This window comes from Actinopolymorpha sp. B17G11 (assembly GCF_040196095.1).
In the GTDB taxonomy this organism is placed as follows: domain Bacteria; phylum Actinomycetota; class Actinomycetes; order Propionibacteriales; family Actinopolymorphaceae; genus Thermasporomyces.
This window is the reverse complement of record NZ_JBEFTW010000014.1, coordinates 1-56,798: the sequence shown is the minus strand read 5'-3', so window position 1 is coordinate 56,798 and position 56,798 is coordinate 1. Positions and strand designations below refer to the sequence as shown.

Annotated in this window: 53 protein-coding genes and 2 pseudogenes (1 of these 55 running past the window's edge); 21 read left to right on the top strand and 34 right to left on the bottom strand. The window is 68.1% G+C overall.

The features are described from left to right. The 3 genes in view from ABN028_RS16325 to ABN028_RS16315 are tightly spaced (each overlapping or abutting the next) and all read right to left on the bottom strand, a layout consistent with a single transcriptional unit that may run on beyond the window. On the bottom strand, positions 1-544 hold the beginning of the coding sequence (locus ABN028_RS16325) for an ABC transporter ATP-binding protein (RefSeq protein WP_349697164.1). 1,274 nt of this gene lie to the left of the window's left edge; the window shows 544 of its 1,818 coding nt (coding positions 1-544); its start codon is at positions 542-544; its stop codon lies beyond the left edge, outside the window. After that, positions 541-2,085, bottom strand: coding sequence for an ABC transporter ATP-binding protein (locus tag ABN028_RS16320; protein ID WP_349697163.1), 1,545 nt, complete (start codon positions 2,083-2,085; stop codon positions 541-543). Before ABN028_RS16320 ends, ABN028_RS16325 begins: the two co-directional genes overlap by 4 nt. Beyond that, on the bottom strand, positions 2,013-2,351 hold the full coding sequence (locus ABN028_RS16315) for a hypothetical protein (RefSeq protein WP_349697162.1): 339 nt from the start codon (positions 2,349-2,351) through the stop codon (positions 2,013-2,015). Before ABN028_RS16315 ends, ABN028_RS16320 begins: the two co-directional genes overlap by 73 nt. Positions 2,352-2,628: 277 nt before the next feature. Here ABN028_RS16315 and ABN028_RS16310 point away from each other — a divergent pair, with 277 nt between their 5' ends. Then, positions 2,629-3,471: a phosphotransferase family protein gene (locus tag ABN028_RS16310; protein WP_349697161.1), complete on the top strand. Its 843-nt coding sequence runs from the start codon at positions 2,629-2,631 to the stop codon at positions 3,469-3,471. A 147-nt stretch (positions 3,472-3,618) separates the two neighbouring features. Here the strand turns inward: ABN028_RS16310 and ABN028_RS16305 are convergent, their stop codons facing one another. Further along, entirely contained in the window at positions 3,619-4,515 is an 897-nt protein-coding gene (locus tag ABN028_RS16305; protein ID WP_349697160.1) for a LysR family transcriptional regulator, read from the bottom strand. Positions 4,516-4,607: 92 nt separating this feature from the next. Between ABN028_RS16305 and ABN028_RS16300 the strand changes: the two genes are divergently transcribed. Both ABN028_RS16300 and ABN028_RS16295 read left to right on the top strand, forming a co-directional pair. Continuing rightward, the gene (locus tag ABN028_RS16300; RefSeq protein ID WP_349328716.1) at positions 4,608-4,766 is read left to right on the top strand and encodes a hypothetical protein; all 159 of its coding nucleotides are present in this window, start codon (positions 4,608-4,610) and stop codon (positions 4,764-4,766) included. After that, positions 4,766-5,881, top strand: a complete 1,116-nt coding sequence (locus ABN028_RS16295) for an LLM class flavin-dependent oxidoreductase (RefSeq protein ID WP_349697159.1) — start codon at positions 4,766-4,768, stop codon at positions 5,879-5,881. The genes ABN028_RS16300 and ABN028_RS16295 overlap by 1 nt, the downstream gene beginning before the upstream one ends. On the opposite strand, the gene ABN028_RS16290 is transcribed toward ABN028_RS16295, so the two are convergent. Both ABN028_RS16290 and ABN028_RS16285 read right to left on the bottom strand, forming a co-directional pair. Next, positions 5,850-6,680: a phytanoyl-CoA dioxygenase family protein gene (locus ABN028_RS16290; RefSeq protein WP_349697158.1), complete on the bottom strand. Its 831-nt coding sequence runs from the start codon at positions 6,678-6,680 to the stop codon at positions 5,850-5,852. The genes ABN028_RS16295 and ABN028_RS16290 overlap by 32 nt on opposite strands. Positions 6,681-6,858: 178 nt before the next feature. After that, positions 6,859-7,926, bottom strand: a complete 1,068-nt coding sequence (locus tag ABN028_RS16285; protein ID WP_349697157.1) for a glycoside hydrolase family 53 protein — start codon at positions 7,924-7,926, stop codon at positions 6,859-6,861. A 313-nt stretch (positions 7,927-8,239) separates the two neighbouring features. Here ABN028_RS16285 and ABN028_RS16280 point away from each other — a divergent pair, with 313 nt between their 5' ends. Then, a complete protein-coding gene (locus ABN028_RS16280) occupies positions 8,240-9,307 on the top strand; it encodes a LacI family DNA-binding transcriptional regulator (protein WP_349697156.1) in 1,068 nt (355 codons plus the stop codon). A gap of 82 nt (positions 9,308-9,389) precedes the next feature. On the opposite strand, the gene ABN028_RS16275 is transcribed toward ABN028_RS16280, so the two are convergent. The 4 genes from ABN028_RS16275 to ABN028_RS16260 all read right to left on the bottom strand — a co-directional run bounded on the left by ABN028_RS16275 (position 9,390) and on the right by ABN028_RS16260 (position 13,701). Further along, positions 9,390-9,920, bottom strand: coding sequence for a hypothetical protein (locus tag ABN028_RS16275; protein ID WP_349328724.1), 531 nt, complete (start codon positions 9,918-9,920; stop codon positions 9,390-9,392). A gap of 271 nt (positions 9,921-10,191) precedes the next feature. After that, the gene (locus ABN028_RS16270; protein ID WP_349328726.1) at positions 10,192-11,091 is read right to left on the bottom strand and encodes a carbohydrate ABC transporter permease; all 900 of its coding nucleotides are present in this window, start codon (positions 11,089-11,091) and stop codon (positions 10,192-10,194) included. Then, positions 11,088-12,083 (bottom strand): carbohydrate ABC transporter permease, encoded by a 996-nt coding sequence (locus ABN028_RS16265; protein WP_349697155.1) that lies wholly within the window; start codon positions 12,081-12,083, stop codon positions 11,088-11,090. The genes ABN028_RS16270 and ABN028_RS16265 overlap by 4 nt, the downstream gene beginning before the upstream one ends. Positions 12,084-12,123: 40 nt before the next feature. Further along, positions 12,124-13,701 carry an ABC transporter substrate-binding protein gene (locus tag ABN028_RS16260; RefSeq protein WP_349697154.1) on the bottom strand — a complete coding sequence of 526 codons (1,578 nt, stop codon included), beginning with the start codon at positions 13,699-13,701 and terminating at the stop codon, positions 12,124-12,126. Between the two features lie 263 nt (positions 13,702-13,964). Here ABN028_RS16260 and ABN028_RS16255 point away from each other — a divergent pair, with 263 nt between their 5' ends. From ABN028_RS16255 to dgoD, 3 genes are read left to right on the top strand one after another with little or no spacing between them, the layout of a single operon-like run. Next, the gene (locus ABN028_RS16255) at positions 13,965-14,687 is read left to right on the top strand and encodes a FadR/GntR family transcriptional regulator (RefSeq protein WP_349328731.1); all 723 of its coding nucleotides are present in this window, start codon (positions 13,965-13,967) and stop codon (positions 14,685-14,687) included. Continuing rightward, positions 14,674-15,639 (top strand): SDR family NAD(P)-dependent oxidoreductase, encoded by a 966-nt coding sequence (locus ABN028_RS16250; protein ID WP_349328733.1) that lies wholly within the window; start codon positions 14,674-14,676, stop codon positions 15,637-15,639. Before ABN028_RS16255 ends, ABN028_RS16250 begins: the two co-directional genes overlap by 14 nt. After that, on the top strand, positions 15,639-16,802 hold the full coding sequence (dgoD, locus tag ABN028_RS16245) for a galactonate dehydratase (RefSeq protein WP_349697153.1): 1,164 nt from the start codon (positions 15,639-15,641) through the stop codon (positions 16,800-16,802). The genes ABN028_RS16250 and dgoD overlap by 1 nt, the downstream gene beginning before the upstream one ends. 29 nt (positions 16,803-16,831) lie before the next feature. On the opposite strand, the gene ABN028_RS16240 is transcribed toward dgoD, so the two are convergent. Continuing rightward, on the bottom strand, positions 16,832-17,845 hold the full coding sequence (locus tag ABN028_RS16240; RefSeq protein ID WP_349697214.1) for a YeiH family protein: 1,014 nt from the start codon (positions 17,843-17,845) through the stop codon (positions 16,832-16,834). A 158-nt stretch (positions 17,846-18,003) separates the two neighbouring features. Here ABN028_RS16240 and ABN028_RS16235 point away from each other — a divergent pair, with 158 nt between their 5' ends. Continuing rightward, a complete protein-coding gene (locus ABN028_RS16235) occupies positions 18,004-19,458 on the top strand; it encodes an NAD-dependent succinate-semialdehyde dehydrogenase (protein ID WP_349697152.1) in 1,455 nt (484 codons plus the stop codon). An 11-nt stretch (positions 19,459-19,469) separates the two neighbouring features. Then, complete coding sequence (locus ABN028_RS16230; protein ID WP_349697151.1) at positions 19,470-20,450, top strand: NAD(P)-dependent oxidoreductase; 981 nt, start codon at positions 19,470-19,472, stop codon at positions 20,448-20,450. Positions 20,451-20,480: 30 nt separating this feature from the next. Here the strand turns inward: ABN028_RS16230 and ABN028_RS16225 are convergent, their stop codons facing one another. Both ABN028_RS16225 and ABN028_RS16220 read right to left on the bottom strand, forming a co-directional pair. After that, the gene (locus tag ABN028_RS16225) at positions 20,481-21,548 is read right to left on the bottom strand and encodes a Gfo/Idh/MocA family protein (RefSeq protein ID WP_349328738.1); all 1,068 of its coding nucleotides are present in this window, start codon (positions 21,546-21,548) and stop codon (positions 20,481-20,483) included. After that, entirely contained in the window at positions 21,545-22,594 is a 1,050-nt protein-coding gene (locus ABN028_RS16220; protein WP_349697150.1) for a Gfo/Idh/MocA family protein, read from the bottom strand. The genes ABN028_RS16225 and ABN028_RS16220 overlap by 4 nt, the downstream gene beginning before the upstream one ends. Positions 22,595-22,693: 99 nt before the next feature. Here ABN028_RS16220 and ABN028_RS16215 point away from each other — a divergent pair, with 99 nt between their 5' ends. Beyond that, on the top strand, positions 22,694-24,295 hold the full coding sequence (locus tag ABN028_RS16215; protein ID WP_349697149.1) for a glycosyltransferase family 2 protein: 1,602 nt from the start codon (positions 22,694-22,696) through the stop codon (positions 24,293-24,295). Then, positions 24,271-25,182 carry an ABC transporter substrate-binding protein gene (locus ABN028_RS16210; protein ID WP_349697148.1) on the top strand — a complete coding sequence of 304 codons (912 nt, stop codon included), beginning with the start codon at positions 24,271-24,273 and terminating at the stop codon, positions 25,180-25,182. The genes ABN028_RS16215 and ABN028_RS16210 overlap by 25 nt, the downstream gene beginning before the upstream one ends. A 10-nt stretch (positions 25,183-25,192) precedes the next feature. Here ABN028_RS16210 and ABN028_RS16205 read toward each other — a convergent pair whose 3' ends face one another. Further along, positions 25,193-26,167, bottom strand: a complete 975-nt coding sequence (locus ABN028_RS16205) for a Gfo/Idh/MocA family protein (protein ID WP_349697147.1) — start codon at positions 26,165-26,167, stop codon at positions 25,193-25,195. 521 nt (positions 26,168-26,688) lie between these two features. Here ABN028_RS16205 and ABN028_RS16200 point away from each other — a divergent pair. Then, positions 26,689-27,546, top strand: coding sequence for a phosphotransferase enzyme family protein (locus tag ABN028_RS16200; RefSeq protein ID WP_349697146.1), 858 nt, complete (start codon positions 26,689-26,691; stop codon positions 27,544-27,546). Positions 27,547-27,663: 117 nt separating this feature from the next. Then, entirely contained in the window at positions 27,664-28,443 is a 780-nt protein-coding gene (locus ABN028_RS16195; protein ID WP_349697145.1) for a class I SAM-dependent methyltransferase, read from the top strand. A 161-nt stretch (positions 28,444-28,604) separates the two neighbouring features. Here ABN028_RS16195 and ABN028_RS16190 read toward each other — a convergent pair whose 3' ends face one another. Then, positions 28,605-28,979: a hypothetical protein gene (locus ABN028_RS16190; protein ID WP_349328748.1), complete on the bottom strand. Its 375-nt coding sequence runs from the start codon at positions 28,977-28,979 to the stop codon at positions 28,605-28,607. A 278-nt stretch (positions 28,980-29,257) separates the two neighbouring features. Between ABN028_RS16190 and ABN028_RS16185 the strand changes: the two genes are divergently transcribed. From ABN028_RS16185 to ABN028_RS16175, 3 genes are all read left to right on the top strand, one after another. Continuing rightward, positions 29,258-29,563: a hypothetical protein gene (locus tag ABN028_RS16185; RefSeq protein WP_349328749.1), complete on the top strand. Its 306-nt coding sequence runs from the start codon at positions 29,258-29,260 to the stop codon at positions 29,561-29,563. A 96-nt stretch (positions 29,564-29,659) separates the two neighbouring features. Continuing rightward, positions 29,660-30,385, top strand: coding sequence for a P-loop NTPase family protein (locus ABN028_RS16180; RefSeq protein ID WP_349328750.1), 726 nt, complete (start codon positions 29,660-29,662; stop codon positions 30,383-30,385). 102 nt (positions 30,386-30,487) lie between these two features. After that, entirely contained in the window at positions 30,488-30,676 is a 189-nt protein-coding gene (locus ABN028_RS16175; protein ID WP_349697144.1) for a hypothetical protein, read from the top strand. 180 nt (positions 30,677-30,856) lie between these two features. Here the strand turns inward: ABN028_RS16175 and ABN028_RS16170 are convergent, their stop codons facing one another. The 11 genes from ABN028_RS16170 to ABN028_RS16120 all read right to left on the bottom strand — a co-directional run bounded on the left by ABN028_RS16170 (position 30,857) and on the right by ABN028_RS16120 (position 43,096). Then, entirely contained in the window at positions 30,857-34,060 is a 3,204-nt protein-coding gene (locus ABN028_RS16170) for an AfsR/SARP family transcriptional regulator (RefSeq protein ID WP_349697143.1), read from the bottom strand. Positions 34,061-34,272: 212 nt separating this feature from the next. Beyond that, on the bottom strand, positions 34,273-34,485 hold the full coding sequence (locus ABN028_RS16165; RefSeq protein ID WP_349328752.1) for a heavy-metal-associated domain-containing protein: 213 nt from the start codon (positions 34,483-34,485) through the stop codon (positions 34,273-34,275). Positions 34,486-34,587: 102 nt separating this feature from the next. Next, positions 34,588-36,036 (bottom strand): MFS transporter, encoded by a 1,449-nt coding sequence (locus tag ABN028_RS16160; RefSeq protein WP_349328753.1) that lies wholly within the window; start codon positions 36,034-36,036, stop codon positions 34,588-34,590. A 105-nt stretch (positions 36,037-36,141) separates the two neighbouring features. After that, positions 36,142-36,372 (bottom strand): heavy-metal-associated domain-containing protein, encoded by a 231-nt coding sequence (locus tag ABN028_RS16155; RefSeq protein WP_349697142.1) that lies wholly within the window; start codon positions 36,370-36,372, stop codon positions 36,142-36,144. A 321-nt stretch (positions 36,373-36,693) separates the two neighbouring features. Beyond that, on the bottom strand, positions 36,694-37,323 hold the full coding sequence (locus ABN028_RS16150) for a hypothetical protein (protein ID WP_349328755.1): 630 nt from the start codon (positions 37,321-37,323) through the stop codon (positions 36,694-36,696). 19 nt (positions 37,324-37,342) lie between these two features. Then, complete coding sequence (locus tag ABN028_RS16145) at positions 37,343-38,578, bottom strand: NAD(P)/FAD-dependent oxidoreductase (protein WP_349697141.1); 1,236 nt, start codon at positions 38,576-38,578, stop codon at positions 37,343-37,345. Positions 38,579-38,833: 255 nt separating this feature from the next. Then, a complete protein-coding gene (locus ABN028_RS16140) occupies positions 38,834-39,217 on the bottom strand; it encodes a DoxX family protein (protein WP_349328757.1) in 384 nt (127 codons plus the stop codon). Between the two features lie 240 nt (positions 39,218-39,457). After that, positions 39,458-40,594, bottom strand: coding sequence for a glycosyltransferase (locus tag ABN028_RS16135; RefSeq protein WP_349697140.1), 1,137 nt, complete (start codon positions 40,592-40,594; stop codon positions 39,458-39,460). A 313-nt stretch (positions 40,595-40,907) separates the two neighbouring features. Next, entirely contained in the window at positions 40,908-41,825 is a 918-nt protein-coding gene (locus ABN028_RS16130) for an RNA polymerase sigma-70 factor (RefSeq protein WP_349697139.1), read from the bottom strand. A 199-nt stretch (positions 41,826-42,024) separates the two neighbouring features. Beyond that, positions 42,025-42,216: a GNAT family N-acetyltransferase gene (locus tag ABN028_RS16125; RefSeq protein ID WP_349328760.1), complete on the bottom strand. Its 192-nt coding sequence runs from the start codon at positions 42,214-42,216 to the stop codon at positions 42,025-42,027. A 109-nt stretch (positions 42,217-42,325) separates the two neighbouring features. After that, the gene (locus tag ABN028_RS16120) at positions 42,326-43,096 is read right to left on the bottom strand and encodes an SDR family oxidoreductase (RefSeq protein WP_349328761.1); all 771 of its coding nucleotides are present in this window, start codon (positions 43,094-43,096) and stop codon (positions 42,326-42,328) included. 101 nt (positions 43,097-43,197) lie between these two features. Between ABN028_RS16120 and ABN028_RS16115 the strand changes: the two genes are divergently transcribed. Further along, positions 43,198-43,677 (top strand): RrF2 family transcriptional regulator, encoded by a 480-nt coding sequence (locus ABN028_RS16115; protein ID WP_349697213.1) that lies wholly within the window; start codon positions 43,198-43,200, stop codon positions 43,675-43,677. Positions 43,678-43,830: 153 nt separating this feature from the next. On the opposite strand, the pseudogene ABN028_RS16110 reads toward ABN028_RS16115, so the two are convergent. The 4 genes and pseudogenes from ABN028_RS16110 to ABN028_RS16095 all read right to left on the bottom strand — a co-directional run. Beyond that, positions 43,831-44,234 (bottom strand): annotated as a pseudogene (locus ABN028_RS16110) (sigma factor-like helix-turn-helix DNA-binding protein); the annotation flags it as partial. A gap of 22 nt (positions 44,235-44,256) precedes the next feature. Then, the gene (locus tag ABN028_RS16105) at positions 44,257-45,477 is read right to left on the bottom strand and encodes an NAD(P)/FAD-dependent oxidoreductase (RefSeq protein WP_349697138.1); all 1,221 of its coding nucleotides are present in this window, start codon (positions 45,475-45,477) and stop codon (positions 44,257-44,259) included. Positions 45,478-45,861: 384 nt separating this feature from the next. Further along, a complete protein-coding gene (locus ABN028_RS16100) occupies positions 45,862-46,446 on the bottom strand; it encodes a hypothetical protein (protein ID WP_349697137.1) in 585 nt (194 codons plus the stop codon). Between the two features lie 35 nt (positions 46,447-46,481). Continuing rightward, the gene (locus tag ABN028_RS16095; protein WP_349328765.1) at positions 46,482-46,616 is read right to left on the bottom strand and encodes a hypothetical protein; all 135 of its coding nucleotides are present in this window, start codon (positions 46,614-46,616) and stop codon (positions 46,482-46,484) included. 743 nt (positions 46,617-47,359) lie between these two features. On the opposite strand from ABN028_RS16095, the gene ABN028_RS16090 reads away from it, so the two are divergent. Next, positions 47,360-47,977 (top strand): hypothetical protein, encoded by a 618-nt coding sequence (locus ABN028_RS16090; RefSeq protein WP_349328766.1) that lies wholly within the window; start codon positions 47,360-47,362, stop codon positions 47,975-47,977. 134 nt (positions 47,978-48,111) lie between these two features. Here ABN028_RS16090 and ABN028_RS16085 read toward each other — a convergent pair whose 3' ends face one another. From ABN028_RS16085 to ABN028_RS16075, 3 genes are all read right to left on the bottom strand, one after another. After that, positions 48,112-48,447: a phosphotransferase gene (locus ABN028_RS16085; RefSeq protein ID WP_349697136.1), complete on the bottom strand. Its 336-nt coding sequence runs from the start codon at positions 48,445-48,447 to the stop codon at positions 48,112-48,114. Positions 48,448-49,329: 882 nt separating this feature from the next. Further along, positions 49,330-50,313, bottom strand: a complete 984-nt coding sequence (locus tag ABN028_RS16080) for a phosphotransferase family protein (protein ID WP_349697135.1) — start codon at positions 50,311-50,313, stop codon at positions 49,330-49,332. Positions 50,314-50,568: 255 nt separating this feature from the next. After that, a complete protein-coding gene (locus ABN028_RS16075) occupies positions 50,569-51,108 on the bottom strand; it encodes a hypothetical protein (protein ID WP_349697134.1) in 540 nt (179 codons plus the stop codon). A 250-nt stretch (positions 51,109-51,358) separates the two neighbouring features. On the opposite strand from ABN028_RS16075, the pseudogene ABN028_RS16070 reads away from it, so the two are divergent. Both ABN028_RS16070 and ABN028_RS16065 read left to right on the top strand, forming a co-directional pair. Beyond that, a pseudogene (locus ABN028_RS16070) lies at positions 51,359-52,639 on the top strand (IS256 family transposase). 759 nt (positions 52,640-53,398) lie between these two features. Next, on the top strand, positions 53,399-54,817 hold the full coding sequence (locus tag ABN028_RS16065) for an ABC transporter ATP-binding protein (RefSeq protein WP_349697133.1): 1,419 nt from the start codon (positions 53,399-53,401) through the stop codon (positions 54,815-54,817). A gap of 109 nt (positions 54,818-54,926) precedes the next feature. Here the strand turns inward: ABN028_RS16065 and ABN028_RS16060 are convergent, their stop codons facing one another. Further along, positions 54,927-55,397: a GNAT family N-acetyltransferase gene (locus ABN028_RS16060; RefSeq protein ID WP_349697132.1), complete on the bottom strand. Its 471-nt coding sequence runs from the start codon at positions 55,395-55,397 to the stop codon at positions 54,927-54,929. A 95-nt stretch (positions 55,398-55,492) separates the two neighbouring features. On the opposite strand from ABN028_RS16060, the gene ABN028_RS16055 reads away from it, so the two are divergent. Further along, the gene (locus ABN028_RS16055; RefSeq protein WP_349697131.1) at positions 55,493-56,074 is read left to right on the top strand and encodes a GNAT family N-acetyltransferase; all 582 of its coding nucleotides are present in this window, start codon (positions 55,493-55,495) and stop codon (positions 56,072-56,074) included. Positions 56,075-56,798 lie beyond the last annotated feature (724 nt).

The window sequence follows — 56,798 nt, the reverse complement described above, 5'->3', positions numbered from 1 at the left end:
CCAGGACGATGGGTACGGCACACAGACCGAGCAGGCCGAGTACCGGGTCGACCGACATCAACAAGCCGAGCGTGAGGAGGAGGCGTACGAACGCGCCCACCGTCGAGAACAACGACTGGTACAGCCCACTCAGTGCCGCAACGGCGTCACGTAACAGGGCGAGCAGGTCCGCAAAGTCAGGCCTTTCGTGGTGCTCGATGGTCGTCGCGGAACTCATCATGCGGGCGGCGTGGGCCTCCATCGGCACGGAGGCACGGTCTGCCAACCGCTGGTTGACGCGTTCGCTGAGAACGTTCAGGAGCCAGGTTCCGGTCGCCAGGGCACCAACGGCGCAGGCGCTGAGCAGGATCGCCTCCGGTTCCGCCGCCACAACCGCCTCCGCCAGCTTCGCGATGCCGAGGGCGAAGAGCGCGTCAGGGAGCGCCGCGGCGACCGTCGTGACGAACGCGACGACGAGTAGCCGCGGTTCAGCCCGGTGGCCCATCCGGAGTGAGCGGCCGATCGACCGCCAGGACGACGGCAGCGCGCTCGCCTGCGCGGTCATCGGACGCCGCCTCCGTCCGTCGCGAAGCGAGATGCCTGCAGGTCATACAGCTGCCGGTAGCGGCCGCCGCGTCCCACCAGCTCGTCATGTGTACCGACCTCGGCGACTTTTCCCCGCTCCAGAACGCAGATGCGGTCGGCATGACGCACGGTCGAGAACCGGTGGGAGATGAGCAGTGTCGTACATCGCCCCCGCACGGCCGTGAGGATGCGGTCGAAGACCTCGGCCTCTCCGCGCACGTCGAGTTGAGCGGTCGGCTCGTCGAGGATGACCAGCCCAGCACCGTTTTCCACCGCACACAGCGCACGTGCGAGCGCGATCCGCTGCCACTGCCCGCCCGACAGGTCGGTGCCGTTGGCGTACCGGGGCGAGAGGACCGTGTCGAGCCCGGCGATCCCGGCAGCCCCGGCCGCTGCGAGGGCGGCCTCGACCGCGTCCTCCGTCGCTCCGGTGGGCGCCACGTTGTCCCGCACCGGCAGTTCGTACCGGATGAAGTCCTGGAAGACCGCGGTGATGTCCTGTCGCCAGGCGTCGATGTCGAGTTGCCGCAGATCGACGCCGTCGATCGCGATGCGCCCTTCGGTCGGGTCGTAGAGTCGGCACAACAACTTCACCAGCGTGGTCTTGCCGGCGCCGTTGAGACCGACGATCGCCACCGACTCCCCGGCTTGCACCGTGAGGTCGACACCGTCGAGCACAGGCATGCGATGGCCCGGATAACGGAACCGGACGTCGTGGAGCGCCACGCGTACGCCTGTCCTGCTTCCGATCTGCCGGGCACGGCGGGGGCTCGACCGAACGCCGCGAGGATCGGGAGCCGGCGCCGCCAGCAGCTTTCCCGCAGCCGCCATGGGCCCGCCCAACCCCAGCACGGCCGCGACGTCCTGGGCAATGTAGGGGAGAGACCAGTTGAGGCCGCCGAACGCCAGTGCGCTCGCGCCCATGGCCGCCTGCGCGAAGACGACTGCCTCTCCGATGCCGACGGTTGCACTCGCCAAGTCACGCGCAAGTGACCACATGACGATGCCGTTGGTACCGACGAGCAGACCGACCGTCGTCCAGGTGGGCAATGGCCGAAGGCGCATCGCCTGCCAGCGAAGCTCCACCAGGCGACTCCGACTTGCCGCGAACTGCGCCACCACCCACTCGCTCAATCCGAACAGCCGCACCTCCTTGGCCGCCGGGGGCGCCGCGGCGAGCCGGTAGGCGTACTCCGCGCGGCGTTCGGCGGCGAGAGCCTCACCAGTGTTGCGGTCCCAGAGCGTTCCAGGGCGCAACAGCCAGTGCGTCGACGCCCACGCACCGCCGACCAGCACGGCTGCCCACCATGCGTACGCACTGAGCACGCCCACCTGTGCGAGTCCGACCACGAGGTGCACGAGGCCGGCGGCGATCATCCCGAGGGAGTACGACAGCGGTGGTGCGGCGATGCCCAGGTCGAAGTCCCGCGCCATCGTCAGCTCATCGGTCAGCTCGGGTGACTCGAGATGGGCATGCCCTGCGGCCGGGTCGTCGCGACCAGCAGCCGGTCGTGCAGCCATGACGACGCGTGGTCTCCGAGGTTCGCGCTCACCTGGGTGTGCAACGGAGCCAGCAGATGCAGGAGGACGAAGGTCACTCCCATGCCGACGAGCAGACCGTCCAACGGGCGACCGTGGCGCACGGCATCGACCAAGGCGCCGAGTTGAACGGCGAACGCGGCTGGCAGCACGCCCCGCGCGACAACCACCGCCCACCACACGGTCGCAAGGCCCGGCTGGCAACGGGTGAGAACGGCGAAGAACCGTAGGGCATCCGAGGTACGCACGGCGCCGATTAGGTCATGCCGGGACGCCCGACCGCCAGGAAAACGCCGGCAAGCTGGCCGTTGTGGTAGCCTGCCTATACGGGTTTTCCCTACATAGGTTGACGATTCTGCTCTCTCCGCATCTCAGTGGCGGCCAGCGAACCGCGTTCGTCCGGCCTGACTTCGTCATCGCCGTCGACGGTCGCGGCGATCCGCCGTTGGCGGCCCTATAGTGGCCGGGCATGCTGGAGCCATACCTGTCACCGTCGCGCGGCGCGTCCTTGCTGAGGCCTCGGCCATGACCGAGCGGGTCAATCACATCGCAGACTCCCTCGACCTGCAGGTGGTCGAACAGCTGGCCGGTGGATACTTCGGGGCTTTCCACATCCACACCACGGCAGGAGCCTGTGCGGTGTTGAAAGTGCTTCCTGCCTGGCCCGAACTGGCTCTGGACAAGGTGCAGTGCGCGGTGGGTCTCGTTGCCCTGTTGAGAGAGCGTGGCTACCCGGCGCCGCGCTACCTGGATGTGGGAGTCGTCGATGCCGACGTCTACACCGTGCAGGAGTACCTCTCCGGGAGCGTTCCCGATCGACTCACGCCAACGACGGCCAGCGAGTTGGTCCGCCTCTGGCGTACTCACGAGGGCGCAGCACCACCCGTGGCCGACAACCAGTGGGGCAGGGCACTGATCGCCAGAGTCCAGAGGGGCGAGGAGCTACGCTCGGCGACCAACGACCCTCAGGTGCTCGCGGTCCTCGACCGGGCGCTCGAAGTGGCCGCTGCTGCCGATCCCGAGGTATTCCGCGTCGGCGACATCGTGCATGGCGACTTCCATCTCGGCAACCTGCTCGTCCGCGACGGTGGGATAGCTGCCGTGTTCGACTGGGAAGGGGCGCGGGCGGGCGACTCGCGCGCAGACCTGCTCCGGATGTACGCCGTCGCCGCGACCTGGGAGCGGGCCGACTCGGAGGTCGTCGCCCTGCTTCGCAAGGAGCTTGACGACACGACGCCGCCCGACGTCCGGCTTCCGATCGGGGCCGAGATCGCGGTCGAACACCTCCGCTATGGCCTCTTCGCCAGGCCGAGCGAGTTGGGCTGGGTGCTCCGCGAGGCAAGGATCCTGCTGTCCGAGGCGGAGTAACCGCCGAGTGGCCTGACGCCCGATTTGGTGGCGGCCTTGCCGGTGCGCGCTACGCCAGCTCCGCGGCGATCTCCTCGACGATCGCCGGATCGTACGCGCCGTGCGGATGGCGCAGGCAATCCTGGCTCGGTCCGAGGCTGTCGCCGGTCAGGTGCCGGTCGCAACTTCGCTGGTGAGTGCGGTGGCGAACGGTTCGATGATCGAGTCGTTGACGGGACGCCACATGAGGGCGAGTTCGAGGCGGGGTGCCGCCACGAGCGGGACGGCGGTGACGGTACGCGGAAGCGGTGGCAAGGGACCCGGAAGGATCGCGATGCCGGCACCGGCACCAGCGAGCGCGGCGGCCGAGAGCGCGTCCCAGGCGTCGTAGATGCGGACCGGCCAGCGGGCAAGGCTGAGACGCTCTCGTGCGAGCCACCCGTCCAACAGGCTCCGAAGCCCGGGCCCCTCCTGCTCCGGATAGAGCACCAGGTGTTCACCGGCAAGGTCGGAGGGTTCGACGGCATCCGACCTGGCTGCCAAGTGCCGCCTGGGGACCACGGCGTGGAGGGTGTCCCGCGACAGGACGGCGGATCGTAGTCCGACCGGATTGGCCGTAGCGGAGGACGGGCGCACCACACCGGCGTCGAGCCGGTGGTCGTGAAGGGCCTCGAGCTGGCGGATCGTCGGTGCCGCCTGCAGCTCGACGTCGACCTTCCGTCGCCGTGCCACAGCCAGCAGACGGGCCACCCATCCGAAGGTCGCGGACTGGACGTATCCGATCCGGATCGTCCCACCCTGTCCGTCGAGGAGCGCCCGCACCTGTCGCGTAGCGCGATCGGCGGTCCCGACGACGGTCCGCGCATGCTCGGCGATGATCCGGCCGGCGGCAGAAGGAGCGATCGGACGGGCGGAACGGTCGAGGAGCTGACAGTCCAGCTCCGCCTCGAGGCGCTGGATCCGGCGAGTGAGCGTCGACTGCGGAATCCGGAGGCTGGTCGCCGCCATTCCGAGGTGCCCGTGCTCCACGACCGCGACGAAACCGCGCAGGTTCTCGATCTCCATTCGTGTCCCTCCGATGCTGGAAGTGCATCGGATTCCACCACATCATGCACAATGTTCGACAGCCGAGTAGCGGCCTGCGAACGTTCAGCGCCATGACAACCGAGCCCTCGCGCGTCGCGGACGAGCTCCGCGTGCTCTTCTGCATCGGCGTACTCCCGGACTTCTGTGCCCAGCCGGCCGTGGACTTCGACTGGTTGCTCGAACCGTTCGCCACGCGTGTCGGCCCACCGCTGGACTTCGTGAGCGCGTGATGTCGGTGCCGACGTTCGGGATCCTGCACGACTTCCGGCAGCCTCTCCCTCACAGGCAGACCACGGCCGCCTACCTCGCCGAGTGTCTGGAGGAAGTGGCCGAGGCGGATCGACTCGGCTTCGACGCTGTCTGGATGTCAGAACATCACCTCACCCCGGACGGACTCCTCCCGTCACCGCTGGTCATGGCCGGGGCCATCGCGGCACGGACGACGAAGATCCAGATCGGAACCAACATCCTCGTCCTCCCGCTGCATCATCCGCTCCGCGTCGCGGAGGATGCCGCCGTCGTCGATCTGATCTCGGGCGGTCGGTTGGTCCTGGGGGTCGGGCAAGGCTACGCAGAACGCGAGTTCGCCGCGTTCGGCGTCAACCGTCGCTTTCGACCGTCCCTGCTCGAGGAGGGCCTGGAGGTGGTCCGGCAGGCCCTCACCGACGGGCGCGTACGCATGCGGGGCAGGCGTTGGTCGATCGACGACGTTCCGATCACGCCGAGCCCGCGGCGCCCCGTGCCCATCCTCGTCGGCGGAGTGAGCCAGCAAGCGCTCGCACGGGCCGCCCACCTCGGCGACGGCGTTCTCCTCTACTGCGCGACTCCCCGCGATCTGCGGGCCCGATGTCGTGTCCTCGACCGGGTGCTGGGCGAGAGCGATCCGACCAGCTCTCCGGATGGGACTCGACGCGGGGCCCGGCGCCGCCTCGCCCGCGTGTGCACCGGGATACTCCACGTGGCTGAGGATGCCGAGCAGGCCTGGGCAGAAGCCGGAGCGGGAATCGCCTACATGGAGCGCAGCATCGCCTCCTACTCCACGCCGGACGCCGGGACCGACCTCTGGTCGACGACGTCGCTCGACCCATCGGACTATCTGGTCGGCACTCCCGAACAGGTGGCCGACAGGCTGGTCGACCTTCATGCGGAGACGGGCTTCGACCACTTCGCCCACTGGGTACGTCTCCCCGGGATCTCCCATACCCGCGCGATGGAGTCCCTTCACCTCATCAACTCAAGGCTCCTCCCCGCGGTACGCGAACGGATCACGCGACGTCAGGCATCGACGGGTCGGGTCCCGCCGCCGACGACGCCTACTCGGCGTCCTCCGGGCAGTGCTCCTTGAGCCAACCACGCAGGGGCACGTCCTCGTCGGTCGGCGAGTAGTAGCCGTTCGCATTGACACCGGCACCAAGCAACTGCTGGCGGATCGGGCCGCTCGTCGGCCACAGGTCCTGGACGGTCATGTCGTCCTTCGTACGAATCCACCGGAAGCCGTAGCCGTAGAAGAGCACCTTGCGGGTGACGTCGGACCAGTTCGGGCTGGCCGCGTGCCACATCCGCCGGTCGAAGAACACGGCGGTCCCTGGCTTGGCCAGAACGGGAACCGCACCCGCGGGCTGGCCCTGCCCATCGGGGATGTCCATGTCGTCGTGCTTGTGGCTGCCCGGGATCACCCAGAAGTTGCCGCGACCCTCGACGCTGGTGTCGGAGAGGAAGTACGCCACCTTGATCGACAGGCGCGGACGTGGATGGGAGTCGATGTCCCGGTTGACCCGGCCAGAGTCCTGGTGCCATCCGAACGTCTTGTCCGTGCGAGCCTGCCCCGACGGCGGCGTCACGATGAGGTGGGCGTGGTAGAGCGAGATGTTCCAGCCGAGGATCCCCCACACCTTGGGCAGGATCGGCGCATAGTCGACGAGGTCGGTGAACGCCGGGTCCTCCGGAATGAAGTTCGGGTAGAACATCGCCTTGTCCGCGGGCTTGCCGGCCGCGAGATGATCCGCGTGGAGGCGGTCGGCTGCCGCGGTGAGCTGTTCGACCTGCTGCGGGCTCAGTGCGTCCTCGATCTGCAACAGGCCATGTTCGTCGAAGGTCTGCCGTTCCTCATCCGTAAGCCGGTGTTTCAGGCACGACGGATCCATGTCAGTTCTCTCCTTGAGGCGTTGCGGCTTGGGGCATGGACCTCGACCGGCTCCTTCGACAGACGACATCCTCATCCAAGATGCGGAATCATTGTTCGCCTGTACGGAAAGTAGTCGGACACCGAAACAGCGTCAAGGAGACGGCCGGCGCAGGACACCCGTCGCCCGGTGCCGGCACTCAGGCAACGCCGGCGGGCCTGAACGCCCGCAGCGACGGCAGCGCCCGTCCGGAGAAGTCCCACATGGTGAGGTTGTCGTTCGGCGTGCCAGCTCCTGGTTCCCAGCCCACTCCCGGGAGCCATCCCGGTTCCCAGTCGAAGAAGCCAAGGCCGTGGCCACCTGGCACACCCAGCAGGATCTCGCGCAGCGCGTCGAAGAACGCGGCCTGCCCTTGCGGCGTGGCGGGGTAGGTGTCCTCGTCCGGCAGAGGCTCGGCAAGTGGGTAGAAGTTCGGTAGGTCGTCGCCGTTGTCCGCGGTCCACGGGTAGGCGGTCTCGACCACCACGATGTCCTTGTCGTAGCGGGGGGCGAGATCGCCCAGGTTTGCCTCGAGGTCGGCTAGCGATCCGTGCCAGATCGGGTAGTACGACTCGCCGATCAGGTCGAAGGGCACCTCGAACTCGAGCATGTGGTCGAAGAACCACACCGAGCCGCCGTTGTCGCCTCCACGGTCGATGTGCAGCATGATCTTCGGCTGTCGGACACCGTGCGCACCCTGCCGCGCGCCGGTGGCTCCCGCCTTGAGCAGGGTGGTGAACGCCTCCCACTGCTGCGGTCGCCCGTCGGTCGGATACAGCTCCCCGATGGGATGGAGCATGCCGGAGGTGACCTCGTTGCCGATCTGCACCATGTCGACCGGTGAACCCTGCGCCGCGAACGCCGCGACCGCATGGGTGGTGTAGCGCCGGACCGTGTCAGCAAGCGTGGGCAGATCCTGTCCCTGCCAGGCTTCGGGGGTCGGCTGCTTTCCCGGGTCGGCCCAGAAGTCGGAGTAGTGCAGGTTGAGCAGGATCTTCAGGCCCGCCCGATGAGCGCGTCGCCCAAGGTCCAGCGCCGAGTCCAGGGTGCTGTAACCGGCCGGCGGGTTCGTCCACACCCGCAACCGGACGTGCGTCGCGCCCTGGCCCTCGAGGATCTTCTCGATCGGACGCACCTTCCCCCGCGGGTCGCGAAGCTGGTTGCCGATCGCCTCCTCCTGCAGGGTGAACCCGATGTCGGCGCCGCGCACGCTCAGCGCACGTCCCATTCCTCCATGGGCATGGGCCACTGGCACTCCGAGAACACCGACAACAGGGGCCGTGACCGCCGAGGCAAGCAGGAACCGCCGTGGAAACAACGCCCGCATGGTCATACCTCATCCTCATCCGGACCAGGAATCTGTGAGCGGTCACACTAACTGTCCACAGAGTCGCGAGGCAGCTCTTCACGCAACCGGCGGCCAAAGTGGCCACCACTGGCGGAGCTACGCAGGAATTGACAGGAAGGACGCCGGCCGGCGACCCTGTGATCGCTCACAGACCGCGGATGCCGACCGTCCATCATTCCCACTGGAGACCTCCGTGACCGGACCCGACCTTCGGCGCGGCCCGAACGAGGCGTTGGGCGCCGCGGGCCCCACGCCGACGCACCGCAGGATGCCGACGATCGATGACGTGGCGAAGCTTGCCGGGGTCTCCAGGGGCACCGTGTCGCGGGTACTCAACGGCGGGCACTACGTGAGTCCGGGCGCGCTCGCCGCGGTCCAGCGGGCGGTCCGCGACTCCGGCTACATGGTCAACGCCAGCGCCCGGAGCCTCGTGACCAAGCGGTCGAACGCGGTCGCCTTCGTACTCTCCGAACCGCAGGAGCGGCTGTTCACCGACCCGAACTTCAGCGTCCTGCTCCCGGCGTGCACCCAGGCACTCGCCGCGGAGGGCCTCAGCCTCATCCTCATGGTCGCCGCCGACGAGGAGGAGCGGAACCGCGTCCTCCGCTATGTCCACAGCCGCCATGTCGACGGAGTCCTGCTGGTCTCCACCCACGGCGGCGACCCGGTCTTCGGCGCCCTCCAGCGGAGTCAGATCCCGGCCGTGGCCTGTGGCCGTCCGCTCGACCATGAGGTGACGATTCCCTTCGTCTCAGCCGACGATCGGGAAGGCGGCCGGCAGATGACCCGCTACCTCCGTGAACGCGGGCACCAGCACATCGCCATCATCGGCGGCCCACAGGACACCGCTGGCGGTTACGACCGGCTCCAGGGTTACCGCGACATCCTTGGGCGCAGGGCGCTGAAACGGTTGACGGTCTGCACTCCCGACTTCGGCTACGAGGCCGGCAAGCGCGCGATGCGTGAGCTGATCGGTGCCAATCCGGACATCGACGCGGTGTTCGCGGCGTCCGACCTGCTTGCCTCGGGTGCCCTCACGACCCTGCGCCGGTCGGGTCGCCGGGTGCCAGACGACGTAGCGGTCGGCGGGTTCGACGACTCGAGCATCGCGGCCACCTCGGATCCGCCGTTGACGACGATCCGGCAGCCGCTGGAACAGGTGGCGAAGGAGATGGTCGAGGTCCTTCTCGCACTCATCCGCCACGAGCCTGCGTCGTCACGGGTCCTGCCGACGCAACTGGTCGTACGATCCTCGGCGTGAGTGGCCGCCCATGAGCGGCGGTGTCGACGGAGCCGTCGGGGCCTACCGCGACTGTGCTCGCCGGGTGGCAGCTGGCCCGGAGCTACTTCTTCGTCCGGTGTCCGAAGCCGAGCCGTTCACGCAGACCGCCGGCCTCCTCGCCCGCGGTCCGCTGCCTCGGCGGACCCTCGGCGGCGGGCCTGTCTGCGCCCGCTTCCCCGGTGTCGCCTCTCTCCGCCCCTTCACCAGTGCCACGGCCCGTGTCCGCGCCGGCGGCGCCAGCCGTGCCGGATGCGGCCTCGAGCCGCTCACGCTCGGCGCGTTCCTTCTCCAGCTCACCGGAGAGCTTCTCTTCCCGCTCCCGGAACTCCTTCGCCTCGCGACGCCTGCCCCGGAGTTCGCGGCGCCGCGTCCGCTGCCTGGCGAGGCTGCGGACCATGATCCCGAGCCCGATCAGCCCCACCGCACCCACGACGACACCGAACAGGAACAGCCAGCCGGTGTAAGCGCCCACGGAAAAGCCAAAGATGGTGAAATCGCCGGTCATCGCTGCCGCGGAACCGAGATTCGTCACGACACCGACCACCGCGACGATGGCGGCAATGACGAGAAGAACCAATCCGATGACGAACATGGCGTCGCCTCCACACGTACGGGAAACCCCTTTACCCGTAGGACTGCTGCAAGCGAGGCAACGGATGCCAGTGCCACCGTGTCACGTCGCCGCGGACCTACGGCGCGTCTAGAAGTCAACGCCGCAGCGCAGGTGAGCGTCAAGGCGTGTCAGTCCCTAATGAGGTCCCGACATTTCCTGCCAGCCAACAACCGATGATTTTTCGTTATTTCGTGGGCTTTTCGCATCGGCGCCATGTCGCGGCTCGCTCGATCCTCTCGACACTCCTACGTCAACCGCGCACGGCGCCGGCGACTCCTTCGACGAAGTAGCGCTGCAGGAGTAGGAAGATGACGACGATCGGCAGCAGGCTGATCGTCGACGCCGCCGCCATTCCCGACCAGTCGGTCATGTTCTCCCCCTGGAACGAATAGACGCCGACGGCGAGGGTCCGCAGCTCCGGCCTGGCCAGTGTGAGGACAAGCGGGATGAGGAAGCTGTTCCAGACCCGCATCAGCGACAGGATGATGGCGGTGGCGATCGCCGGCTTGGCGAGCGGAAGCATGACCTGCCAGAAGATCCGGAAGAATCCCGCGCCGTCGATCCGTGCGGCCTCCTCCAGCTCCTTCGGTAGCTGGCGGAAGTAGCCGGCGAAAAGGAAGACCATGATGACGTGGGCGCCGCCGGACTCAGCCAGGATGATTCCCCAGATCGAGCCGGACAGTCCGAGCCTGTTGATCAGCTCGAACACCGGGATGATGGTGTAGCCCTCCGGCAGGAACAGCGTCGCGACGAAAGCGATGACGAGGACCTTCTTGCCAGGAAAGCTGTAGCGGCCGAGTACGTAGCCGATCATCGCCGTCGTCACGGTCACGATGGCGATGGAGGCGATCGTGATGATGACCGTGTTCCAGAAGTACGGCCCGATGTTGGCTTCGTACCACGCCCGCGTGTAGTTCTCCCACTGGACTTCTTCGGGAATCAGTCCGACCGTCCCGAAGATCTCGTTGTCGGTCTTCAACGAGGCGCTGACCATCCACAGGAACGGATAGATCCAGACCAGGCACACCGGCAGGAGGGCGAGGGTGACGACGACCTCGCGGACGTAGCCCCGTCGTCTCCGTCGGAGTGACGCCGGCCCCGGCTCGGGCGCGTCGAGCTCACGGGTCGCGACCTGCGGGACAGCGGTCACCGGCGCCCACTCCTCAACTCGCGTTGCGTCGCCGCTGCCCGGCGCAGCCCCCATGCCTGGGCGAGCGTGAGCGCAAGGACCGTGAGGCCGAAGAAGACCGCGACCGCCGACGCGTATCCCAGGCGGGGTTGGTGTTCCGCGGCGAACGCCAGGCGGAAGATGTAGACCTCGACGAGCTCGGTCGAGAACGCCGGCCCACCTCCGGTCATCGCCTGCACCAGCGGGAAGGTCTGTAACGCACCGACGAATCCGATCAGTGTGATGATGATCGCGAACGGCATGATCAGCGGAATGGTGATGTGCCGATGGACCTTCGACCGCGAGGCACCGTCGACCTGGGCGGCTTCGTACAACTCCGGTGGCACGGTCTGCAACGCGACCAGCCAGTAGATCATCGAGATCCCCATCCACTTCCAGACATAGACGCCCGCGACCGCCCACAACGACAGATCCGGGTCACCGAGGAAGTCGACGGGTGCGTCGATGAGCCCGAGCGTCAACAGGGCGGCGTTGAGCGGACCGTCGAACGGATTCAGGACGAGCGACATGACGATGCCGACGATCGCCGTCGTCGTCACGACCGGCAGGAAGAACATCGTCCGGAACACCGCCCGCATCCGCAGCGACTGGTCGTTGAGCAACAGCGCGGCGAAGAGCGCGAGGATGATCGTGCCGGGAACCGTCACCGCCGCGAACGCGAAGGTCCGGCCGAACGCCTGCCAGAAGTAGGGATCCCGAACCGCCTCGGCGTAGTTGGCGAAGCCGACCCATTCCCGGTCCGAGTCCAGACCTGACCAGTCGAGGAAGGAGATGTACCACGACGCGACCAGCGGATAGAACGTGAAGAGCAGGGCAAGCAGCAGGGTCGGCGCCATGAACAGGTAGCACCAGCGCGCCGCCCAGATGCGTTCGCGCAGCGTTCCAGCGTGCGGACCGTCACTTCGATCGGTGCCGAGCCGACCGAGCTGCGGGCTCTGGCCGAGTACCGCCAACGTCAACCTCCGCTTTCGCTGCCGCCTGGCCTCCCCCGCGTCAGCGCGCCTGGTAGTCCTCCGACGTGTAGTCCTTGAACGGATCCCAGTTGGGGAATGCCCAGTCGTCGGTGGAGACCTTCGCGCCCTTCTTCACCGCTGCGGCGATCGCCTGGTCCCGCGTACGCATTGCCCTGTCCTTGAGGTCGCGCAAGGCCTCCTTGACGTCGGGGGTCTTGCCGACCAGCGCCGACTGGATGATCTGACCGAAGTCCGGCGACAGCGGCTTGAGCTCGCGGTTGACGAGCTCGATGTCGGGGTTGCCGACCAGCAGGTTGGGCGCGGCGACCATGCCCGCTGCCAGCTTCTGGCACATCGTGGCCTCTCGGCTGAGACCGGACTCGATGGCCTTGTTCGCCCCTTCGAGAATGGGTGGGTTTCCCACACCGACGATCTTTCCCCACGCCGTCTGACCGGCCATGCTCGTGACGTAGGACAGGACGTCGCCCGCGACCTCCTTGACCTTGCTCTTCGAGAAGACGACCACGCCGTCGGTCCCGGTGAGGGCGTAGCCCTGCGGTTTCGGATTCGAGCCATCCATCGGGACCTCGGCGACACCGAACTCGAAGTCGGGTTCCTGGGTGTTCCACGCCACGGTGACCCACGGCCCCGCGAAGACCGTTCCGGCGTTGCCCCGCACCACCCGCGGCCACGACTCAGGCGCGGTCAGCGAAGCGGATCCGGGGAAGATGCTGCCGTCACTCTGCAGCGCCATCAGGAGCTCGATCGCACCGGCGATCTCGTCGGCGTCGTAGATGTACTCCCCCGTCTTCGGGTCGAAGTCACCGACCGCCGCGAGCCCTGCCGAAACCGCGAGGTAGCGCACGATGCCGGTCAGGCGGGGCGGCTGCCCGATCTCGAGGACGAGTCCGTACGCACGACCCCTGCCGTTCTTGGTGATCTTCTTGGCCGCGTCGCGGTAGTCGTCCCACGTGAGCGGTTTGGCCTGGGGGTCGTACCCAGCGTCGCCCATGAGCTCGGTGCTGTAGTGGAGCGCCGAGATGTAGCGGCGGTCGCTCGCGAGCGGCACGGAGTAGAGCTTGTCGTCGAAGACCTGGACGCCTTCGACGAAGGTGCCTTCGGGAAAAGACGCCTTCCAGGCGTCGAAGTCCGGGATCAGGTCGTCGACCGGCGACACCCAGCCCTCGGCCACCGCCTGGGTCAGCGGAATCGTCGGCGGAAGCTGCAGCACGTCGTGTGCGGTGCCGTTGCGGATTCCGAGAGGGGCGACCTCCTCGATCCGGTTCCAGGGAAGCCCGTCGTAGGTGCACTCGATGTTGGAGTGCTTCTCCTGGTAGGCGGTGAAGAACTCCTCCCAGAAGGGAGCCTTGGTGTCGTTGGAGTCCATCAACCGGAACTGCACGTCGTCCTTCGGCAAGGCGACCTTCGAATCCGGGATCCTCATTCCCGCCTCGGGCACGCCACCATCGCCAGAGCCGGTGCCGCCGTCGCCGCCTCCAGCGTCACCGCACCCCGCCAGAGCGCCGACCGCGGCTCCCGCCACGATGCCGCCAGTCCCCGCCAGCAGTCGGCGCCGGCTCAGTCCTGCAGGGGTGGACGTGAACGAGCTCCTCGCCATCCGGCTTCCCTTCTCACACCAGGAATCAGGTCTCACCAGGGCTCAGTCGGACTTTCAGACCGGCTCGGCTTTCGGCACAGGTGGTCCAGAAGTGGTAAGAGGTTAGACGACTGGACTTCGCACGGTCAACGGAATGGAAGGTCAGTCCACAGTGGTCTGCGCATTTGTAGGATGGGCTGAGCCATAGCATCGCGATCGGGCGGTCGCCGCGGTTGACGCGTCGGCAGTGCCCGGACGGTGCTCGAAGCGAGGAGGGCCAGCGGATGTGGCAACCGGTTGCACAACAAGGCAGCCTTTCTGAACGCATCGTCGCCCAGGTCGAACTGCTACTGCGCGACGAGCGACTCAAGGTCGGCGACCGGTTACCCCCCGAACGCGAGATGGCCCAACTGCTCGGAGTGAGTCGGCCCTCACTGCGCGAGGCGGTCCGGATCCTGCAGGCCCGCGGCCGGCTCGTGGTCAAGCATGGCCAGGGCGTGTTCGTGGCCGAGCCCCAGTCCGGCAAGGATCTGCGGGCCGCGCTCCACCGTGCGGAGGTCAACCTCCACGAACTCTTTGCCATGCGGGAGGTCCTCGAGGTTCCGGCGGCGAGCTGGGCCGCGGAGCGGATCACGCCCGAAGAGCTCAGCGACCTGCGGACCACCCTCGACGAGCTCGACGCGGCTTTCGACGAGGAGACACCGGACTTCGAACGTCTCGCCAACCTCGACGCGGCGTTTCATCTCGGCATCGCGCGCTCGGCGGGCAACCAGTTCCTGCAGCAGACCAGCAACGTCCTCCACGACATCCTGCTGTCGGGCATGGAGACCACGCTGCTCATTCCCGGCCGGCGGGAGAAGTCACGACGCGAGCACCAGAAGATTCTCGAGTCCCTGACGGCCGGCAACGCGCCGGCGGCCGGGCGCGCGGCACGGGCACACGTCCGCAGTGCTCGTGGGGCCGCACTGGCCCGGATGGCCACCGACCAGGCCCGTGCCGAGTCCTGACGACGTGGGCCCATCTGACCAGCCGGACCAGCCGAGCGAGGGAGCCGGCCGTCCGTCCGCGGATCTCGACCTGGCCGGGCGGCGCGCCGTGGTCACCGGCGCGGGCATCGGCATCGGCCGCGCGACCGCGCGACTGTTCGCTCTGCGTGGCGCCCGCGTGTGGGCCGTCGACGTCTCGCCCGAGGTCATGCGCCTCTCCGACGATCTCCCCGAACTGGTCCGCGCGCGGATCGAGCCTCGCATCGTCGACCTCGCTGACAGCACCGAAGCCGACCGGCTCGCCCGTGACATCGCCGACCGAGCGCCGTACGACGCCATCGACACACTCGTCAACTGCGCCGCGGCGTATCCCCCCGGCGGTCTGCTCGACAGCCAGGACGCTGACTGGGTACGCGTCCTGGCTGTCAACGTGGTCGCCGCGTCGGCGCTCTGTCGGGCGATGGCGCGGCGCCTCATCGACCTCGGGCGTACGAACGACCCTCGTCGTACGGCGTCGATCGTCAACGTCGGAAGCGTCCAGGAAGGGTTGCCCCTGCCCGGCCACGCGGCCTATGTCGCGTCCAAGGGCGCGCTCACCGCGCTGACGTACGCACTGGCCGTCGAACTCGGTGACCATCAGATCAGGGTCAACGAGGTCGCGCCCGGCGTGGTGGACAGCCCGTCGGCACGAACGAAGCTGGGTGGCACGGGCTGGGCGGACGGCCCTCCGCCTCCCAGCCTGCTCGGGCGTTCCGGCACCGTCGACGAGGTAGCCGACGCGATCGCCTACCTCGCCTCCGACGCCGCGTCGTTCATCACCGGCGCGGTGCTCGCGGTCGACGGTGGTCGCCGGCTGAGCCGACGGCGGGACATACAGGTCGAGAAGGTGCTTCCCACCGATCCCCGCACGGCCACGGCACCCGTGTCCACCCTGCACGTCGTGTCTCCCGACGCGACCGCGTCGGAGACCTGATGCGCGTCACCGAGGTCCGGCCGTTCTGCGTACCACCGCGGTGGATCTTCGTCCGGCTCACGACCGACGACGGCGGCGTCGGATGGGGCGAGGCGATCGTCCCCAAACGCCGGAACGCCGTGCTCGGCGCGCTGGCCGACCTCGCCGCGAACCTCGACGGCGCCGATGCCAACCGGATCGAGGAACTCTGGCACCGCATGCGCCGCGGCGCGTTCTTCCGCGGCGGGCCGGTGCTCGCGACCGCGACCGCGGCCGTCGAGCAGGCACTGTGGGACGTCAAGGCACGCCGGCTCGGCGTTCCCGTCCACGAGCTCCTCGGCGGCCGCGTCCGCGACCACATCCCGGTGTACGCCTGGATCGGCGGCGACCGGCCGCGCGACGTCGTGGAGGGCGCGAGGTCGCGGCTGGAGCAGGGCTTCCGGGTCGTGAAGCTGAACGCGACCGAGGAGCTGGACCATGTGGCGAGCACGGCGGACGTCGATGCCGTGGTCGCCCGCGTGGCGGCGCTGCGGGACACGTTCGGCGACCAACTCGACATCGCGCTCGACTTCCACGGTCGGGTACACCGGGCGATGGCCCGACCCCTGCTGCTCGAGCTCGAACAGTTCCGGGTGCTCTGGGTCGAGGAACCGCTCGCGCCGGGCCACGAGGACCTGCTGCCCGACCTCGCGCGGGTGGCGGGCCGCACCAGGATCGCCACCGGTGAACGGCTGCTGTCCCGGTGGGACTTCCGCAAGCTCCTCGACACCGGCGGTGTCGACATCCTGCAGGCGGACGTGTCACTCACCGGACTCTTCGAGCTGGAGAAGATCTGCCGGATGGCGGAGGCGTACGACCTGCCGGTGGTACCGCACTGCCCCAACGGGCCTGTCTCGTTGGCGGCCTCCCTCCAGGTGGCGAGCGCCTGTCTCAACGTACCGATGCACGAGCAGAGCCTCGGACTCCACTACCACCGCGACGCAGCCGGGAGGCCGGCCGGTGAGCTCGGTGACTATCTCGTCGACGCAAGCGTGCTGACCCCCGTCAACGGTGCCTTGACAGTGCCGGCGGCACCGGGGCTCGGGATCGAGCTCGACGCCGATCTCGTGCGTACGCGGGAAAGCGACTGGCGGGTCGCCGATCCCGACTGGCGCCATCCCGACGGCCGCATCGCCGAGTGGTGAGCGGCGGAGCTCCGCCGCAGCCGGCCGGCTCAGGTGACCAGCAGGATCCCGACCAGGCCCACCACCGCGGCGAACGTGGTGGACACCGCCCCGAGGGCGAGTGAGATCGGCGCCGCCGCCCGGAGGTTGCCGAACTTGACGCCTGTCCCCAGGCCGAACAGTGCCGCCGTGAGCAGCAGCATCGAGACGAGACGGGCGGCGTTCAACACCTCCGTCGGTACCACTCCCGCGCTCCGGAGCGCCGCCATCGCCAGGAAGCCGATCACGAACAACGGGACAACGTGCTCATGCCGCCGAGCCGTGGCCCCGTGGGTACGCCGCCTCCTGCGGAGCAGGAGCGAGGTTCCGGCGACAAGTGGGGCCAACATCGCGACCCGGGTGAGCTTGACGACGAGCGCGGCGGTGCCCGCCGCAGGCCCCGCCGGAGCCGCGGCCGCCACCACCTGGGCCACCTCGTGGACACTCACGCCCACCCACTGGCCGTACGCCACGGCCGCGAGGCCCAGCGGTTCGCGCAGGAGAGGCAGCGCGACGATGCACACCGTCCCGAAGATCGTGACGAGAGCGACGGCCGCGGCGACATCCTCGTCGTCGTTGTCGGCCACGCGGTCCATGGCGGCCACGGCTGAGGCCCCGCAGACCGCGAATCCGGCCGCCACGAGGAGTGACTGGCCTTCACCGACCCCCATGCGGACGCCCGCCCACCAGGTGAACGCGAACGTCGCACCCACGGTCGCCACCACGACGACCAGCACAGGACCGCCGAGCCGCGCGAGGTCGACGATCGAGAGCTGGAGTCCGAGCAGGACGACACCCGCGCGCAGGAGTCGCCGTGACGCGAGCCGGGTGCCGGGGTGGAGGGCCGGTCGGTTCCATGGACTGTTCGCCAGGAGGACGCCGAGCGCCAAGGCGATGATGAGTGCACTCACCGCAGGAAGCAACCGGTTCACCGCAGCGGCGACGGCGATCGCGAGCGCGGTGACCGCGAGACCGGGAACAACCCGGACAGGGCCTGTGCGGACCGTCCGCTCGCCGGAATCGATGAGAACCTCTTCCTGGATCAGTGGTCAGTCCTCTGGACACTATGGTCGCGTGGGCGGGCGCGCGTCAATCATGATCGGAGCACTTTGACCGGAGCGGACCCGATCACCTACGCTCCCTTCCCAGTTAGGTCAGACCTCTGGGGTCAGGAGTCCGAGCCATGGTGACGGCAGCGACCACTCCGGCACGCGATGCCGAGAAGACCCTGATCGCGGGCAGGTGGACCGACTCGCCCGACCCGCGTGAGGTGCGCAACCCCGCCGACGGATCGGTGGTGGCCACGATCGGCTACGGCGGCGCACGCGAAGCCCGTGCCGCCGGCGACGCTGCCGCCGATGCGTTCGGATCATGGAGTCGTACGACGGGACGCGAACGGTCCGACGTCCTCGCCCGGTGCTCCGAGTTCCTGCACGCGGAGGCCGAGCCGATCGGGCGGCTGCTCTGCCTCGAGACCGGCAAGCTGCTGGCCGAGGCGGTCGCCGAGATCCGGTTCGCCGCGGAGTACTTCCGCTACTTCGCCGAGCGAGCCCGCGACCCGCAGGGCGAGGTCCTGACTCCCGAGGCACCGGACCGTCGGCAGCGCACGTTCCGCCGCCCCGCTGGCGTCGTCGCGTGCCTGACCCCCTGGAACTTCCCTGTCTCCATCCAGGCCCGCAAGGTCGCTCCCGCCCTCGCCGCTGGATGCACAGTGGTGTCGCGCCCGTCGGAGAAGGCACCGCTCGCCGTCGCGAAGATGTTCCGCTGCCTCGACGCCGCCGGATTCCCACCTGGCGTGGTGAACCTCGTCCACGGTGCGGCGGCGGAGGTCACCGAGGCTCTGCTGGCGCACCCCGCCGTCCGCGTGGTCTCGTTCACCGGATCGACCGAGGTCGGGCGCCGGGTCATGCGGCTCGCCTCGGAGCGCATCGTGCGTCCCGCCCTCGAACTCGGTGGGGATGCGCCGTTCGTGGTCTTCGACGACGCCGACCTCGACCAGGCGGTGGCGGGGGCGATGGTGGCGAAGTTCAGGAACAACGGGCAGTCCTGCATCGCGGCCAACCGGTTCTTCGTGCACGACCGGGTCCGTACGGAGTTCGTCGACCGACTCACCGCCGCGATCGACGAGCTGACCGTCGGCGACCCGCTGGGCAGTCCGGCTCCCACCCTGGGGCCGCTGATCGACGAGGCCCGCGTCAACGCCGTCGACGGGATCGTCGACGAGGCGCTGAGTGCAGGTGCGCGGCGCACGACCAGGCACGACTTCCCGCTCCCCCGGTCCGGGACCTACGCCCCACCGGCGCTCCTCGTCGACGTACCCGACCACGTGGCTCTCGCGCGCTCCGAGGTCTTCGGCCCGGTGGCAGGGGTCTTCGGGTTCGAAAGCGACGAGGACCTGCTCGCCCGCGCGAACGCGACCGAGATGGGCCTCGCGGCCTACGTCTACACCCGCGACCTCGGCCGGGCCGAGCGGATACCGGAATGTCTCGAGGCCGGAATCGTCGGCGTCAACACACCCTTGCCTTCGGTGGCGTACGCACCCCTGGGCGGCGTCAAGCAGAGCGGCCTCGGCCGCGAAGGCGGCCCACACGGCCTGGAGGAGTTCCAGCAGACCCGCTACGTCGCGGTCAACATCTAGCGCAGGTGAGGATGTCACCACCCGACTACGCCCTGGCCGTCGTCGAGGACGTCTGGGGCGAGCCCTTCGACGCCTTCGCGGCCGAACATCCGGTGTTGCGCCGCCCGGACGCCTGGTCCGACCGAGACGCGCTCCGCTTCGCGTCCAGGGCCGCACGGGCGCTCGCGATCCGCAACCGGACCCGGGTCGACGCCGCGCTGATGGACAGCGCACCCCACCTGCGGGTCCTGCTACGGGCCGGTGTCGGGCTGGACAACATCGACCTCGACGCCGCCGACGCGCGGGGGGTCGTCGTCGTCTCGCCCCGTTCGGCGAACGCACAGAGCGTCGCCGAACACACGCTCGCGCTCGCCCTCTGCCTCGCCCGTGACCTCGTCCGACATGACACCTCGATCCGGGACGGACGGTGGGAACGTACGCCGGGCAGCGAAATCGGCGGCGGCGTCTGGGGGCTGCTCGGCGCGGGAGCAACCGCCCGGGCGGTTGCCCGGCTCGCCCGAGGGCTGGACATGCACATTCGTGCGTACGATCCGTTCATCGACTCCGCTACGGCGGAGCGGGCCGGCATCGAACTCTGCGACCTCGCCGAGGTCGCCGCGACCGCCGACGTCCTGAGCGTCCACCTTCCCGCTGATGACGGCACCCGCGGGATCGTCGGTGAGGATCTGCTGGCGCGGCTGCGGCCGACGTGTCTCCTGGTCAACGTCGGGCGCGGTGAGACCGTCGACGAGGAGGCGCTCGCCTCGGCGCTTCACCGTCGCCAGCTCGCGGGTGCCGCGCTCGACGTCCGCGCCACCGAGCCACCAGGTCCCGGACCGCTGGACGACGCGCCGAACCTCGTCCTGTCACCACATGTCGCGGGGATCACCCGGCAGAGCCAGAATCGGATTGCCCACGCGCTCATCGCGAACCTGCGTGCGCTGCTGCGGGGTGAAGGCGCACCGGACGCCGTCGGCGCCGTGCGTCGGGTCACGGACTGGGCCGCCCGCTGAGGGGCCGAGGCGATCCACGGCTTCCCGGTGTCATTCGCCTCGAGTCTGGTACGCGGGATGGTCCGGCGACAACGGCAGATCGACGCCCGAGGATGTCCGCGCGGAGTGGTAGACCGCCGCGGCGAGTGAGATCGCTGCGTGCGCGTCGGCAAGGCTCACCGGTGGGTCCGCATCGCCGGACAGGGCTGGCGCAAGCGCCTCGAACAAGCCCGCGAAGCCGTTCCGGCGGGGACGGTCACCTGTCTTGACGAGGGCGTCGAGCTCACCTTGCCGGGCGGGATCGCGTGCCGTGAAGGTCCAGGGGTCCTCACCCGGCGCATAGGGTGCCGTACCGCTCTGTGCGGTGAGGCCGGCGAAGACGAACCGGTAGCGACTGGTGTTGCCCGCCGCGCCGATCGTCGCCGATGACGACACGAGGGCGCCGTTTTCGAGGCGCATCGTCACCGCGGCGGTGTCCTCGACCTCGACCTGATGGACGAGCGTCGCGACCTCGGCCTGGACGCGGACGACCGGGCCCGCGAGGTAGGTCAACAGGTCGTGGGCATGGATCAGGTGGCTCATCACCGTTCCACCGAGCTCGGTCTCCCGCCGGCCCCGCCACGGCACCGCGTAGTAGTCGGCGCCGCGGTCCCAGTGCACCTCGAGCGAGGCGGCGACCGGAGGGCCCGCCAGGTCAGCGGCGATCAGCCGCCGCAGCAGCCGCGGCCCCCGCGCGAAGCGGTACTGGAACACCGGGACCACCACCCGCCCCGCCGCCGTCCCCGCGGCCGCCAGCTGGTCGACCTCGGCCGGCGACGCCGCGACGGGTTTCTCGACGACCACATGCTTGCCCGCCTCGAGCGCGCGCAGGGCAAGGTCGAGATGGGTGAACGGCGGGGTGCACACCGACACCAGGTCGATCGTGGGATCGGCCAGGACCTGGTCGACGTCTGTCGCCGATCGCGCCGTCGACACCATGCCAGCCAGGCCCTCGCCGCGCTGCCGGTCGAGGTCGCAGATCGTGGTGACGTCGTACGCACGCGGATTCAGCAGGTAACCGACCAGGTGCTCGGCACCGACGCCCGCGCCGATGATCGCGACCCGGAGGCGGCGCTTCACCGGAGGTTCCCCAACCTGGCCGCGTCGCTCTGGGCCGTGAGCGCGAGCTCGGTCGCCGTGAGAACCAGGTCCTGCGGGATCGCGGTCAACGGCGTGCGGCGATGCCGGACGTCGTCGACGACAGCGCGGAAGTAGGGCAGTTCGACGTCGAAGCTTTCCAGGTGACGCGTGCCCTGGCCGTCGACCAGGAAGAGATGGTCGCCACCTTCGCGGGCGCCGCCGAGGTCGATGTTCTTGCGGATCTCGATGTAGCCTTCGGTGCCCAGGATCGTGAGCCGGACGTCGCCCCAGACGCCGAGCCCGTCCGGGGTGTACCAGTCGACGCGGGCGTAACCCTGCGCGTGGTCACTGCGCAGGAGCATCTCGCCGAAGTCCTCGAACCCCGGCCGGTCGGGATGTGCGAAGTTGCCGACCGACGACGAGACGACCTCCGCCGACGTCGAACCGGTGAGGTACAGGAACTGGTCGACCTGATGGGAGGCGAGGTCGGCGAGGATCCCGCCGGCCAGCGCGGGGTCGAAGGTCCATGCCGGCCGGGTCTGCGGACGCAGGTGGTGGGGGCCGAGTCCAATGGTCTGGACGACCTGCCCGATCGCGCCGTCCTCGATCAGTCGCCGGGCATGGAGCGTGGCCCGCGATGCCGTGCGTTCGGAGAAGGCCACCGACCAGAACCGACCGCTCTCGGCGACGGCGGCGCGGACCTGCGCCAGCTGGTCGAGGGTGATCGCTCCCGGCTTGTCGGCCACGACGTCCTTGCCGTGCCGCAACGCTTCGACGGCGATCTCGGCGCGGCGCGCCGGTACGGCCGCGGTGACGATCAGGTCAATGGCAGGATTCTCCAGCAGCTCGGCAGACTCGGAGACCCGCGGGAGGTGCGGTGCCTGTTGGGCGACGACGTCGGTCCAGGGGGTGTCGGTCTCGCTCCAGTAGCCCGCGCACTCAGCGCCCGCGCCCAGCAGTCCGAGGACCAGGCTGACCACGTGGCCGTGGTCGAGGCCCACGACTCCGAACGTCACCGCGGTGCCATTCTCGTCAGTGCTCGTCATGCGCTCAGTCTGGCGTACCGCCGGCCGCCTGGCTTCCTCGCCGGGACACGGAGCGTCGAGGGTGGATTGCCGGATGCCACCCGGGGTAGTTCATCGTCCATGTCGGGGGATGTGAAGGTCACCGTTGTCGTGCCGGTCTTCAACGCGCGTACCTGTCTGGACGCGTGCCTGCAGTCCGTGCTCGGGCAGACGCTCGCGCCGCATGCGTACGACGTGGTGTTCGTCGACGACGGTTCGACCGACGGAACGTCGCAACGTCTCGACGGTCTCGCCGCCGAGCACGCCCACATTCGCGTCCTCCACCTCAGCAGGAGCGGCGGTCCAGGCAGGCCGCGCAACGTCGGCGCCGACAACGCCCGCGGGGAGTACATCTACTTCCTCGACCAGGACGACTGGCTCGCCCCGAACGCCCTCGAACGACTGCACGCCATGGCGGTCCGCTGCGGCTCCGACATCGTCATCGGCAAGGTCGTCGGCCACGGCGGCAGAGGCGTGCCGGCAAGCATGTTCACCCGCTCACGCGACCGCGCCGACATCCTGGCCGACCGGCTTCTCGGCTTCCTCACACCGCACAAGCTGTTCCGGACGGCTTTCCTGCGCGAGCATGGCCTGCGGTTCCCCGAAGGTCCGGCCTGGTTGGAAGACCACCGGATGGTCGTTCGTGCGTACTTCCTGGCAAGGACGATCAGCGTGCTCGCCGACGACGTGTGCTGCCACTGGGTCAAGCTGCCGCGCCGTGCCCACCACTCCGCGCGCCGCTTCGACCCGGTGGCGTACTACCGGGCGTTGCGCGAGGTCCTGGACATCGTCGACGCGCACACCTCGCCGGGCGACGACCGGGACCGGATGTACGCGTCGTGGTACCACGCCAAGATGCTCCGCCTCATTACTGGGCACTCGCTCGCCAACCTGCCGCTGCGGTGGAGCCGGTACGTCCACCATCGCGAGATCCGCCGGCTGGCCGACGAACGCTTTGCCGTCGGTGTCGACAGGTTCCTGCCGGTGTCGATGCGGGTGCGGTCGCGGTTGTTGCGAGCCGGTGCGTACGGCGCCATCACCAGGCTGGCGGCCGCGGAATGCGGACTCACCATCGTCGCGGCCCTCGACGATGTCGACTGGGACGGCACGGACCTCGTCGTGCGGGCGAGCGCCCGCCTGGTGTACGCGGACGGCAGGCCGGTGACCCTCCGGCGTACTGGTGGTCGGCTGCACTGGATCCCGCCGTGCCGCCTGCGGACCACGCTGCCCGACAACGCGTACGACGTGACCGACCTGATCGCGGACAGCCGTCTCGACGTCTACGTACAGAACCGCGAGGACAGGGGCGCCTACCCGCTGCCGACCCGCAGCCACCTCGTCCCCGACGGCGAAGGTGCCGTCGAACGCATCCGGCTGCGGGCCACAGCGCGGCTCGACGCGCGTACCGCGAAGCTGGGCCGGCCGCTCGACCCGGGCGTCTGGGACTGCTTCGTCCGCGCCGAGACCTGCGGATGGGGTCCCCAACGGCGGCTGGCCCGGCCGACCACCTGGCCAGACCGCCCGCCCGCGGACAAGCGCATTCTGGCCGACGACGGGAGCGGGCCTGACCGGACCGTCGAGCCGTACTGGACGGCGCTCGGCAACCTCAGCCTCCGGATTTGCCGGAAGCCGTCCCGACGTGGCGTAGCGTCGGAAGAGTGGGGAGCCCAGAGTCCGGCATGAGGGTCGTGTCGTTGCTGCCGTCTGCTACGGAGATCCTGTTCGCGCTCGGCGCCGGCGACGACGTGGTGGGTGTGACGTTCGAATGCGACCACCCGCCGCAGGCCCGGACCCGCCGGGTCGTCTCGACCAGCGCACTGCCGGAGGGGCTGCCACCGGCGGAGATCGACGCCCTGGTGTCGGCGCGGATGGCGGCCGGCGAGGACCTCTACCACCTCGACGAGGGAGCGTTGCGCGACCTCGACGCCGACCTGGTGGTGACGCAGGACCTGTGCGCGGTGTGTGCGGTCGACGTCTCCGTCGTCGACGACGCCCTGGCCTACCTCGGCAGCCGCGCCGACGTCCTCACCCTCGACCCGCAGGACCTCGGTCAGGTGCTCAACTCGGTCACCCTTCTCGGCCGCGCGGTGGGGTGTGAGGCGGCGGCGGTACGCCTCCTCGCCGGCCTCCGCACCCGCCTCGACGCCGTAGCGACAGCCGTACGCGACCGGCCGCCCGTCCCGACGATGGTTCTCGAGTGGACCGATCCGCCGTTCGCGCCGGGGCACTGGGTACCCGAGATGGTCACCACCGCAGGCGGGACACCGGTCATCGGGACGGCAGGGAAGCGGTCCGAACGCATCATCTGGCAGGAGGTCGCGGCGTCCGCTCCGGAGGTGGTCGTGTGCGCGCCCTGCGGGTTCGACCTCGCCGGGTCCGTACCGCTGGCGGAGGCCGTCGTCACCAGCGGGCGGCTGCCACCGGGGCTGCCGGTGTGGGCCGTGGACGCGAACGCCTCTTTCGCGCGACCCGGCCCGCGTCTGGTCGACGGGGTGGAAGCGCTCGCGGCGATCCTGCACCCGGACGCCGGGGTGCCGCTGGACACCCGCCTGGCCCGCCGAATCGCCTGACGGGGAATCCTCAGGCGCAACTCCGGCGGCCGAGCAACTGGTCCATCACCCACGCCGTGCGCGCGCCGGTCTCCCCCGTGCTCCGGCACCGGCCCGTACCGTTCAGCTCGTCCACGATCGTCTGCACGAGCGGCTGGTGGACGTGCGGAGGGTCCGCGATCGGTAGCTCCCGCTGCTCGCCGTCGCAGGTCAGCCGGAGCGGGACCGGCCTCGAGGTCGAGAAGGCCAGCTGACCTTTCGAACCGACGATCACGGTCGTGTCCTCGTCACCGTCGGAGGCGTAGCACCACAATCCGCTGCCAAGGACCCCGCTCTCGTACCGGAACGTCGCGCAGATCGTGTCCACGACGTCGTTCGCCCGGCTCCGGTTGGTGGCCCCGCTGACCTCGACGACCGGGCCGAGGAGCAGGTCGAGGAAGTCCAGCGTGTGACACGCGCTGTCGAAGAACACACCGCCCTTGGACAGGCTGGGGTCCAGCTGCCACGGCGCGGGACCTGCGGTGGAGCCGGAGGGCCGGGCATACCGTTCGGTACGTACGGCATGGATCTCACCGATCACGCCTTCTCCCAGCAGTTTCTCGACCGCGGTGAACCGCGGCAGCTCCCGCCGGTAGTAGCCCACCCACAGCGGTACGCCCGCCGACCGGCATGCCGCGATCATGTCCAGGCATTCCTCGTGGTCGATGGCCATGGGCTTCTCGACGTAGACGGGCTTGCCGGCTTCGGCGCAGCGCAGGACGTACTCGTGGTGGGAGTTGGGGTGGGTGGCGACGTACACCGCGTCGACGTCGTCGGCGTGGATGATCGCGTCCGCGTCGTCATGCCACCGCGGTACGCCGTGCCGCCGGGCGTAGTCCTCGGCGAGCGAGCCGGTCCTGCGCATCACCGCGACCAGGCAGGAGTTGTCGGCCCGCTGGAATGCCGGCCCGCTCTTGACCTCGGTGACATCGCCGCAGCCGATGATGCCCCATCGAATCGTCGCCATGACGGGCAGCGTGCCAGCCGGTTCGCCGTCCTCGCAAACCCGCGCGCGGACTCAGATGCCGCCGAGTCCGGAGGCGGTGATGCCCTCGACGAACCTGCGGCTGCAGGGCGAGGAACACGATCAACATCGGCATGAGCATCATCAATCCTGCCGCCCCGATCAGGTAGATCTGGCTGAACCCCTGCTGGAACGAGAAGAACCCGGTGGCCACCGGAAGGTACTCAGGGCTCTGGATGAAGGTCACCGCGAGCAGGAACTCGTTGTAGGCCGCCAGCGCCGTCGTGAGCGCGATGGTGAGGAAGCCGGGCCACGACAGCGGCAGCACCACCCGTACCAGCACCACTCCGATGGCCCACAGGCACGAGCGCGACGGGGACTGGTGACCTCGTTCCCGAATCGACCCATGCGACACGACCACGCACCGCACCGGGGCATGTCGGTGCAGCACAGGTCGGGCGAACCCACCAGGAACTCGATAGGTGATTTCCGGCCGGACAGGTGCACCTTCCTACCATGGTGTCGTGACCCTCCCGCCGCCGATGCATACTCAGCCGCCGGACCTTGCGCGCGACTACGGGCTCGTCGCCACTGAACTCCACCCGCATCCCGGTGGGTTCGAGAGCGACTGCTGGGTCGCCGACGGCTTGTGGTTCGTCAAGATGTGGCGAGGCAGTGCGCCGCCCGCCCGTCTGGACCTACTGAACGATCTCGGCGCTGCTGGCCTGCCCGTACCAGCGCCGGTTCCGACCGTCACCGGCGAGCTCTACGCGACGTTGGGTGCGAGGCCGTACGCGCTCTTCCCGTTCGTCCAGGGGCGGAGGTGTCACGGTGATGATTGGCGCGAGACGGCACGGGCTCTGAGACGTGTCCACGAACTCGACGGCATCCGCCTGCCGCGATGCACGATGGACGAGCCGGAGATCTGGCAGCTGAGAGAGCGGCTCGACCATGGGTGGATCAGGGGCCGCCGACGCGAAGTGGCCGACAGCATCCTCCGACTGGAACGAACGATCGACCGAGCGAGCCTGAAGGCCGTGCGGCACGTTGTCTGCCACCGGGATTTCGGCGGCTCCAACCTCATCGTCGACGACGGCGAGGTCGTGGCCATGCTGGACTGGGAACAGGCCGTCCTCGGTCCTCGGGAACACGACCTGTGGATCGCGGCGGAAAGCACGAACACGGAGTCGTTCCTCGCTGAGTACGGCGCTCGCGACCTCGACCTGGATCACATCGAGTACGCCCTCCTGGCGCGAGCGTTGCGCGACATGGCGGCTCGCGTCCTGGGCGAGACAGATCGGCCAGGCGTGGAAACCTGGGGGTTCCAGCGCATCGCCAGACTCGAGCGCGACCTCGAGTTGTTCCATCCGTTCTGCACGTAACTGGCGCCCTCGACGGCAATCTCACGGCGGTTTGCAGACGTCCCAGAGCCGTGCGAAAACCTGATCAGCAGGTAAAACCGGTTGCTGTCGGCAAGTGCCCACGATGGGGTTGACCGTATGGCTGACCGGAGTGCCGACGAATTGCCGGAGCACGCGCGTCGCAACCGAGAGGTGTGGGATTCAGAGCTCAGCGCGGGGTTCGCTGCGCGGGCACGAAAGCAGTGGGCGGCCGATCCACACTGGGGTATCTGGGCGGTACCGCAGACCGACCTGCCCCTCCTTCCCTCCGACCTCGCCGGTAAAGACGTGGTCGAGCTCGGCTGCGGCACGGCGTACGTCTCCTCATGGATCGCCCGGTCCGGTGGGCAACCCGTCGGGATCGACAACTCTGAGCGACAGCTGGCTGCGGCCCGCGCCATGCAGAATGAGTTCAACGTCCATTTCCCGCTGCTGCATGGCAATGCTGAGCAGGTTCCATATCCGGACTCAAGCTTCGACCTCGCCATAAGCGAGCACGGCGCTGCTGCATGGTGTGACCCCTACAGGTGGATTCCCGAGGCCGCTCGACTTCTCCGTCCTGGTGGTGAGCTGGTCTTCCTGCGCAGTTCGGAGTTGCTCGTCCTGTGCATGCCCGACGAGGGACGAGCCGACAGAGTGCTCCGGCGACCTCAGTTCGGGCTGTCCCGGATCGAACATTCGAACGGCGCCGTTACCTTTCACCTGCCGCACGGTCCCATGATCCAGCTGCTACGCCAGTGCGGCTTTGTCGTCGAAGACCTGCAAGAGGTTCGGCCAGCGCAGAACGCCCCGACCGAGTTCGACTACGTTGACCTGGACTGGGCACGCCAGTGGCCAAGCGAAGAGGTCTGGAAAGCACGCCGCATCGACGCAGGATGACCGATCCATCGCATGAGTGACCCCCTCCGCCGCGTGACCGGGCGTCTGCCAAAGCCGACAATGAGTGGACGTCGGGTGAAGCTCGTGACTCCGCGGCGGCCCTGCGTTTGCGGGGCTTGGGCACTCAACCGTCCACCGTCGTAGGGCGAGTTGCCTCTCCCTCAGCGGTACCGGAAGCCGTCGATGAACCGGCGGAAGAGCCCGCCTTTTCGGGGCAGCGGCGGGGCGGGCCGGGGCGCGGTGGGCCGCTGTGAGGCGATCGGCTTGTCGTAATCGGTCCGGAGGATTGCGTCGATGATCTGCTGCTCGGTGTAGGTCTCGGAGCCTTCGATAGCAGGGACGTACCCGACCAGTACGCCATCGCGCATCACCTGGGCTTCGAGCGCGGCCGTGCCGTCGGAGTCCCACGTCGCCTCACGACCATCGGAGAGCTTGACGCTGACCCCGAACTGGTAGAGGCCAACCCGGGCCAGGTCGGCGTCTGTGCCACGATCGCGTAGGGCGTCGACGACGCGGCGTGCCTTGTTCTCCTCCATCGCGATCGAGAGTACTCGCTGTGTGGAGTGAGCTGGACCGGTTGGCTCAGTTCGTCTGGTTGGCCCAGCCAGGAACCGACCGATCACCCTCTTTGGCATGGGGCTATCGGGTCAGCCGCTGGGCAGACTCGGTGGTTCGACAGCGGCCGTTGGGAGAGCACGCTTGAGGAGACCATCTGAACATGATCGGGAGGGCAACTTCCGCGGTGATCCGAACCAGTTGATGGAGCGCTATGACGACGCGCACCTGTCCGTGACTAACTGGGGCACACCGGGTGATGTTCCGCCTGCCATGTGCTCTGCTCGATTCCGATGTCGTCGAGGACTACTGCGTCGACGACCAGTTGAGCGACTGGACCGCCGCCGAGTTCATCGTGCTCGACTTCACCTGCGAGGACCACACCGGTGAGCCTGACTTCGACTACGACGCCGAAGCGTGGCTGTTGGCGATCGTCGCTGCCCTGCTCCACCGAGGTGGCAAGCCGAACACCTGGGAGCGTGCACACCATGGACGCACTGCGCACCGAGTTCGCTCGACCGTCGACCCGCCTGACCCCGAGGTCTGCGAGTTCGCCCGCTGCTAAGCAACGGGAACAACTGCAGTCCAGTACCTACCTCGACGAGGCGCCCGTGCGGCAAACCTGGTGACGAATCGAGTCTGGTTTTGCCACAGTGTCCGGATGAACTCGGAGTTCGACACCCGCGACCGGACGGGGCCGCGCCTGGTCATGCTCTCCGGATCCTGTGCGGGCGTCGGCAAGTCGACCCTCGCCGAAGGGCTCGCACACAGACTCGAGGAAGCAGGTGCGACCGTCGACCTGTTCGGCGAGCACCAGATCTTCACCCGAGCCGACTTCGCCGACGTCGCGGAAGCCTTCCGCAGCAGGGAGTTTCCGACACCCGAGCGATTCCTGCCCACGTATGCGCGGATCTTCGACGGCTTCCGGTCCACGAGCGCCTGGGGCGTGTTCGACTGGGACTGCGCAGGCATGGCGGCCGACCTTCCGTGGGCCATGCGGGACCACGGTCGGCTCACGCGACTCTGCCTGGACGTACGCGAGCTCGCAGACGACATGGATCCCGTCCTCCTGGACCTGGTCGGTGACGTACGGACGGCGACCGAACGCGCGCTTGCCCAACGCGGTGACGTCTGGGCGAAGCGCTACGCTCGCATCGCCAGCGACGCGGGTCACACCACCGGAAGCATCGCCGAGCGGATCGCGGCGTGGTCGCGAGATCAGCTGGGCGCACTGAGGGAACAGGAGCTCACGGCCATGCGGTCGGCAGGCTGGCCGATCATCGAGCTGGACGCGATGGCATCGGCCGCCGAGGTCCTGGAGCAGGCGTTGGATGCTCTGGGGCTCGACCGGCCCACAGCGCTACCGTCCACGCCCGGAACGAGATAGGGCTCCGAGCGGTGTAGAGAGAACGGGCGACTCTGGCTCTGGCAGAAGTGGCCCGCTGACCTGGGCTTTTGCCCGGGTTGGCGGGCCTTGATCATGTGTCGGGTGTCGAAGGGGTGGGTCTCCAAGCTCCTGACCCGCTACAAGGTCGAGGGCCAGGCCGCGTTCGGGCCTCGGTCCCGACGGCGTGAGTCCTCACCGACCGCGATCCCGGACCACGTCGTCGAACAGATCGTGCGGCTACGCAAGGACTCTGGCCGAGTCCGGGCTCGATGCCGGCCCGCACACCTTTGACCGCCTCGGTCCCGATGGTCGGCAGTTCCGGGCCGACGAGCTGGCACAGGTCAGTGCCGCGAACCTGCACGGCAAGTTCGCCCAGGTCGTGGAAACCCGCGCCCTTCTGCACTAGCCGGCCGTGGAGACCCCGACCCGTCTCGTCCCAGCAGGATGGTTCACCCGTGCCGCTGCGGGAGCTCAGCTCCGCGGACCGCGAGCCGTCGCGAGTCCGCCGACAACCCCCTCGAGGTCACGGAGCTCGTGCGGCGCCGACGGCCGAGCCGAGCTCGCGCGCAGCTCGGTCGCCTCGTCGTACAGGGTGGCGGCGAGCGTGTGGTCCCCGCGGTCGACGGCCAGCCGGCACAGGCCCTCCAGTGCAGTGCTGGTCAGACCCGGTTCCCCCACCCGCCGGCCGAGCTCGAGCAACTCCTCGTACCGCGCGCCGGCGGCCGCCGCGTCGCCCGCAGCCTGGTCGCACCGGGCCAGCCCGGCGAGAGCCAGTCCTTGGGACACCGGGGTGCCGAGCTCGCCGAAGCCGGCGTACGCCTCCATGAACCGGGCCCGGGCCTGGTCCCACTGTCCTCCGACCTGCGCGAGGAGCCCGTAGCCGTAGCTCGCGAGAACCGCTCCGGCTCCGTCCCCGACGTGTTCGGATGCGGCGCTCGCCCGCTCGAGAAGATCCCGTGCGGCCTCCTTATCGCCCAGGTGGAGGCGGGTGATCGCGAGGTCGGCCAACGCCCACTGCACTGTGTTCTGGAGCCCGGCCCCGGCCGCCACGTCGATTGCCTCCTCGAGCACACGCGCGCCCTCGTCGTAGCGTCCGAACTGCCGCAGGCCCCAGCCGAGGTGGTAGAGGATCGCCGACAGGCCCCACGGATCGTCGAGCAGCCGGAACACGGCAGCGGTCGCGCGCCCGAGCGGGACCGCCCTGGCCTCGTCGCCGGTCTTGAGGGCGCTCTCCATCCGCACGAAGCCGATCACGCCCGCGCCCCACGAATCACCGTCCTCCTCGAACTGCTCCACCGCTTCCTGCAGCAGGGACTCGGCCCGATCGCGATCCTGACCGGTCACGCCCTCGACGGCCAGCAGGACGCGCGACAGAGCGGCACGGGAGGCATCCCCGAGGTCCTCGAAGATCGCCAGGCTCTCCTGCGCGGCCTCCGCGCAGCGCCGGCTGGGATGGACGAGACAGGCGCGTGGTCGCTCCACCAGCGACACCGCCTGGAGGGCGTGCGCCCGCGCGGGAGGGCTTCCGTTGCCCGAGGCGAGCAGCCGGGACAGGACCTCCCGGCCCTCCAGGTGGCGCCCGAGGTGCCAGAAGAGGCCGAGGGCCCCAGCTGTGTCGAGGGCCGAGTCGAGGTCCCGACCCGGGCCGGCCAGCCAGGCGAGGGCGGCCGTGATGTTGGGCTGCTCGTCGCGCAGCCGCCTGAACGTGTCGCGCTGGCCGTGGCCGCGCAGCTGCGGCTCGGCCTCCTGCACGAAGTCGCGGAAGTACCTCGCGTGCTGCTGGGCGACGGCCTCCTGCTCACCGGCAGAGAGCAGCCGCTCGGCAGCGTACTGCCGCAAGGTCTCCAGCATCCGGTAGCGGGTCGTGGCGCCCCGTTCGACCACGACCATCGACCGTTCGACCAGACGCCCGATGGTGTCGAGCACCTCCCCTACTGGGAGGCCAGCGTCACTGACGACCGCCTCGGATGCGGTCAGGGTCCACCCGCCCTGGAAGACGGCGAGCCGATTGAACACCCGCTGCTCACGCTCGGTGAGCAACGCGTAGCTCCAGTCGACGGTCGCGCGCAGCGTCTGCTGTCGAGCCTCGGCCGTGCGCGCGCCGGTCGTGAGCAACGCGAACCGCTGGTCCAGACGGTCAGCGATCTCGGCGGGTGACATCGTCGCGACTCGGACGCCCGCGAGCTCGAGCGCCAGGGGGATGCCGTCGAGCGCACGGCTGATCCGGCCAACGGCCACGAGGTCATCGTTCCCGAAGACCGTTCCCGGCCGGACCGACCGGGCACGCTCCATGAAGAGTTGGGCGGCCGGGTACTCCAGCACCCTGCCGGCCGGCACGCCGGCGGGCGGCGTGTCCAAGGGGCCTACGGTGACCTGCACCTCGTCGGGGACGGCGAGCGCTTCACGGCTGGTCGCCAGGATCGTCACCTCCGGGCACCGACCCAGGATGTCGTCGATGAGGCCGGCCGCGGCGTCGATGACGTGCTCGCAATTGTCGACCAGCAGCAGGATCCGGCGTCGCATCAGATACGAGATCAGCCGCTCACGGACATCCCGGTCCGCCGCTGCCCCGTCGAGGGGCACACCGAGGGCGTCGGCCACCGCCAGCGGCACCTGGTCGGGAGTGTCGACCGAGGCGAGGCGGACCCCGAAGGCCCCGTCAGAGAAGGCGCCGGAGGTGCGCACCACGGCAGCGAGGGCGAGGGAGGTCTTGCCCGCACCGCCGGGTCCGATCAGCGACAGCAGGCGCGAGCCGCGGACGAGCTCGATCAGGGAGTCGAGCTGGGCATCACGGCCGATCAGCGGACGCACCACCGTCGGCAGGTTCGTCGGCGAGGCGGTCCCCGCCTCCACCCAGCTCCGGGTGCTGGAAACCGCGACCGGCGCGGGCGTCAGGTCGGGCTGTGCGCCGAGCGCCTCGTCCTGCCGCAGGACCCGTTCGTGCAGGGACCGCAGCGTGAGCGACGGCTCGAGGCCCAAGGACTCGTCGAGGACGTCGCGGGTGCGGCGGTATGCCTCGAGGGCGTCCGCCTGCCGTCCGCCGCGGTACAGGGCGACCATGAGCAGCCCGGTGAGCGACTCGAGGGTTGGGTCGTGTGCGACCAGGGGCTCGAGATCTGCGACGACCTCCTGGTGGCGGCCAAGCGCCAGCGCGATCTGGGCACGCTCGGTGAGCGCGCCCAGCCTGACCTCGGCGTACCTGGCGGCCTCGGCGGTCGCCCAGTGCTCGGCGACGAAGTCACTGAGGGGGTCGCCGCGCCACAGGGCCAGAGCCTCGTCGTACGCTGCGAGGGTTGCGTCGTCGGCCCCGTCCGGACCAGCCGCGGCGCGCGCCCTCGCCTCGCGCACGCGGATCACGAAGTCCACCGCGTCGACCGACCGGGGATCGACGTCAGCGCGGTAGCCCACGCCCTCGCGCGTGACCGCCTCCGGCAGTCCGATCGCCTTCAGGCTGCGCCGCAGTTTCGAAACCCGGATCTGCAGCGCGTTCATCGGGTCGGCCGGCAGGGACGACTCCGACCAGAGCCGGTCGACGAGCATGGTCGCCGGGATCGTCCGGCCGGGTGAGAGCAGCAGCTGGACCATGACCGAGCGCTCGGCCGCACCGGGCAGCACCACCGGGCGCCCCTGGACCGTGATCTCCATCGGACCCAGCAGCCGGAAGCGGACGTCCACGGCTCTCTCCTCGTCACCCCGTCGCGTCATGGTGTCGCAGCGCCGACGCTGGAGCAAACACCCAGCTACACGCGGCGGACGGCCACGGGGTCAGCGCGGCCGTCCGGGCGTGGTTTCTCCCGCCGGCGAAGAGCGACCCGCGGTGACATCGCGGATCGATCTCAGGCCGAAACGTCCTCAGCGGAGGGGGTGCCCTCCGCCGGGGCGCGGGCTCAGACGGCCAGCGAGAAACCTGCCCCTTCGACGGCCGCGCGGACCAGGTCGGTGGTGAGGGGCTCGGCCGACGTGACGCGAACATTGCCCGAGGGCAGGTCGACGTCCACCTGGCACACGCCCGGGACCGCTTCGAGCCCAGCGATGACGGAGCTGGCGCAATGGCCACAGGTCATGCCGGCGACGGGGTAGGTCTCGACAGTGCTGCACATGGTGGTGCCTTCCTTTGCGGTCGCGGGCGGTGACGGCCGGCCCGGTTGGTGCTCGGCAAACCGGGTGGCCGCCGAGGAATCGGTCGATCGGGGCGTGCATGGTCAAGCAGCTACTCCGGTCGTCTCCTGCACGTCCTGGGGCGACGGCGCCTGCGGGCGCAGCCACGCCATCGCCAGGAGAGCCCCCAGCCCAGCAATCGCCGCAGCGCCCAGCAGCCCGGCCGAGAAGCCCTCGGTCTGCGAGACCGCGTCACCCACCCGATCGGCGCCGAAAGCTGACGCGACGGCGGTCATCAGGGCCAGTCCCAGCGCCGAGCCGATTTGGTAGTTGGTGCTGACGATGCCGGACGCGAGGCCGCCCTCCTCCGGAGCCGCCGAGGTCAGCGCCAGTCCGAGCGACGGGATGAACGCCAACGCCATGCCGGCAGCCGTCACGAGTGACGCCGGGAGGACGTCCCCAGCGAAGCTCCCTTGGGGCTGGATGAACGAGAGCCACACCAGGCCGACCGACAGGGTCGCGAGGCCGGAAACAGTCATGGCCTTCGGACCGAATCGGGCGATCAACCGGGGGGCGACGCCGATCATCCCGACCATGATCGTGACGGTCAGGGGCAGCAGCGCCGCGCCGCTGGCGAAGGCACCGAGCCCGATGACCTGCTGGAGGTAGAGGTTGACGAAGAAGAACATCGGGATCCAGGCAGCGCCGAGCATGAACTGCGCGACGTTCGCCGCAGCGAGGTTGGGCGCCTTGAAGATGCCCAGCCGCATCAGCGGCTCCTGGCGGCGGGCCTGGATGAGCACAAACAGGGCAAGCAGCGCGAGGCCGGTCACCCCAACAACCAGGGTGGACGCAGACGTCGAGCCGACCTGCGGCGCCCGGACGATGGCGAAGACGAGCGCCGCCAGTCCGGCCGTCACGGTGATGGCACCAGCGAGGTCGAGCGAGCCCCGTCGGGTCATGCCCCCGGGCATCACCGAGGGCGTGAGCAGGAGTACAACGGCGGCCAGCGGCAGGTTGACGAAGAAGACCCAGGGCCAACTCGCGTACTCGGTCAGGATCCCACCAAGGAACACCCCGGCGGTGCCGCCGGCCGGTGCCGCAGCGCCGTACAGCGCGAGTGCCTTGGTCAGCTCCGAGGGCTTGGCCCCGAAGATGGTGAACAGCAGGGTCAGCGCGGCCGGCGCGATGAGCGCGGAACCGACCCCTTGGACCGCCCGACCGGCCAGTTCGAGGACCGCGCCGTCGGCCAGGCCGGCCAGCAGCGAGCCCGCGGCCAGGATTCCCCAGCCGATGCTGAAGATCCGGCGGGCGCCGAAGAGGTCGGAGAGGCGCCCGCCGAGCAGCAGCAGCCCGCCGAACGCAACGACGTAGGCGTTGAAGACCCAACTGAGGCCCTCGGGGGTGAAGCCGAGGTCGGCCTGCATCTCGGGCAGTGCGACCCCGATGATCGAGGTGTCCATGATGACCATGAACTGAGCCGCGGCAATCAGCCCGAGAGCCAGCCAGCGTCGGCTGCTCGCGGTCCTCGCGGGCGAGGATGTGGAAGACATGGTGTGCCCTTCTCTCGTGATGGACCAGCCGACGTCGGCTGTCGGGAGGAGACTCACGAGGACGGCTGTCCTGTCGCTGTCTGCTGCCTGTCGGCGGTGACGCGATCACGTGCCCGCCGCAGCGTCGGGTCCGTGGAGGAGCTGAACCGGGTACGCGAAACCGACGAACGCCCGGAGGACGTCGCGCTCGGTCATTGTGCCGGCGAGCTCGACCCGCGAGCTCGCCGTGTCGGCGATCACGGTGTCGACACCGGCGACGTCGCGGAGCCGGGCGGTGACCTCCCGGACGCAACGTCGGCAGCGCATGCCACCGACCACCAGGATCATGGTCCGCATGTCGGGCTCTCCTTCGCGTGCGGGTGCTTCTGCCCCAGCGTGCGCCCCGGCCCTGTCCGACGGCTGTCCGCGGACCGACGGAGGACGGTGGGCGAGTGAGAAACTCCGCTTCCCCCACCGCTGCCGCGGGCGCCATGACCGCGGCGTCCGCTGTCAGCGGCGGCGCGCACGGACAGCGTCCGGACGGGGGACGGCAACCTCGGCCGGCATTGGACGACCCTATGGAAGTAGCTAAGCCCACAAACGACTTGCGCTGACTCGCGTCGGCATCGCGTGTCCCTACTTCAGGTGGTGTCGCCAGGTGGCACATCGCCGAGCCTGTCAGGCCGACAGCAGCCCTGCGGCCCTGAGTAGCGAAGGCAGGACGATGAGGATGCTGCCCAGCACAAGTGGCGCCGCGCAGACTCCGAGGATGAGTTCCCGCCTGCCGAGGCTCATGCGCCGGGAGTACGACACAGCGAGAATCCCGAACCCCACGGCGGCGAGCAGGAACGCGATCACGTAACCAATCGACGATGCGTCGAGGCGGTCGCCATCACCAGCGACGCCAGCAAGCATGGCCCCCGCTTGGGCCAGGCTGCCCGCAACGTAGATCGTCACCGTCGAAAACGCCGCCCACAGGACCATGCCGACGGCCCTTGGCCCGACATGTTTGTGTGGCGGACGGAGAGCGAGCACGGCCGCAGCCACGCCGACCAGCTTCACAACGGCGACGTACCAGTTCACCACCGATAGAGCGTCGGCATCGGCTGCGTGGGGACCCGTAGCGAACTTGTCGGTCAGCTCGAACCAGATGCTTATGCCCGCGAAGATCGCGCACCAGACCGCCACCAGGACACCCACGGTGATCACGAGTCGGGTAGGCGGTGGCGGTCCTGCAGGTGCGAATTCGGCGGCGGCGGTGGTCCGCACCGCCTCGATCTCAGGACCGGGGACAGCACCGTCGGTCAATTGGGGTAGCTCCTCCACTTCAGGGTCCCTCCACCGGCACCGGCTTGACCGGCCGCGACTCGCTCAGGTGGTCTGCCGCGGTGAGGATGACGTCGGCGTCCTTCGTCGGAGGATAGATGAGCTGAGTGTTGACCATGCGCTTCACATCCTTCGCCGACTTCCCGACGGCGCGTACTTGCCGGTCGAAACCCTCGGTGTAGACGGCACCCGCGGATCCGAGGTCGACAACCGTGACGTACGGATCCCCGTTGAAGTCCAGGAGCGGCAGCCCGAGCAGGTCCGCCACCGCGTTGTGCCCGGCATGCTTCCCGTGCTGATGCGCGTACTGACAGCTCTGGGGCGCCAGTCGTCCCGGCGCGACCTCAACTGAGGCTACGTCTCCCGCGGCGAGCAGGTCCGGCACGCCCACCACGAACATGCGCGCGTCCACCTCAAGGCGTCCAAGTACGTCGCGGTCTCCGGCTAGGCTCTCGATCGGCCCGTGCGCCCGCATGCCACCCGTCCAGACCACCGTTTCTGCCGACAGTTCGCGACCGTCCGCGAGTGTCACTTGCTGCGCGTTCATCGACGCGACTGTCGAGCCCAGCACCAGGTCGACGCCGGCGCCGGCCAGTCCCGCCAGGACCTGGTCTCGGGGCCCCTCGCCGAGCTCGGGCGCCACGACGTCGGCCCGTTCGACGAGCCACACCCGCAGCTCGTCCCGCGCGCCCACCGCAGCCGCGCGGCGACCCAAGCGATCCACCAACTCAGTAGCCACCTCAAGACCGACGAAGCCCGAGCCCACCACAACCGCTCTGAACCGACCCGGGCCGTCCGAGAGGTGTCTGTTGTCGAGGTGCCGCTCCAGGTCGGCAGCGGCATCTCGCGTGTCGACGTCGTGCATGAGGTCCGCGCCGGGCACCGACGGAGGTGGGACCAGCCTGCTGCCGGTCGCGAGCACGAGCCGGTCGTACGACATCTCGGTCGTGTCGCCATCGACCTCTACGACGACCAGATGACGGTCGGGATCGACGGCCCGGACGGTGCCCTGCGCCCGCCGTACGCCGATCGGACTGAGCACGTCGTCCAGCAACACTGTCATCGATGACGGGTTCTCCTCATAAAGCCGGGGCCGAATGACCATCTCCGGCGACGGGGCGATGACGGTGATGGCGATCTCGTCCTCCCTGCGCCCGGCCTCGGCCCGGCGCCGGGCCGCGGCAGCCGCGCTCCACACGGCCGCGAAACCCCCGCCGACGACCACGATCTGTGACACTGCTCCTCCTTCGGGATCCGTCGACCTCGCGGGCGCGAGGTCGGTTTGGTCGAGGGCCCGGCTCACGGCCCAGACCTGTTCGCGCGAGCAGGGTCCGAGGCATCTTTCGGACGGGTTGTCGGGCGCCCGCCTGGCACGTCGTCCACCGCTGGGCTGCGCACCGAGACGTTTGCCGCCCGCACGCCGTACGCACCACGTCGACCCGCGGATGTGGTACCTGAATGCCCGCGAGTCGACGCTCGGTGGAAGTAGCCGTCAGGCCGTGAAGGCCTCGGGTCCGAACCGGCCAACCGCGATGAAAACAGCGAGCACCACGTAGACGACATTCAGCATCACCAGCTTGAACTGGCCGAGACGTGCGTGGGTGATCATCGCCCCAATCATCAGGGCAACCCAACACACCGCCGTGACCGGCACCATCACGGGCGCGACGTCCACCAGGGCCGGGAGAATGAGGCCGACCGCGGCGAGCAGTTCCAGCACGCCGAGGGTTTTCACGAAGGCGGGACTGGCACCGCGAGTCCACGCCCCTCCTTCTTGGCGTGCCAGCCTCTCCTTGGGAATGAAGGTCTTCGCGAAGCCGCCGGTAAGGGCGACCAGCGACAAGAGGCCGGCCGCGATCCAGAGAATGGTGTTCATGGAGTTCCCCTCGAGAGTTTCTGCTTCTGGCACGACTCGGCTCAGGTGCAACAGGGCCTGGGTGGACGGCTTGGGTGACCGGAGCAGTCTGTGAGTGCTCGCCCGCGGCAGCAGGTCTCACACTCGTGCTCTAGGACGAGGGAGGTCGGTCCTTTGTGACATAGACACCGGCGCCCCCGCTGCCAGGTCACGGTCGAGCACCGCGAGGCCGCAGCGACGCAACCTGGCGTGGTCACAGGCTCACGGTCGTTCGGCTGCGTCTCCGGCGAGCAGTAGCTCCGCGGCCCTCTTCGCTCCGTCGATACGAACCTCCGCGGCCACCGCGGTCGCTCGTGCGCGGGTCTGAGGGCTCAGGGCCGTCCCGAGCACGGCCGAGAGGGACTGGACGGTCGGAGCCGGACCGTCGTGAGCAGCGCCGATGCCGAGCTCGGTCGCACGTCCGGCCCAGTAGATCTGGTCGCCTCCTTGGGGCACCACCACCTGCGGCGCGCCGGCGCGGGCCGCCGTGACCGTTGTGCCTGCGCCACCGTGGTGAACAACGGCAGCCACCCGCTCGAACAGCTCTTGCTGGTTGACCTCTCCGATGACGAAGCAATCGTCCTGGTCGTCGATCAGATCCAGGCCCGCCCACCCGCGGCCAACAAGCACGCGGCGGTCGTGCGCACGGATCGCCCCGATGGCCGCCCGCGCGGTGTCCTCACAGACCGTTCGCATGCTGCCGAACCCGGCATAGACCGGCAGTTCGCCGGCGTCCAGGAACGTCAGCAACTCGGCCGGGAGCGGGCGCTCGTCGGGCAGGATCCAGGCGCCGGTCTGCATGGCATCGAAGCTCTGAGACGCACGCCACGGGCCAAGGATCGGGTCGGCAGCCAGCAACGGTCGGGCGGTGAACATGAACTTGCCGACGTCGCCAACCGGTCGCAGGTCGATCGAGGCCCGGTGGGTATTGATGGGCTCACCGAACAACTCGTTGAAGCCCTGGCCATCCAGGCCATCCAGCACGCCTGGGGAGAAGAGCGCGTATCGGTACGGGATGCCCAGCTTTTCCGCCACCGAAGGCCCGACGAACTGGGACATGGCGGTTGCCACGATCATGTCGCATCCTGCGGCCGTCGCTGCGACCGTTTCATACTGCGCGGCGATGAAGTCGGTCACGCGCTGTCCGCGCTCCTCGGCAGTGGGCGGTCGCTCCCACGAGCGCCAAGGTCTGTCGAAGGGCACCAGCGGCACGCCTTCGCGGGCCAACAGCTCGATGAACTCATCGTCGGGGGGTGCGCACATGCGCACCTCTGCGCCGAGAGCCTGCAACTGCACCGCGAGAGCCACGATAGGTTCGACATCTCCTCTGGACCCATACGTCGACAACAACACGCGCATCTCGTCACTCCCGTCTTCGTTTTGTCTGGCTTCGGCTGGAAACGTCAGGGCCGACCTGGTGCGTGCAGCGGCCCGGTGCGCTCGAGGGGTGAGGTGGAGAGGAAGCCTGCCCTTTCCGCTGCTCCGCTGGTTCGATCAGGTTGTGATCTGCGCGGCGTCACGCGGGCCCCCGATCGTTGCGGCGTCGACCACCTCCGCCGCGTCGAGCACGCGGTCGTTCTCACCCCAAGTCAACGACCGGACATGAGCGGGCAAACCTGAGATCAGGGTTGTGGGCGAAGTCGGGGCCCGGCGCCGCAATCGCTTTCGGGACTCAGTCGTCGCGAGCCTGCCTGAACTCGCGCTGAAGGGCCCAAGCGTCCGCAACGGGGCCTATATGTCCAAGCTTTTCGGGGTTGCCGACCGATCGGATGGTCTGGATCTGCCCTCCCAGCACGTCCAGGGCCAACGTGAAGGCCACCTTGCCCTCGCGGTCCCGCAGGATCGCGCCGGGCTGACCATTCACCTCGCACTGTTCCAGGGTGGCGTCGACCCGATCGAGCCTGGGGAAGAGCGACGCGAGGACGCGCGCGACCTTGTCCACGCCGACCACTGCCCGACCCAGTGCGGGCGCCTTGCCTCCCGCGTCGCCCACCAGTTGGACGTCTGCGGCGAGCACTTCCCTCAGTCCGTCGACGTCGCCGTTGCGGAACGCACCGAAGAACCGGGCGGCCAGCTCCTCCCGCGCCCGCCGGTCCGCCTCGAACCGTGGTCGTCCGCTCTCCATGTGACGGCGAGCTCTCACCAGTAGCTGGCGGCAGGCCGCCTCTGATCGGCCGACCGTCACTGCCACATCGGCGTAGTCGTAGGCGAAAACGTCCCGCAACACGAACACTGCGCGTTCGAGAGGTGTCAGCCGTTCGAGCAGCAACAAAGCCGCCATGGACACCGAGTCCGCCAGTTCCGCGGACCTGGCCGGATCCTCGTAAGGGTCGGTGAGCAAGGGCTCGGGCAACCACACCCCGACGTACTGCTCCCGCCGGACGCGAGCGGAGCGGAGCACATCGATCGAGATCCTGGTGACCACAGCGGACAGAAATGCCTTGGGCGACCGGGGCTGAGTCGGGGTCGACTGGTAACGCAACCACGCCTCTTGCATCACGTCCTCCACCTCGGCCACGCTGCCCAGCAGGCGGTAGGCGAGGGAGAACATCAGGGGCCTGAGCTCTTCGAACTCCTCGGTCCGGCTCACGGCATCTCCTCTCGATGCATCGTCAGTTCTTCCTTGAAGCCCTGTCGCCAGGATGGGTAGCGCAGCGTCCAACCCAGCCGCCCTCGCGCTCCCCGTGGAAGCTGGCGTGACTCTGGGTTACGACCCGGGAACGTTGGCCCATTCCCCCTTAACCCACTGGTCCTTTCGAAGATGCGCTTCGCGCTGCATCCCGAGGCGCTCACACAGCCGCGCTGATGCAACGTTGCGTGCGTCCAACCTGTTCCTCGGCCCTTGCTCGATCCCGCGGACCATGGATCAGATGTCTGGCCACCGCCGGGATCGAGTAGTAGGCGAGCAGTGGTTCGACATCATCGGCGCGGTACCCCTTGATCAGCAACCGATCGGTCTCGACGACCTGGTTCTCTGTCACCTCGCGGAGGAAGCCCAGTCGGCCCGGATCTGTTGCGCGACTACGCGACACCTTGATCAACCCGCCACTCTCCGCCTGAACTCCCCGCTCACCGGCCGGTAGGGCGCCTCTATCGGCGCGGCGGGTCGACGCGGATGCCGTACTTGCCTTCCAGCCACTCGTCGAATGATGGCCCTGCGATCAGTGCGTCCGCACCTGGGATGCATGCTCCAGCATTCAGCTCCGGGCTGGCGGGAACTGCAAGTACCTCAAGTCGCTCGCCGCGCGCACGCACCAGGCGGGTCACCATGTCTGCCAGGCGCTCCGGACGCGGACCGGCGACGTCAAGCATCGTGCTGACCGGCGTTCCGGCCGCAGCCTCGAGCAGCGCAGACACGACCACGTCGAGGTGTACAGGCCGCACTGGGAAGTCCGGAACGGTGGTTCGGTCGCGGTCGCGCCCCCATTCCAGCACCATCTCGGAGAACTCGTGGAACTGTGCCGCACGCACGATGTGCACGCCTGGCGCATACTCGCGGTGGGTCTGCTCCTGCAGGTACTTAGCTGCGTAGTGCGCGTCGTTGGGAATGCCGTCCACGCCGACAATCGAGAGCAGCACGGTCCGCGAGACGCCAGCCGCGGTAGCAGCTTTCCCAATGTTCTCGGCGACGGCCGAGAAGAAGCTCGCGGATTCTGCACGGTCCTGCGTGATCACATTTGTCACGTCAACCACCGCATCGACGTCGGCCAGCCGCTCAGCCAAGACGTTCACCACTCCCGTATCGGCTAGGTCGAAGCCCACCGCTCGGGAAAGCCCCACTACGTCGTGGCCCGCGTTCCGAAGGGCCTGATTCAAAAGCCGGCCCACCTGCCCTGTAGACCCGCCCACCGCGACGCGCATTGCCGTACTCCTCTTACTCGGACTTTTTTTATCCTAGTCAATGTATCACTTCGCTGTTGCCGACCAACTTGGATACCGCTTGGCCGCGTAGGCTCGCTGCAATGAAGCTTTCTGCGGGGGTCGAGTGGGCGCTGCATTGTTGTGTCGTGCTCAGCCAGGCCACGGATCCGGTTCCAGTCGGCAGACTGGCTACGTTCCATGACGTGTCAAAGACGTACCTGGCGAAGCACATGCAGGCCTTGGTCCGCGCCGGACTGGTGTCGGCCGCCGAGGGTCGCGATGGTGGATACCTACTGGCTCGAGACCCGGCACACATCACCGTGCTTGACGTCGTTGGTGCCATCGAGGGACATGAACCAGCGTTCCGCTGCACAGAGATCCGACAGCGCGGGCCGTTGCCGGCGACGCCGGGCGACTGCGAACGCGCTTGCGCCATTGCTCGCGCGATGGCGACAGCTGAGGCCGCCTGGCGTACATCGCTGGAGGCGATATCCGTGGCTGACCTGGTCGGCGACGTAGACAGGGACACGTCGGGACAGACGTTGCCCCGCCTGCGCGGGTGGCTTCGCGACTCGGGGTGACATCCCGCACCCCGGTGACGTTGCCCGCCCGGGTGGTGCCGTCGAACCCGTGCCTGGAGATCCCGACCTTCCACTCGAAGACCCAGGCCACCTCAGTGCCAGGTACGGCAGGCAGTGAAGCGACCGTCGCGACACACACCACGACCCGCGCCGGTCGGGCGAGCTCTGGAAGTCGCCGGTGTTGAGCGCGTGCCGGAACGACTTTGCCGCCGCCTGCGCCTCCGCGAGCGTGACCGACTCCCGCGGGCGACGCGCCTCGACGTGCCGCCGGGCGCGGTGCGCGATCTGCCCGACGGCCGCGGGACTCTTGTCCACGGCCGCCGCGATTTCGTCGTACTCGAAGCGGAAGACCTCGCGCAGCACGAAGACCGCGCGCTCGGGAGCGCCCGATCGTCGCGCACTTGCTCCCGGTCGACCTTCACCCACCGTAGCCAGGCCTCCTGGAGCACGTCCTCGGCATCGGCGGCCGAGCCCAGCATCTCGTAGACCACGGTGAACAGCAGGTTGCGGTGAACGATGAAGCTCTCCGTCGCCGGATCGATCTTGTCGTCAGTCATCGAGCCGCTCCTCGTCCCGGGATCATGCGACCTGACGGGAGCCCGGCGCAGCTGCGTCGCGCATCTCGCTCAGCTTCTGCCGGCGCTTGTTGTCCTTGAGCCTCCAGTTGAAGCTCCCGGGTTTGCGCGCCTCCTTGCCCAGCTCCTCGGTGAGGAGTCCGTACGAGCTCGACTTGATCTTCTGGCCCAGCGGGCCCCGGATCGAGAAGCGGTTGGCGACGTCCTGCATGGAGGCGAGCTGGACGATGGCGGCGTTGCGGCCCAGCGCGATGCATTGGAACCCCGTGCCGATGTTGACCTCTTTGGGCTCCTTGTCTTCCAACCGGGCCAGGATGGTGTCGGCGGCGTATGCGCCGAGCGGCCGCGCGGTCGCACAGCTGGCCCGGAACGGCACGCCGGAGGGCGAGGCCGAGTCGCCGGCGGCGAGGATGCGGTCGCTGTCGACACTGATCAGGGTCTCGTCGGTGAGAAGGCGGCCGGTGTCGTCGGTGGTCAGGCCGCTGCGCCGGGCGAGGTCCGGTACGGAGAAGCCAGCGGTCCAGATCGTCACCTCGCTCAGGAGCTCGCGACCGTCCCGGAGTTGGACCGCGTGACGGGAGACCGCGGTGACCGTGGCGTCGGGGCCGGCGATCACGTTCACGCCCATCTTGGCAAGGCGCTTGGCGAACTTGCGGCGGACCTTCGGGTGGAGGTAGGGGCACAGCACCTTGCCGCAGACCAGGGTCACGGCGCGGCTTTGCTCGGCCAGCTCGGAGGCGACCTCGATGCCGGTCGCACCGGACCCTACGACCGTGATCGGGGACGAGGCCGGCGCGGCGTCGATGACTTCCCGCAGCCGGGTCGCCGCCTCAAGGTTGGCGACCGGGTAGACGAACTCGTCGGCGCCCGGGACGCTCGAGAGGTCGAAGCTTCCGCTGCCGGGCGCGTAGACCAGGTAGTCGTACGCGAGCGTGTCGCCCCCCTCCAAGGCCACCGTCCGGCCTGTAGCGTCGATGTCGGTCGCGGTGTCGACGACGAGCCGGATCCGCTCGGACAGGATCTCCTGGTAGTCCACGACCGGGGCGGGCTCCCCGGCGACGTGCTGGTGCAGCCGGAGCCGCTCGACGAACCTCGGTCGCGGGTTGACCAGGGTCACCGTGATGTCGTCGCGTTGGGTCAGGCGGTTAGCCGCCATCACGCCCGCGTACCCGCCACCGATCACGACGACGTCGGTTGTCGGGTTGTTCTCGGTGTTCGCAGTCATACCGTCTCCTTGAGCCGAATGGATACGGCCTTAAGACGCCCGCCAGCCGCCCCTTGTGACAGCCGACGCGAGAATCACGCCTAGCGAGCCGGACAGGTCGCGGCTCCTCGCGAACTTTCTCAGGCGTGAGCAGCACGCCGGTCCGCAGCGCATGCGGGCGCGCGTCAGCTGGCTGTTCGGCCAGTGGTTGGCGGCGGAAGCTCCTCGGCACGGGCGTCGCGGCGATTCCTACCCGTCCGTGGGACACCTTGTCCGGACGCATCCGCGGCTCGCTCCGTTCAGGTTGACCCTGACTCTGCCTGAGTCAACGCGTCTTCCCGGTCCGTGCCATGGTGCGCCTGGCCGCCCGAGGCCAGCTGGATCCACGCCGCACTCACGCCGCCCTTACGGCGTCCAGTCTGTGAGTCGGTTCGTGTCGACGGTACGTAGCCAATCGCGGAAGGCCGGGTAGCCACGTAGCCCCTCCGCAAGCACCGCGCGGTAGACCCAGATTCCTTGCAGTGGTTCGTTCCGATCGAACGCCGCTTCCTTGATCTCCAGTACGGCGGCTCTGGTTTCGGGGGTCAACGCCCGGCGCATTGGCTCGACGAGGCGCGCACCGAACGGGCCGCGATGGACGCGGGGCAAGAGCCAGTTGTCCAGATTCCAGCGCACGTGATCGCGGTCGTAGACGATGCGGCAGTAGATCCCGGGTAGCGGACCGTTCAGTTCGTTAGTGAAGGCGCAGCGAACGACACCCGGCACTTTTGCGACCTCGTGGAGGAGCCCGAATGCGGCCTCAATGGACGGCACATCAGTGAAGACCTCTACGTCGATGTCGGGCTCTACGACCAGGCCGTACGCGACCGAGCCGCATGTAACCGGATCGCCGTAACGCCGCCACCGGGCGAGGAGATCGAGGTCCTCGAGTACCTGATGGGCGGCGTCCAAGCGCTGCTCAGCGCGCACCAGGTAGTCGCTTCCGGACACAAGTGCACAAGCCTATCGGGGGCACGATGTGCCCATCAGGTGGCGTAGGGGTGTCGCGGATCAGGGCGCACAGGACAGAAGCTGCGCTCCGGTGGCCTAGGTTCCTCCTGCTCGTCGTCGTGGCCGTCGAGCTGGTCGATCGCCCATTCCCAACGGAATGCGTCGGTCACCGCGTCGCCGGCGCCCGATTCGAGTGGCTCGTGTGCCTTGACGGTTTCCTCTGCTCGGCAGTGGGAACGCGCACGCCGATGGTCATCGTCCCGTTCGTCAGGACAAGGCTCGCCGACACCCCGCCTGGCTCGCGTCCCTCGCCGTGCTTCGCTACGCTGGCGCCACCTCGTCGACCCCCACGACGGAGGCCGTACTCGATGCGGGCGCCGAATTCTCGGACTGGTGGTCCGTATCTGGTCCGTCGACCCCCACCCTGGGACTGATCGAAGGCGGGAGGTCGCAAGGGTGAAACCGGCGTTGACCTGGCCGTATCTCCCGAAGTTGCGATTGGTCGGGCAGCGGGATTTGAACCCACGACCCCTTGACCCCCAGAACGTAACTGTTGGCATCTTCGCCGCCCACGGGCTCTTGAACGGCGTTGACGACGCTCGTCCATGGGCGGGTGGGTTCAGGTCCGTGCCCGACGTTTAGTCCCAAAGTGGTCCCAAGGTGCTCGACGTCGGTCATGCTCTCGACGAAGGCGGTTGTGCACGGGCGCCCACCCACTCCCCCACCGCGACTGGCTCCAGCCCTTCCGAGCCGTACCAACGGTCGGAGCACGTCCCCTTCTCGAACTTCGATTGACCCGTCAGCGAGTCAGTCCAGACGGGGGTGCTTGGACGCTTCATGCCCTGACCCGACGATCTTCAGGAGGGTCCTAGCATGGCGATATAGGGCTGTCCACCTGCTCGAGGGGAGGGCCGTGAAGCTCAACATGACCGCTGTCTACGGTGCCCCCGGCTACAGCCGGCCGCAGCTCGTGCTGTGCTGTGACCACCTGCTGCGGGAGCTGCGGGCGTCCGAGACCAGGGACCCGTCCGTGGGTCACGCCACCGTCGTCCCCGACCTCCTATCCGGCAGTCTCGAGGTGGCCGTCCAGGCGGAAAGCGATACCTATGACGCAGCCGCCGCACTGGCAGCTCGCCGGCTTGATCAAGCAATCGCGACGGTGATGAACGACCCGCCAGGCAGCCTCGAGGAGCTCCACACCGAGTTGTGGTGTCGGAAGACTCCGGACATCTGTCGAGCCCGGGCCGCCCAGGAAGCGTCTCAGGCCTGGCCCGCAGAAGCTGAGACCAAGAGAGTTGGCCGCCCCTATGCCCTTCGACTACTGATTTCCCGGCTGGTTGGAATGTGCGGTTTTGCCGCGGCCATTGCCTTTGCCATATCGGCGGTCCAGCCGGGTGGGCGGGACATACTGCTGACTATCGGAGCGGTGCTCTCCGCGCTACTCGCGACCGCGGCATGGATCTACATGGCTCTGGCGGATGCGAAGGCCTGTCGTAAAGAGCCACGACGTCCCGACGACGCCGAACGGTGAGCCTCGGCAGCAGCGCCGGCCCTCCCCGCCGCCTCCCTCCGGACCGCATGGCTCGGCTGAGGTGGGGCTCAAGATATGCGCCGGCAGGGTAAGGCGAAGATTGGGGTCAAGATCGACGTTGCTTCGTTCGCGGTTCATGAACAGAGCCGGTCCCGGGCCAGGACGGCGCTGATGCGTCCGTCCTCCCACAGCAGGTTGAACTGCTGGAAGTCGCCATGGATCCACCCGTCCGGGGCCATCACCGCGCAACGCATCGAAGGCCAGCCCCACAGTTGGGTAAGGAACCGCTCCACACCGTGAAGATCCCTGGCGAGTCGGACAGGCGTCTGTGGCGCCGGACGATCGGATTCGATGTCGCCGAGGCTCAAGACGTCAGAGGGGCCGCTGATCGTGACGATCGCCTCGACCGGGATCCCGGCGAGCTCGTTAAGGCGAGTGACGAGAATGGCACTGGCATCGATCGATCCCATCCTTGGCGGCGTGGATGCCGATGCCCAGTTGTCGACCGATGTCGTGCCAAGAGGGCTCGTCACAAACGGCCGCGTTCGGCACCGGCGCCGACCCCGACCCGCCCCCCAGTCTCAGACGCCCCACGGCGACGCCGGGCTCAACCGAGGCGAACAGACCGGCGTCGCACATCACCTAGCGTGCAAGCATCGCACTCACCTGGCGCAGCACCGGAGTCAAGTAGAGCTAGGTCGCACCAGGCCGCATCCTGGGACACGCAATAAGCAACCCGTGGTCCCAGATGGCCCGCCAGTCAGGACCCGCACGGCGCTGACCTGCGGAAACGCTGTCGGGCTGGCGGGATTTGAACCCACGACCCCTTGACCCCCAGCATCGCTCCGGCTCCGATCGGCGACCAGGCAGCGCGCATCGGCGCAGGCCAGCGGCCTTTTCAGAGAGCGGCTTACCGCACCCGACCGCACCTGCCGCTCCAACTCCGCTCCCATCCCGCTCCCACCTGCGCATGTCGACGATCACGTACTGCCGGGAGACCTCGTGTCGCACGGAACCTCGTAGCCGTCCGCACCGCGGCACAAAGGGTGCCCCCGAGCGCGGGGGCCACGGCCGTCGTCGTCTTCCCCGCACCCGATGGCCCGGTGCTGATCGAAGGCAAGTTGCCGGCCGTCCGGACGCCGACGCCGGACATCGTGATCGAAGTCGGCCTGAGCCTTCCCCCCCGGCGTTTGACCGCAATACTCCCTACTGCGACCTTCATGTTGTGGCCGGGCGCGCCGTCTGTTGGTGGGACCAGGACCGGGGCGGGTGTCGGGCCGAGTTCCTCACGCCGACGACGAGACGTAGTTGCGGTCGAACGGAGTCGACGTGCGCGCCATCGAGTAGCTGGGCTACCGCTCTGGTCCGCTCAGCAGTCGGTCCCGGCCGGCTTCGACGCCCGGGGGAAAATCCGTCACGTGGTAGTGGCGCAAATGCCAGAGCCCGTCGAGGAGCCAGAGCGCACGGTAGGTGCGGTCGTTCGAGGGCTCGGACAAGGAGGGGTCGCCGTAGCCGGCCTGTATCCACTCGGCCGGGAAGCGCGTCCCTTCTCGGAAGTCCCACTTGGCGAAGTCGTTCGCCGCGGGTTCGGCTGCGGCCACACCGAAGTCGATGATCCCCGACAGCCTCCCCTCGTGCACCAGGACGTGAACGGCCTTGAGATCGTTGTGGCTCATCGTCACCCGAGGCGGGGCTGCCCGGAACGAGTCGACGATCTCACCGAGCCATCCTCGGATCGTCGCCGGCTCGAGTCCGACGGAGCGGCCAGCTTCCTCGAACGCATGCGCCTCCGTGGCCACGTTGGCCAGCCAGTCATCCAGCGTCTCGAACTCGCCGACGCCGGAGCCATCGAGGCAGCCGAAGCCTCGCACCGGGATGGCGTGGAGCTGCTTCAGCCATGCTCCAACCTCTTCCAGCACGCGGCGAACGTCGAGTTCGTCAGGATCGATGTCGCTGAGTCGCTCACCCGGCAGCTTCTCCATCACCATGACGGACCGGAGCTCGCTCCCGACCTCGACGCGACGAAGAGCGTGAACCCGAGGCGCCCGAATGCCCCGCGACGCGCACTCGCCGATGACCCACGCCTCCCGGTCGTGCCCCTCGGGTCCGTCATGCGAGATGCGCACGATCAAGGACGGGCCCTGCTCCAAAGTGATGTCGTAGACCTCGTTCTGCTCGCCGGCGACGATGCGGCGGAAGTCCACGACCGGCGCCTTCGCCACCTCGCCGACCACAGCCGCCACGACGTCCAGCGGCGTCACCCACGCGCTGTGCAGCGCGGCGAGGTGCTGACTGCGGTCGACGTCGGATGCTGACCTGACTTCGCGCTCCGACATCCCCCGACCGTAACGTCGGACCACAGAACGGGCGAGACAGTTTCGGGTAACACGGTGTCGGTCTCTCGGTGCTCTGGGTGCGCGGTCGTCGCGCCCTCCAACCCCAACAGCACCCCCACCACCACCCAGCCGCCGTTCTCACCTACGGCGTCGCCACATGCCTCCCGCGTCCTCAGCCAACGTGGGGCTCAACACTCAGCTATGAACCGGCCAGCCTCCTCCGGGTCCAATCCACCGACATCTCCGCCTCCTGCGTCAGATGATCGGGCAGCCTTTGACGAGCATGATCCGCGGATCGTCGAGGCCGTTCGGTGCTGGCGTGTGAAGGATGTCGCCCCTCATCACGAAGGCGTCCCGGGGCTCTCCTATTAGCTCGACGAGTCGTAGTGGCATGCCGTCGAGGACGGCACCTTCGTCGAGGTATCGCTTCCGGCGGTCGATGCCTGGACTGGTGTTCTCGCTCCACAGGTCGTGCAGCCAGGGATAGCGGGCGCCGAGTCCCTTTCTGATCGCCTTGGCGTTGTCGGTCTCCCGCCCGTGGTGCCGGAGCAGATGATGGCTTCCGGTGAGGACCAGAGTGCCGCCACCCCTCGGGCGTAGAGGAGCGAGGATGGTGAAGATCGTGACTTGCGACGGTTCCCCACTGGTGGGGTCGGCTCGGCCGTCGGAGTGCCAGCCCCTGTGAGGTACGTCCCACGGCTGTCCTGGTACGCGAAATGTCACCAGCACTCCTCCGCCGCGCAGGGGGCGCTGCCAGCGTTGTGGTCCGTACAGCTCGTCCAGTGCCAGTGGCACCAAGCCGCTGTCTACTGTGTAGAACGCTCCGGAACGAGTTAGCGGTTGGAAGCCTGCCGGACGTTCGGCCAGGAACGTTTGCTCGCTGTTGCGCTGAATCGACTCCGCTGTGGAGAGGAGCAATGATCAGAACCTGTGGATGATGCTCGGTGAGGTGACGTGAAGGGGCGCACCTTCCCGAGGATGCTCTGAAGTCGGTGTTGTTCTGATCAGGACCGGCGTTGGCGCGCTGGTTCGGGAAGGTACGCCCATGCTCAAGGTAGTCCACGACGATGAGGAGTCCAACGCGGGCGGCTCGGTCGGCGGGTCGTTGCTGGATGAGATCGTGCAGGATGGTGCGAGGCGGATGCTTGCGGCGGCGTTGCAGGCGGAGGTTGCCGCCTACATCGAGGCCCACAGCGGTGAGCTCGACGAGAACGGTCACCGGCTGGTGGTCCGTAACGGCTATCACGCCGAACGGTAGGTGACCACCGCCGCTGGAGCTATTACGGTGCGTGCGCCGCGGGTCAACGACAAGCGCGTCGACGAGCAGACTGGTGAGCGGAAGAGGTTCTCCTCAGCGATCCTGCCGGCCTGGTCGCGTAAGTCGCCCAAGGTCGCAGAGGTACTGCCGCTGCTGTATCTGCACGCCCTGTCCAGCAGTGACTTCGCAGCCGCGCTCGAGCAGTTCCTCGGCACCGGTGCGGGCCTGTCGGCGGCTACCATCACCCGGCTGACCACGCAGTGGCAGGACGAGGCCGCCGCGTTCAACACCCGCTCGCTGGCCGAGCTCGACTACGTGTACGTGTGGGTCGATGGCATCCACCTCAAGGTCCGTCTCGAGCAGGACAAGGTGTGCCTGCTGGTGATGATCGGGGTGCGCGCCGACGGCAAGAAGGAACTGATCGCCCTCGCCGACGGGTTCCGCGAGTCAGCCGAGTCGTGGGCCGACCTGCTCCGCTCGACTCGCCGCCGCGGTATGACCGCGCCGGTGCTCGTCGTCGGTGACGGGGCGCTGGGGTTCTGGAAGGCGATCCGCGACGTCTTCGGCGAGACCCGCGAGCAGCGCTGCTGGTGGCACAAGATGGCGAATGTTCTTGCTGCGTTGCCGAAATCGGCGCACCCGGGCGCGAAGGCCGCGCTCGCAGAGATCTACAACGCCGAAGACCGCGAGCGCGCCGAGAAAGCGGCGAAGGCGTTCGAGGTCGACTACGGCGCGAAGTGGCCCAAGGCGGTCGCCAAGATCACTGACGACCTCGACGTGCTACTGGAGTTCTACAACTACCCGGCCGAACATTGGGTCCACCTTCGCACCACGAACCCGATCGAGTCGACCTTCGCGACCGTAAGGCTACGCACCCGAGTCACCAAGGGACCCGGCTCACGAGCCGCCGGGATCGCGATGGCGTTCAAACTCATCGAATCAGCCCAAGCCCGCTGGCGGGCCGTCAACGCCCCCCACCTCGTCGCCCTCGTCCGCGCCGGCGCCACGTTCCACAAAGGCAAACTCGTCGAACGAACCGACGAACCCACTACAACCCAAGCAGCCTAAACGATCTTGATCCACAGGTCTTGACAATTCCTCCAGAATGACCTGCCCTAGGGCTCCAGAGGGCCACTTGACGGACTGGACTGAGACTCACGGCATATTCTGCCTCCCTGATCCTTTCGGCCCACTGTAAGCCGCACAGCGCCCCTGGCACTATCCCTTCGCGGCAACCAGCAGTATTTACGTGGGCTTTCCACCGGGCATGAAGTGGCTTGTTCTCCTTGATTCCTGATACGATCGTGCATGCTTTCACCCATTCGAATTCTGGGCCAGCGGATGAGGTCAACTGCCGAGGTTAAGCGGCAGCGAAACGACGGAAACAGTGGCCGGCAAGAACCCTTGGACTATGCGGCTTGGGCTCATGTTCAGCCGAAGATGGCGCTGATGAGAGCGGTCACCCTGGGTCTCCGTCTGGCTTGGCAGACCTCGCCTTCTGGATGGATGTTTCTAGTGCTCTCGGCGATGGTGTCGGCTGGTTGTACGCCTGCCATCCTGTGGGCGGGGCGACACTTGGTGAACCTTGTCACCCAGGGCTCTTCGGGACGTCACGTTTCGGTTCTTCCGACGGTTCTGGTAATCGGCGCGCTGGCTATCGTGCAGCGCGTTCTTTCCGCGGTGGCCAATTACCAGCAGCAGGCATTTAGCTATCAGGTTCACCACGCGGCCGAAGAGCGCTTCCTAGGTCGTGCCGTGACCATCGATATTCCGTACTTGGATGATCCAGGCTTTCACGAGCGGATGATTCGAGCGAGCAAGACGTCGATGACCCGTCCGTTCGCCGTGACCGGTGAGGTTGTGACGTTCTGTGCTCAACTCGTGGCTGTCGTGGGGTTGGTCGGAGTGATGAGCGCGGTCCATCCGGCGCTGCTGGTGGTCATTGCCTGCTCTGTTGCGGTGACGGCCGTCGCACAGGCCCGCGTCAGCAAGAACGTGTACGCGACTGACCTCCAGAACAGCCGGAGCTTCCGAGAGATGTACTACCGCCGTCACCTAATGACCAACGAGGCGGCCATCAAGGAGCTGCAGGGCCTGGGTGCCGCGCATCACATGAGGAGACAGCACACCGACCTGCAGCGCTGGTACGAGGCGAGCCTCGCTGCCGTCTATCGCAAGGGACAAGGCGAAGCGTTGGTTGCCGGCGCGATCAGCGCCCTGCTGCTCACGGTGGCTTACTGGTTCGTCGCGCGGCAGGGGCTCGCTGGAACGCTCACGGCAGGTGATCTCTTCCTGGTGTTGGGCGCGTTCACGTCGGTAGGTGCGATTGTCTCCGGTCTCTCCGGATCACTGGTGGCTTTGCAGGGGCATGCCCCATACCTGCGTGACTACTTCGACTTTCTCGACCTCCGCCAACGCCTACCCGTACGTCCCGACCCGATTCCCCTACCGGCGACGGTCGCGCGCACGGATGAGGCCACGCAGCCGTCGCCTGCCCAACCGGGGCTGACACTGAAGAACGTAACGTTCACCTATCCAACGGCCACTCGACCGGCACTCCGTGGGATCGACCTGGAGATTGCCCCGGGGGAGATGGTCGCCTTGGTCGGGGACAACGGAGCGGGCAAGACGACGCTGGTCAAGCTGCTCCTTCGCCACTACGACCCGCAGGACGGGCAGGTGCTCGTGGGTGGCGTGGACCTCCGTGACGCCGACCCGACCGAACTCCAGTCACGCTTCGGCGTCCTGTTCCAGGACTTCGTCCACTACAACCTGACCGTGCGCGAGAACCTCCAACTCGGTCGAGTCGAACGCAAGGCATCGGACTCCGAGCTGTGGACAGCGCTGCACGCCGCCAGGGCCGACTTCGTTCAGGATCTGACCATGGGACTGGACGCGACAGTCGGAAAGGGCTACGAGTGGTGCCAGGACATCTCAGGCGGCCAATGGCAACGACTGTCCCTGGCTCGCCTGATGTACCGAAACGCCGACGTGTGGATCTTGGACGAGCCCACCAGCGCCCTTGACCCGGAGGCGGAAGTCGAAGTGTTCACCCAACTCCGGGAAAATCTCAGTGGCCGGATCGGCATCATCATCTCGCACAGGTTCTCGACCGTCCGGATCGCCGACCGAATCCTTGTCATGCAAGACGGCCAGATCACCGAAGCCGGCACCCACGAAGAACTCCTCGACCTAGGTGGCCGATACGCCCACCTGTTCGACCTGCAGGCAGCTGGCTATCGGTAGCTCTAGGAAGGGGTGTCAACCACGCGGTGGCACCCCTTCGCCGTCCCTGAGCGACCATTGTGAGCGACAACGCCCAGACACGACCTTGACCGGCAGCCTCATAGCGAAGTTAGCCCGGACTGATTGGCTTCCACAGGAGAACCTCGTCGAAGGTCTGATCGCGGTCGCGGTAGCCCTCGGGCAGCCGGCCCCATACGCGGAACCCGAGGCCACGGTAGGCGTCCTCGGCGTGAGTGCCGCCACGACAGCTGATCTCTAGGATCGAGCAGCCCCAGTCCCGTGCCCGCTGGTTGGCCGCGTCGACGAGCTTGCGAGCGAGCCCAGTCCCTTGGGCGGCGGGTGTGATCACGAAGCCAACGATGTCGGCACGGTGGCGGCACATGCGGTGCGCCAAGCGTTCCACTGTGCAGGTTCCCAGGACGTCACCGTTCTCCTCTGCAACGAGCATGGCGGACTCGCCGTGCTCGAGTCCATCGATCGCGGGCGGGATCATGGCGGCGGTCTGTTCGAAGGTGTTCGCGCTGAAACAGTTCTGCTGCAAACTGGCCGCATCCTCTTCGCGCACGGGTCGAATGATCATGGCGAGACAGTAGTAGGGGACAAGCGTGGGTGCCGAAGGACTATGGGCATGCTGTAGCCGCACGCGGTGACAAGTCATTGCTAAGGTCCGGGCGCATGGCTTCGGTCTGGGTTGGTGAGCGGGTTCGGCTGCGGGGTGGCGAGCCGGAAGAGTGGGAGCAGCTGGCGGTGGAGTTCGAGCAGGACTCCACGGTGATGCGGAACGCCGGGGCGTTGCACCCGCCGCGATCCAGGGCCAGCTACCGCCAGTGGGCGGAGAGCACAAACAAGCTCCGAGACGACGACGCGTTCAGCCTCGTTATCGAGTCGCTGCCCGAGGAGAGGCCTGTCGGCTGGCTCGGTACGACCGACGTGGACAAGAATGCTGGAGTCTTCTCCTACGGCATCACCATCGGCGGCGAGTACCAGCGGCGCGGCTACGCGAGCGGAGCGATCGGCCTGGTGCTGCGGTACATGTTCGGCGAACGGCGCTTCCAGAAGTGTGATGTCGACATGTACGCCTACAACACCGCGTCCTTGAGGCTCCACAAGAAGCTCGGCTTCATCGAGGAAGGCCGGCGTCGCCGTCGACAGTTCTTCGCCGGCGCATACCACGAGCTGGTGCTGATGGGGATGACCGTCGAGGAGTACGCCGCACATCACTCGCCCGGCTACGTCGAATCCACCGGACCGAACTAAGGACCGGCGGGGTTTGGCCGGTGTCCTGACTCGGGTCGCGGAGACCGGGGGCCGTAAGCTTCCGCGGCTCGGGCGGGTTCTTGGCCTGCCCGTTGTGGCCCGAGGCGGTCCCCCGGTCTTAGGGACCCGATCCGAGGGAGGTGGGTAAAGCCTGACGGTCCGGCGACCACCTCAGCCACGGCTTCCTGACTGTCGTGCCGTCCGGTGAGCCCGAGGACGGCGCACTGGTGCCGCCCGCAGGGCGGCCGGGCGGCTGCGCCGCGTCAGCGGCGCCTTGATTAGTGCAGAGGCTTGCGCGGCAGTTGGAGAAGAAGGACAGCCCTACCCTGCGGTGTCGGTTGGCGTTCTTTGGGAGCTCCGCTCCCATATCGCTCCCAGAATCGGACATCGACGGGTGCGAGGCGCACACCATGACGATCGTTCTGCGCCTCTGACCTGCGGAAACGCTGGTCGGGCTGGCGGGATTTGAACCCACGACCCCTTGACCCCCAGAACGTAAGGATTGGTCTTTTGCCAGGTCACAGCACCTGTCCACCACCTATAACGCTCGTAGGTGAGTCGCGAGGTTCGCGCTCGTTCATAGCGTGTGGTCCCAAAATGAACCGCACTGGGTCTGATGGAGGCTCTGGTCATTTGATTTCAACCAGGGCTTGATCGCCCTGCTGGATAGCGTAGAACTTCCCCTCGAACTCGGTCGGCGGTTGGTCACCGAGGTAGCCGTGCA

What these genes read in the sequence shown, in the direction of transcription:
- ABN028_RS16205 (WP_349697147.1), bottom strand. Translation starts at nt 26,167, where the DNA reads ATGGCGACGATTCGATGGGGCATCATCGGCTGCGGCGATGTCACCGAG.
- ABN028_RS16310 (WP_349697161.1), top strand. Translation starts at nt 2,629, where the DNA reads ATGACCGAGCGGGTCAATCACATCGCAGACTCCCTCGACCTGCAGGTG.
- ABN028_RS16085 (WP_349697136.1), bottom strand. Translation starts at nt 48,447, where the DNA reads ATGGGATCGATCGATGCCAGTGCCATTCTCGTCACTCGCCTTAACGAG.
- dgoD (WP_349697153.1), top strand. Translation starts at nt 15,639, where the DNA reads ATGCGCGTCACCGAGGTCCGGCCGTTCTGCGTACCACCGCGGTGGATC.
- ABN028_RS16165 (WP_349328752.1), bottom strand. Translation starts at nt 34,485, where the DNA reads ATGTGCAGCACTGTCGAGACCTACCCCGTCGCCGGCATGACCTGTGGC.
- ABN028_RS16180 (WP_349328750.1), top strand. Translation starts at nt 29,660, where the DNA reads ATGAACTCGGAGTTCGACACCCGCGACCGGACGGGGCCGCGCCTGGTC.
- ABN028_RS16195 (WP_349697145.1), top strand. Translation starts at nt 27,664, where the DNA reads ATGGCTGACCGGAGTGCCGACGAATTGCCGGAGCACGCGCGTCGCAAC.
- ABN028_RS16135 (WP_349697140.1), bottom strand. Translation starts at nt 40,594, where the DNA reads ATGCGCGTGTTGTTGTCGACGTATGGGTCCAGAGGAGATGTCGAACCT.
- ABN028_RS16105 (WP_349697138.1), bottom strand. Translation starts at nt 45,477, where the DNA reads ATGACTGCGAACACCGAGAACAACCCGACAACCGACGTCGTCGTGATC.
- ABN028_RS16275 (WP_349328724.1), bottom strand. Translation starts at nt 9,920, where the DNA reads ATGTTCGTCATCGGATTGGTTCTTCTCGTCATTGCCGCCATCGTCGCG.
- ABN028_RS16155 (WP_349697142.1), bottom strand. Translation starts at nt 36,372, where the DNA reads ATGCGGACCATGATCCTGGTGGTCGGTGGCATGCGCTGCCGACGTTGC.
- ABN028_RS16255 (WP_349328731.1), top strand. Translation starts at nt 13,965, where the DNA reads ATGTGGCAACCGGTTGCACAACAAGGCAGCCTTTCTGAACGCATCGTC.
- ABN028_RS16220 (WP_349697150.1), bottom strand. Translation starts at nt 22,594, where the DNA reads ATGACGAGCACTGACGAGAATGGCACCGCGGTGACGTTCGGAGTCGTG.
- ABN028_RS16120 (WP_349328761.1), bottom strand. Translation starts at nt 43,096, where the DNA reads ATGCGCGTCGCGGTGGGCGGGTCTACAGGGCAGGTGGGCCGGCTTTTG.
- ABN028_RS16230 (WP_349697151.1), top strand. Translation starts at nt 19,470, where the DNA reads ATGTCACCACCCGACTACGCCCTGGCCGTCGTCGAGGACGTCTGGGGC.
- ABN028_RS16185 (WP_349328749.1), top strand. Translation starts at nt 29,258, where the DNA reads ATGTTCCGCCTGCCATGTGCTCTGCTCGATTCCGATGTCGTCGAGGAC.
- ABN028_RS16080 (WP_349697135.1), bottom strand. Translation starts at nt 50,313, where the DNA reads ATGTCGGAGCGCGAAGTCAGGTCAGCATCCGACGTCGACCGCAGTCAG.
- ABN028_RS16140 (WP_349328757.1), bottom strand. Translation starts at nt 39,217, where the DNA reads ATGAACACCATTCTCTGGATCGCGGCCGGCCTCTTGTCGCTGGTCGCC.
- ABN028_RS16295 (WP_349697159.1), top strand. Translation starts at nt 4,766, where the DNA reads ATGTCGGTGCCGACGTTCGGGATCCTGCACGACTTCCGGCAGCCTCTC.
- ABN028_RS16065 (WP_349697133.1), top strand. Translation starts at nt 53,399, where the DNA reads ATGACCCGTCCGTTCGCCGTGACCGGTGAGGTTGTGACGTTCTGTGCT.
- ABN028_RS16305 (WP_349697160.1), bottom strand. Translation starts at nt 4,515, where the DNA reads ATGGAGATCGAGAACCTGCGCGGTTTCGTCGCGGTCGTGGAGCACGGG.
- ABN028_RS16260 (WP_349697154.1), bottom strand. Translation starts at nt 13,701, where the DNA reads ATGGCGAGGAGCTCGTTCACGTCCACCCCTGCAGGACTGAGCCGGCGC.
- ABN028_RS16115 (WP_349697213.1), top strand. Translation starts at nt 43,198, where the DNA reads ATGAAGCTTTCTGCGGGGGTCGAGTGGGCGCTGCATTGTTGTGTCGTG.
- ABN028_RS16160 (WP_349328753.1), bottom strand. Translation starts at nt 36,036, where the DNA reads ATGTCTTCCACATCCTCGCCCGCGAGGACCGCGAGCAGCCGACGCTGG.
- ABN028_RS16060 (WP_349697132.1), bottom strand. Translation starts at nt 55,397, where the DNA reads ATGATCATTCGACCCGTGCGCGAAGAGGATGCGGCCAGTTTGCAGCAG.
- ABN028_RS16235 (WP_349697152.1), top strand. Translation starts at nt 18,004, where the DNA reads ATGGTGACGGCAGCGACCACTCCGGCACGCGATGCCGAGAAGACCCTG.
- ABN028_RS16190 (WP_349328748.1), bottom strand. Translation starts at nt 28,979, where the DNA reads ATGGAGGAGAACAAGGCACGCCGCGTCGTCGACGCCCTACGCGATCGT.
- ABN028_RS16300 (WP_349328716.1), top strand. Translation starts at nt 4,608, where the DNA reads ATGACAACCGAGCCCTCGCGCGTCGCGGACGAGCTCCGCGTGCTCTTC.
- ABN028_RS16290 (WP_349697158.1), bottom strand. Translation starts at nt 6,680, where the DNA reads ATGGATCCGTCGTGCCTGAAACACCGGCTTACGGATGAGGAACGGCAG.
- ABN028_RS16215 (WP_349697149.1), top strand. Translation starts at nt 22,694, where the DNA reads ATGTCGGGGGATGTGAAGGTCACCGTTGTCGTGCCGGTCTTCAACGCG.
- ABN028_RS16285 (WP_349697157.1), bottom strand. Translation starts at nt 7,926, where the DNA reads ATGGGACGTGCGCTGAGCGTGCGCGGCGCCGACATCGGGTTCACCCTG.
- ABN028_RS16055 (WP_349697131.1), top strand. Translation starts at nt 55,493, where the DNA reads ATGGCTTCGGTCTGGGTTGGTGAGCGGGTTCGGCTGCGGGGTGGCGAG.
- ABN028_RS16320 (WP_349697163.1), bottom strand. Translation starts at nt 2,085, where the DNA reads ATGGCTGCACGACCGGCTGCTGGTCGCGACGACCCGGCCGCAGGGCAT.